Origin of the sequence: Proteus sp. PR00224, assembly GCF_016238105.1 — a bacterium.
Classification (GTDB): Bacteria; Pseudomonadota; Gammaproteobacteria; order Enterobacterales; family Enterobacteriaceae; genus Proteus.
This window is the reverse complement of record NZ_JAEHQU010000001.1, coordinates 57,672-115,342: the sequence shown is the minus strand read 5'-3', so window position 1 is coordinate 115,342 and position 57,671 is coordinate 57,672. Positions and strand designations below refer to the sequence as shown.

General features: G+C 37.8%; 52 protein-coding genes and 1 other annotated feature. Of the genes, 16 read left to right on the top strand and 36 right to left on the bottom strand.

What is annotated here, in order from left to right:
• Nucleotides 1–133: 133 nt before the first annotated feature.
• The 10 genes from JEP71_RS00565 to ydiJ form a co-directional block, all read right to left on the bottom strand.
• Entirely contained in the window at nucleotides 134–1,051 is a 918-nt protein-coding gene (locus JEP71_RS00565; RefSeq protein ID WP_198625573.1) for a L,D-transpeptidase family protein, read from the bottom strand.
• A 117-nt stretch (nucleotides 1,052–1,168) separates the two neighbouring features.
• Nucleotides 1,169–1,597: a cysteine desulfuration protein SufE gene (gene sufE, locus JEP71_RS00560; RefSeq protein ID WP_198619606.1), complete on the bottom strand. Its 429-nt coding sequence runs from the start codon at nucleotides 1,595–1,597 to the stop codon at nucleotides 1,169–1,171.
• A gap of 21 nt (nucleotides 1,598–1,618) precedes the next feature.
• Nucleotides 1,619–2,857 carry a cysteine desulfurase SufS gene (sufS, locus tag JEP71_RS00555; RefSeq protein ID WP_198625572.1) on the bottom strand — a complete coding sequence of 413 codons (1,239 nt, stop codon included), beginning with the start codon at nucleotides 2,855–2,857 and terminating at the stop codon, nucleotides 1,619–1,621.
• Between the two features lie 11 nt (nucleotides 2,858–2,868).
• Nucleotides 2,869–4,176 (bottom strand): Fe-S cluster assembly protein SufD, encoded by a 1,308-nt coding sequence (sufD, locus tag JEP71_RS00550; protein WP_198625571.1) that lies wholly within the window; start codon nucleotides 4,174–4,176, stop codon nucleotides 2,869–2,871.
• Nucleotides 4,151–4,897 (bottom strand): Fe-S cluster assembly ATPase SufC, encoded by a 747-nt coding sequence (gene sufC / locus JEP71_RS00545; protein WP_198625570.1) that lies wholly within the window; start codon nucleotides 4,895–4,897, stop codon nucleotides 4,151–4,153. The genes sufD and sufC overlap by 26 nt, the downstream gene beginning before the upstream one ends.
• Before the next feature lie 44 nt (nucleotides 4,898–4,941).
• On the bottom strand, nucleotides 4,942–6,444 hold the full coding sequence (gene sufB, locus JEP71_RS00540) for a Fe-S cluster assembly protein SufB (RefSeq protein WP_198619609.1): 1,503 nt from the start codon (nucleotides 6,442–6,444) through the stop codon (nucleotides 4,942–4,944).
• Between the two features lie 17 nt (nucleotides 6,445–6,461).
• Complete coding sequence (sufA, locus tag JEP71_RS00535) at nucleotides 6,462–6,830, bottom strand: Fe-S cluster assembly scaffold SufA (RefSeq protein ID WP_198625569.1); 369 nt, start codon at nucleotides 6,828–6,830, stop codon at nucleotides 6,462–6,464.
• A 418-nt stretch (nucleotides 6,831–7,248) separates the two neighbouring features.
• Nucleotides 7,249–7,869, bottom strand: a complete 621-nt coding sequence (locus tag JEP71_RS00530) for a hypothetical protein (RefSeq protein WP_198619610.1) — start codon at nucleotides 7,867–7,869, stop codon at nucleotides 7,249–7,251.
• 172 nt (nucleotides 7,870–8,041) lie between these two features.
• On the bottom strand, nucleotides 8,042–8,455 hold the full coding sequence (gene menI / locus JEP71_RS00525) for a 1,4-dihydroxy-2-naphthoyl-CoA hydrolase (RefSeq protein WP_109372431.1): 414 nt from the start codon (nucleotides 8,453–8,455) through the stop codon (nucleotides 8,042–8,044).
• Nucleotides 8,452–11,508, bottom strand: coding sequence for a D-2-hydroxyglutarate dehydrogenase YdiJ (gene ydiJ / locus JEP71_RS00520; protein WP_198625568.1), 3,057 nt, complete (start codon nucleotides 11,506–11,508; stop codon nucleotides 8,452–8,454). Before ydiJ ends, menI begins: the two co-directional genes overlap by 4 nt.
• A 216-nt stretch (nucleotides 11,509–11,724) precedes the next feature.
• On the opposite strand from ydiJ, the gene ydiK reads away from it, so the two are divergent.
• Nucleotides 11,725–12,837: an AI-2E family transporter YdiK gene (ydiK, locus tag JEP71_RS00515; RefSeq protein ID WP_198619612.1), complete on the top strand. Its 1,113-nt coding sequence runs from the start codon at nucleotides 11,725–11,727 to the stop codon at nucleotides 12,835–12,837.
• Between the two features lie 455 nt (nucleotides 12,838–13,292).
• Here the strand turns inward: ydiK and ppsA are convergent, their stop codons facing one another.
• Nucleotides 13,293–15,665 carry a phosphoenolpyruvate synthase gene (ppsA, locus tag JEP71_RS00510; protein ID WP_198619613.1) on the bottom strand — a complete coding sequence of 791 codons (2,373 nt, stop codon included), beginning with the start codon at nucleotides 15,663–15,665 and terminating at the stop codon, nucleotides 13,293–13,295.
• A 218-nt stretch (nucleotides 15,666–15,883) separates the two neighbouring features.
• On the opposite strand from ppsA, the gene ppsR reads away from it, so the two are divergent.
• Together ppsR and JEP71_RS00500 are read left to right on the top strand one after the other, a co-directional pair.
• Nucleotides 15,884–16,750: a posphoenolpyruvate synthetase regulatory kinase/phosphorylase PpsR gene (gene ppsR, locus JEP71_RS00505; protein WP_198619614.1), complete on the top strand. Its 867-nt coding sequence runs from the start codon at nucleotides 15,884–15,886 to the stop codon at nucleotides 16,748–16,750.
• A gap of 121 nt (nucleotides 16,751–16,871) precedes the next feature.
• Nucleotides 16,872–17,921, top strand: coding sequence for a 3-deoxy-7-phosphoheptulonate synthase (locus tag JEP71_RS00500; RefSeq protein ID WP_198625567.1), 1,050 nt, complete (start codon nucleotides 16,872–16,874; stop codon nucleotides 17,919–17,921).
• Between the two features lie 77 nt (nucleotides 17,922–17,998).
• Here JEP71_RS00500 and JEP71_RS00495 read toward each other — a convergent pair whose 3' ends face one another.
• From JEP71_RS00495 to licT, 3 genes are all read right to left on the bottom strand, one after another.
• The gene (locus JEP71_RS00495; RefSeq protein WP_198625566.1) at nucleotides 17,999–19,390 is read right to left on the bottom strand and encodes a glycoside hydrolase family 1 protein; all 1,392 of its coding nucleotides are present in this window, start codon (nucleotides 19,388–19,390) and stop codon (nucleotides 17,999–18,001) included.
• Nucleotides 19,391–19,400: 10 nt separating this feature from the next.
• Nucleotides 19,401–21,305, bottom strand: a complete 1,905-nt coding sequence (gene bglF / locus JEP71_RS00490) for a PTS beta-glucoside transporter subunit IIABC (protein WP_198625565.1) — start codon at nucleotides 21,303–21,305, stop codon at nucleotides 19,401–19,403.
• Nucleotides 21,306–21,486: 181 nt separating this feature from the next.
• The gene (licT, locus tag JEP71_RS00485; RefSeq protein WP_198625564.1) at nucleotides 21,487–22,323 is read right to left on the bottom strand and encodes a BglG family transcription antiterminator LicT; all 837 of its coding nucleotides are present in this window, start codon (nucleotides 22,321–22,323) and stop codon (nucleotides 21,487–21,489) included.
• Nucleotides 22,324–22,894: 571 nt separating this feature from the next.
• Here licT and JEP71_RS00480 point away from each other — a divergent pair.
• The 10 genes from JEP71_RS00480 to JEP71_RS00435 all read left to right on the top strand — a co-directional run bounded on the left by JEP71_RS00480 (nucleotide 22,895) and on the right by JEP71_RS00435 (nucleotide 34,551).
• Nucleotides 22,895–23,686: a histidine phosphatase family protein gene (locus JEP71_RS00480; RefSeq protein ID WP_198625563.1), complete on the top strand. Its 792-nt coding sequence runs from the start codon at nucleotides 22,895–22,897 to the stop codon at nucleotides 23,684–23,686.
• 108 nt (nucleotides 23,687–23,794) lie between these two features.
• Nucleotides 23,795–25,138: an OprD family outer membrane porin gene (locus JEP71_RS00475; protein WP_198625562.1), complete on the top strand. Its 1,344-nt coding sequence runs from the start codon at nucleotides 23,795–23,797 to the stop codon at nucleotides 25,136–25,138.
• A gap of 269 nt (nucleotides 25,139–25,407) precedes the next feature.
• Entirely contained in the window at nucleotides 25,408–25,590 is a 183-nt protein-coding gene (gene hemP, locus JEP71_RS00470; RefSeq protein WP_198619621.1) for a hemin uptake protein HemP, read from the top strand.
• Between the two features lie 81 nt (nucleotides 25,591–25,671).
• Entirely contained in the window at nucleotides 25,672–27,846 is a 2,175-nt protein-coding gene (locus tag JEP71_RS00465) for a TonB-dependent receptor domain-containing protein (protein WP_198625561.1), read from the top strand.
• A gap of 70 nt (nucleotides 27,847–27,916) precedes the next feature.
• Nucleotides 27,917–29,944 (top strand): TonB-dependent hemoglobin/transferrin/lactoferrin family receptor, encoded by a 2,028-nt coding sequence (locus JEP71_RS00460; protein WP_198619623.1) that lies wholly within the window; start codon nucleotides 27,917–27,919, stop codon nucleotides 29,942–29,944.
• A gap of 35 nt (nucleotides 29,945–29,979) precedes the next feature.
• Entirely contained in the window at nucleotides 29,980–31,029 is a 1,050-nt protein-coding gene (locus JEP71_RS00455; protein WP_198625560.1) for a hemin-degrading factor, read from the top strand.
• Between the two features lie 15 nt (nucleotides 31,030–31,044).
• Nucleotides 31,045–31,860 (top strand): heme/hemin ABC transporter substrate-binding protein, encoded by an 816-nt coding sequence (locus JEP71_RS00450; protein WP_198619625.1) that lies wholly within the window; start codon nucleotides 31,045–31,047, stop codon nucleotides 31,858–31,860.
• Nucleotides 31,860–32,864, top strand: coding sequence for a FecCD family ABC transporter permease (locus JEP71_RS00445; RefSeq protein ID WP_198619626.1), 1,005 nt, complete (start codon nucleotides 31,860–31,862; stop codon nucleotides 32,862–32,864). The genes JEP71_RS00450 and JEP71_RS00445 overlap by 1 nt, the downstream gene beginning before the upstream one ends.
• On the top strand, nucleotides 32,861–33,655 hold the full coding sequence (locus JEP71_RS00440) for a heme ABC transporter ATP-binding protein (protein WP_198619627.1): 795 nt from the start codon (nucleotides 32,861–32,863) through the stop codon (nucleotides 33,653–33,655). Before JEP71_RS00445 ends, JEP71_RS00440 begins: the two co-directional genes overlap by 4 nt.
• 527 nt (nucleotides 33,656–34,182) lie before the next feature.
• Complete coding sequence (locus tag JEP71_RS00435) at nucleotides 34,183–34,551, top strand: helix-turn-helix domain-containing protein (RefSeq protein ID WP_069369334.1); 369 nt, start codon at nucleotides 34,183–34,185, stop codon at nucleotides 34,549–34,551.
• A gap of 93 nt (nucleotides 34,552–34,644) precedes the next feature.
• Here the strand turns inward: JEP71_RS00435 and JEP71_RS00430 are convergent, their stop codons facing one another.
• The 19 genes from JEP71_RS00430 to thrS form a co-directional block, all read right to left on the bottom strand.
• Nucleotides 34,645–35,664 carry a lipoate--protein ligase A gene (locus JEP71_RS00430; protein ID WP_198625559.1) on the bottom strand — a complete coding sequence of 340 codons (1,020 nt, stop codon included), beginning with the start codon at nucleotides 35,662–35,664 and terminating at the stop codon, nucleotides 34,645–34,647.
• Between the two features lie 77 nt (nucleotides 35,665–35,741).
• The gene (locus JEP71_RS00425) at nucleotides 35,742–36,233 is read right to left on the bottom strand and encodes a C40 family peptidase (protein WP_036937364.1); all 492 of its coding nucleotides are present in this window, start codon (nucleotides 36,231–36,233) and stop codon (nucleotides 35,742–35,744) included.
• A 149-nt stretch (nucleotides 36,234–36,382) separates the two neighbouring features.
• Nucleotides 36,383–36,781 (bottom strand): 4-amino-4-deoxy-L-arabinose-phosphoundecaprenol flippase subunit ArnF, encoded by a 399-nt coding sequence (gene arnF / locus JEP71_RS00420; RefSeq protein WP_198619629.1) that lies wholly within the window; start codon nucleotides 36,779–36,781, stop codon nucleotides 36,383–36,385.
• A complete protein-coding gene (gene arnE, locus JEP71_RS00415) occupies nucleotides 36,778–37,119 on the bottom strand; it encodes a 4-amino-4-deoxy-L-arabinose-phosphoundecaprenol flippase subunit ArnE (RefSeq protein ID WP_198619630.1) in 342 nt (113 codons plus the stop codon). The genes arnF and arnE overlap by 4 nt, the downstream gene beginning before the upstream one ends.
• Nucleotides 37,119–38,783 (bottom strand): lipid IV(A) 4-amino-4-deoxy-L-arabinosyltransferase, encoded by a 1,665-nt coding sequence (arnT, locus tag JEP71_RS00410; RefSeq protein ID WP_160230314.1) that lies wholly within the window; start codon nucleotides 38,781–38,783, stop codon nucleotides 37,119–37,121. Before arnT ends, arnE begins: the two co-directional genes overlap by 1 nt.
• Before the next feature lie 7 nt (nucleotides 38,784–38,790).
• Entirely contained in the window at nucleotides 38,791–39,684 is an 894-nt protein-coding gene (gene arnD, locus JEP71_RS00405; protein ID WP_109372449.1) for a 4-deoxy-4-formamido-L-arabinose-phosphoundecaprenol deformylase, read from the bottom strand.
• Between the two features lie 9 nt (nucleotides 39,685–39,693).
• Entirely contained in the window at nucleotides 39,694–41,676 is a 1,983-nt protein-coding gene (gene arnA, locus JEP71_RS00400) for a bifunctional UDP-4-amino-4-deoxy-L-arabinose formyltransferase/UDP-glucuronic acid oxidase ArnA (RefSeq protein WP_198625558.1), read from the bottom strand.
• Nucleotides 41,676–42,656, bottom strand: a complete 981-nt coding sequence (arnC, locus tag JEP71_RS00395; protein WP_198619632.1) for an undecaprenyl-phosphate 4-deoxy-4-formamido-L-arabinose transferase — start codon at nucleotides 42,654–42,656, stop codon at nucleotides 41,676–41,678. The genes arnA and arnC overlap by 1 nt, the downstream gene beginning before the upstream one ends.
• Nucleotides 42,657–43,802 (bottom strand): UDP-4-amino-4-deoxy-L-arabinose aminotransferase, encoded by a 1,146-nt coding sequence (gene arnB / locus JEP71_RS00390; RefSeq protein ID WP_198619633.1) that lies wholly within the window; start codon nucleotides 43,800–43,802, stop codon nucleotides 42,657–42,659.
• A gap of 133 nt (nucleotides 43,803–43,935) precedes the next feature.
• Nucleotides 43,936–44,685 (bottom strand): vitamin B12 ABC transporter ATP-binding protein BtuD, encoded by a 750-nt coding sequence (locus tag JEP71_RS00385; RefSeq protein ID WP_198619634.1) that lies wholly within the window; start codon nucleotides 44,683–44,685, stop codon nucleotides 43,936–43,938.
• Nucleotide 44,686: 1 nt separating this feature from the next.
• Nucleotides 44,687–45,703 (bottom strand): vitamin B12 ABC transporter permease BtuC, encoded by a 1,017-nt coding sequence (gene btuC / locus JEP71_RS00380; protein WP_198625557.1) that lies wholly within the window; start codon nucleotides 45,701–45,703, stop codon nucleotides 44,687–44,689.
• A gap of 380 nt (nucleotides 45,704–46,083) precedes the next feature.
• Nucleotides 46,084–46,380 carry an integration host factor subunit alpha gene (gene ihfA / locus JEP71_RS00375; protein ID WP_023582381.1) on the bottom strand — a complete coding sequence of 99 codons (297 nt, stop codon included), beginning with the start codon at nucleotides 46,378–46,380 and terminating at the stop codon, nucleotides 46,084–46,086.
• Between the two features lie 4 nt (nucleotides 46,381–46,384).
• On the bottom strand, nucleotides 46,385–48,772 hold the full coding sequence (gene pheT / locus JEP71_RS00370; RefSeq protein ID WP_198625556.1) for a phenylalanine--tRNA ligase subunit beta: 2,388 nt from the start codon (nucleotides 48,770–48,772) through the stop codon (nucleotides 46,385–46,387).
• Between the two features lie 14 nt (nucleotides 48,773–48,786).
• Nucleotides 48,787–49,770 carry a phenylalanine--tRNA ligase subunit alpha gene (gene pheS / locus JEP71_RS00365; protein ID WP_023582383.1) on the bottom strand — a complete coding sequence of 328 codons (984 nt, stop codon included), beginning with the start codon at nucleotides 49,768–49,770 and terminating at the stop codon, nucleotides 48,787–48,789.
• 99 nt (nucleotides 49,771–49,869) lie between these two features.
• Nucleotides 49,870–49,993, bottom strand: a sequence feature (Phe leader region).
• The gene (gene pheM, locus JEP71_RS17715; RefSeq protein ID WP_120655563.1) at nucleotides 49,945–49,992 is read right to left on the bottom strand and encodes a pheST operon leader peptide PheM; all 48 of its coding nucleotides are present in this window, start codon (nucleotides 49,990–49,992) and stop codon (nucleotides 49,945–49,947) included. (Overlaps the previous feature by 48 nt.)
• A gap of 107 nt (nucleotides 49,994–50,100) precedes the next feature.
• On the bottom strand, nucleotides 50,101–50,457 hold the full coding sequence (rplT, locus tag JEP71_RS00355) for a 50S ribosomal protein L20 (RefSeq protein ID WP_006537111.1): 357 nt from the start codon (nucleotides 50,455–50,457) through the stop codon (nucleotides 50,101–50,103).
• Between the two features lie 42 nt (nucleotides 50,458–50,499).
• Nucleotides 50,500–50,697 (bottom strand): 50S ribosomal protein L35, encoded by a 198-nt coding sequence (rpmI, locus tag JEP71_RS00350; RefSeq protein WP_004263702.1) that lies wholly within the window; start codon nucleotides 50,695–50,697, stop codon nucleotides 50,500–50,502.
• A gap of 94 nt (nucleotides 50,698–50,791) precedes the next feature.
• Nucleotides 50,792–51,331, bottom strand: coding sequence for a translation initiation factor IF-3 (gene infC, locus JEP71_RS00345; RefSeq protein ID WP_036937410.1), 540 nt, complete (start codon nucleotides 51,329–51,331; stop codon nucleotides 50,792–50,794).
• 3 nt (nucleotides 51,332–51,334) lie between these two features.
• Nucleotides 51,335–53,263, bottom strand: coding sequence for a threonine--tRNA ligase (gene thrS / locus JEP71_RS00340; RefSeq protein WP_198625555.1), 1,929 nt, complete (start codon nucleotides 53,261–53,263; stop codon nucleotides 51,335–51,337).
• A 380-nt stretch (nucleotides 53,264–53,643) separates the two neighbouring features.
• Between thrS and JEP71_RS00335 the strand changes: the two genes are divergently transcribed.
• The gene (locus tag JEP71_RS00335; protein WP_198619637.1) at nucleotides 53,644–54,084 is read left to right on the top strand and encodes a PACE efflux transporter; all 441 of its coding nucleotides are present in this window, start codon (nucleotides 53,644–53,646) and stop codon (nucleotides 54,082–54,084) included.
• Nucleotides 54,085–54,088: 4 nt separating this feature from the next.
• On the opposite strand, the gene JEP71_RS00330 is transcribed toward JEP71_RS00335, so the two are convergent.
• Both JEP71_RS00330 and JEP71_RS00325 read right to left on the bottom strand, forming a co-directional pair.
• Nucleotides 54,089–54,778 carry an AraC family transcriptional regulator gene (locus JEP71_RS00330; protein ID WP_109372519.1) on the bottom strand — a complete coding sequence of 230 codons (690 nt, stop codon included), beginning with the start codon at nucleotides 54,776–54,778 and terminating at the stop codon, nucleotides 54,089–54,091.
• A 99-nt stretch (nucleotides 54,779–54,877) separates the two neighbouring features.
• The gene (locus tag JEP71_RS00325) at nucleotides 54,878–55,216 is read right to left on the bottom strand and encodes a tRNA-binding protein (RefSeq protein WP_088495790.1); all 339 of its coding nucleotides are present in this window, start codon (nucleotides 55,214–55,216) and stop codon (nucleotides 54,878–54,880) included.
• 263 nt (nucleotides 55,217–55,479) lie between these two features.
• On the opposite strand from JEP71_RS00325, the gene JEP71_RS00320 reads away from it, so the two are divergent.
• Nucleotides 55,480–56,073, top strand: a complete 594-nt coding sequence (locus JEP71_RS00320) for a GNAT family N-acetyltransferase (RefSeq protein WP_198619692.1) — start codon at nucleotides 55,480–55,482, stop codon at nucleotides 56,071–56,073.
• Between the two features lie 99 nt (nucleotides 56,074–56,172).
• The gene (locus tag JEP71_RS00315) at nucleotides 56,173–56,886 is read left to right on the top strand and encodes a MarC family NAAT transporter (RefSeq protein WP_198625554.1); all 714 of its coding nucleotides are present in this window, start codon (nucleotides 56,173–56,175) and stop codon (nucleotides 56,884–56,886) included.
• On the opposite strand, the gene JEP71_RS00310 is transcribed toward JEP71_RS00315, so the two are convergent.
• Nucleotides 56,883–57,554, bottom strand: a complete 672-nt coding sequence (locus JEP71_RS00310; protein ID WP_109372521.1) for a transglycosylase SLT domain-containing protein — start codon at nucleotides 57,552–57,554, stop codon at nucleotides 56,883–56,885. The two genes, JEP71_RS00315 and JEP71_RS00310, sit on opposite strands and share 4 nt — an antisense overlap.
• Nucleotides 57,555–57,671 lie beyond the last annotated feature (117 nt).

The following is a 57,671-nucleotide window of genomic DNA, read 5'->3' as shown; positions in this document are numbered from 1 at the left end:
TACTTATATTAAAGAATAAAACGTCAATTTAATGTTAAAAATATACCTTTATTAGATTAAACTGTTTTATATAAATTATTATTAAAAAAAACAGATGCTTAAGGCATCTGTTTTTTTACAATATCATCCAATCTTAGTAGGCTGTAACCTCTACAGGAATACCTGAACGTCGAATAAGCTCTGCATCGACTTTATTTTTATCGACTTTGCCACTTTCATACCAAGTATTGAATTGTTTCGTGAATGTAAGAGGCATGGTTTGTGGATCATCATTTTCATTACGTGATAATGGCTGATGGACTTCAATAAACTGTCTGCCATCAGCAGTTTCAGTAAATTTAATCGGTTTATTGATAATTTGAACACGACTGCCTTTAGGAACCACATTAAACAAGGTTTCAATATCATTTGGTCTTAAACGAATACAACCTGAGCTCACTCTTAATCCAATACCAAAATCTGCATTTGTACCGTGAATTAAATATTCGCCACGACTATGAGCCAATCTTAATGCATAAGCCCCCATTGGATTTTCAGGGCCAGCAGGAACGACCGCAGGGAGCGAGATCCCTTTTGCTGCATAGTTTTTACGAATATTGGCCGTTGGAGTCCATGTAGGATCTTTAATCAACTGAGAAATAGACGTCACCATTTCAGGCGTTTCTCGTCCTAATTGACCAATGCCGATAGGATAAACATCAACGGTGCTACCCTCTTTCGGGTAATAATAAAGACGTAATTCGGCAAGATTGATGACAATACCTTTATGTACCGTATCAGGCAAAATCATCTGCAATGGAATATTTAATGTTTTACCTGCATCAGGTAAAAGCGGATCAATACCAGGATTTGCTTCCATCATATTAAGCAATCCCACTTGATATTCAGACGCAATAGCTTCTAATGAACGCTTATCATCTGGCACGATATACGAAACATTCTCGCCGATAATACGCTGACCATCAGTGGGTAACAGGTATTCTGTCGCATAAGATAAGTGGCTGTTCATCCCTAACAGCGATACTCCCAATAGGGTTAACCATTTATTCATCGTTTATCCCGTGTGTTAGAAATAAAATAAACTGACTATTATGATGATAACATTATCATTGTTATGCTATTCATATAATAAGTCAGTTTAGAACATTAATGTGGGATTAGGTAACATTTATGCTACAGCGTATTCTGAAAAACGCTTAATCAGTGTCGTGACCATCGCATGCAAGCCTTGAGTTCGAGAAGGTGTTAAGTGGCTTTCTAGCGCTAGTGATGAAAAATACTGTTTTACATCTGTGGATAATGCTTGTTCGAGCGTCTTCCCCTGAAATAAGATAATTACCAAGGCAACAAGCCCTTTGACAATGCCTGCATCGCTATCACCCGCGAGAATCAGTTGCTTATTCTCATTAAGAGCAACAGCGATCCACACTTGACTTTGGCAACCCTCAATAAAATTAGCTGAAGTGCGTTGTTCATCTGTTAATGGTGGAAGGCGCTCGCCTAACTCCATCATATAGAGATAACGTTGTTCCCAATCCTGACAACGAGAGAAATTGCGTAATAATTTTGCTTCATCTGGCAAATTGGCCACTGCCATGAATAACCTCTTTTTTAATCTTTAACCTAATAACATTTCAACACGTAATAACGCATTAACCAACGCATCGATATCATTTTTATCGGTATATAAACCAAGAGATGCACGACACATTGCAGGAACTTGGTAATAATCCATAATTGGCATTGCACAATGATGCCCTGTACGAATCGCAATACCATAATTATCAAGAAATGCCCCAACATCATAAGCATGGTGTTTACCTAAATTAAACGCTATCACACCTTGTCGAGAATCATTGCCATAAAGCGTTAAAGATTTTACTTTTTGCAACTGCTCTTGGGCATACTTCATTATACTATTTTCATACTCAGCAATATTATTCATACCTAACTGTGAAAGATAATCTAATGCAGCGCCTAAACCAATCATTCCCATTATATTAGGTGTTCCCGCTTCAAAGCGCCAAGGTGCATCTGCGTAGGTAATATCACCATTAATATGAACATGTTTTATCATTGCGCCACCGCCTTCCCAAGGCGGTAATTCATCCAGTATCGCTTTTTTACCATACAGCAAACCAATGCCAGTAGGCCCATAAAGTTTATGGCCGCTACAAACAAAAAAGTCACAATCAAGTTGTGAAACATTAATCGATTGATGCATGGCACTTTGCGCCCCATCAACCAATATATGTAGCTCCCCTCCTTGATCAATAGCATATTGGCGAGCATCACGAATAATTTGAGCGATAGGATTCACTGTGCCCAATACATTTGATTGGTGCGTAAGGCTGAATAATTTAGTTCGTTCGTCGATTAAGCGAGGTAATTGAGCTAAATCGAGCGTGCCGTCTTGTAATAGCGGTAACACACGAACATTAAAACCATACTGTTTTGCCAACATATACCAAGGAACAATATTTGCATGATGTTCCATTTCTGTGATGATGATATTGTCACCATCATTCAAAAATCGTTGGCTATAAACATTCGCAATTAAGTTGATGCCTTCGGTTGTTCCTTTAACAAAAATAATCTCGTCTTCGCTATTGGCACCTAAAAAATCACTGGCTTTTTTACGGACATTTTCAACTAAGGTTGTCGCATTTGCACTCAAGGTATGAATGCCGCGGTGAACCGCGGCATATTGTGTTAAGGCAAATTGTTTTTCATGTTCAATGACGCAAGCCGGTTTTTGAGCACTTGCGGCACTGTCGAGATAAACCAGTGGTTTTTCTTTCACTTGCTGTGAAAGAATTGGAAAATCATCTCGCGCTTTTTCAATGGAATGCGTCATAATGCCCTATTTTATACCTCTAATAAGCGCTGATTAATTCTGTCTAATACATGCGCCTTGATCACACTATTTTCTAGCGATTCAGTTAATTCAGCCGCAAATGCATGGATGATCATTTTACGGGCGTTACTTAAAGAAATACCGCGTGAACGCAAATAAAATAGTTGCTCATCATCAATTCGCCCCACCGTGGCTCCATGACTACATTTCACATCATCAGCATAGATTTCAAGCTGTGGTTTAGTATCAATTTGCGCTTTCTCACCCAGCAACAGATTATTATTAGTCATTTGACCATCTGTTTTTAAGGCTTGAGGTGTCACCGTGATCATACCGTTAAATACAGCTTTCCCTGCATCCATCGCAATACTTTTATGCAGTTGACGACTCTGGCAATTTTTCTCACTATGAACCAGCCATGTACGAGTATCTGCTATTTCGCCTGCTTTAGGTAATACAACGCTATTCATTGAAAGCTCTGTATTTTCACCTTTTAGTGCCGAACTCGTGTGATGACGACTAAGTTTAGCGCCTAATAAGAAAGCATAACTATTGACACGAGCATCACGCCCTATTGTCAGATCGTTATGAGCAAAATGCTGACTTACGCTATTCTCAAAACTTAATTTGATATGGTTAAAAGAGGCATTATCACCAATCGCTGCGGTTAATCTTGCCCCTGTAAAGTGACGGTTTTCGTTGTCACTGCTGATATAATGCTCTACCACTTGCATCTGAGTATTTGCACCAACATCGAGGTGAAAACGATAATTTGCACTATTTACCTCTGCGCTTTGATCACCTTGAGTAATATTGAGGATATAAAGTGGTTTATCCGCAATAACACCCGCTTTCAGGGTAATCAACAAAGGATGTGGCGCTAAGCTTTCAACTAAATGCAGGAAAATTTCACCATTTACCGCTGTAGGTAATTCACTTTGATTATCAAGTAACGTCACTTGATAAGGACCAAAATCTTTACTGCTTTCTGTCGGTGAGAATGTGCCATTCACCATTACAATACGATAACAATCAAAAGATAAAGCTTGTTTAGCTATTAAGCTTTGCACATCAAAAGGTGGCAATTGTTGATAACTTTGGCTTAACGTTTCTTCTAATGGCGTATAGTGCCAATCTTCATGACGATAAGCGGGAAAGCCCATTTTTTCAACTTGCAACCAGTGATTACGTGCATTCAGATTTTCGTCACCTTTACGTTGATGATATAACGTTGAAAATGTTTTTAATGCTTGTTGATTACGCAGTTCAACTTGGCGCTGTTTTTCACGCTTTTCATTGAGGGTCAATAAGCCAGCCATAACCTTGTTCCTCCAATTTTTGCGCCAATGAAAAATCACCAGATTTAATGATTTTTCCCTGATAAAGCACATGTACAAAATCAGGTTTAATATAGTCAAGAATGCGTTGGTAATGTGTTACAACAATAAAAGCACGTTTACCATCACGTAAGCTATTAACACCATTAGAAACGATTTTTAATGCGTCGATATCAAGTCCTGAGTCTGTTTCATCTAAAATACATAATTCCGGCTCTAACGCAGCCATTTGCAAAATATCGTTACGTTTTTTTTCACCACCAGAAAATCCCACGTTAACTGAGCGTGTTAACAAATCTTGTGGCATATCTAGCAATTTAATTTTATCTTCAATAAAGTCTTCAAAATCAAAGCGATCTAATGGCTCTTGACCACGATATTCTCTCACTGCATTTAAAGAAGATTGTAAGAAAAATTGATTGCTGACACCGGGTATTTCAACAGGATATTGAAATGCCATAAAGATGCCTTCACCTGCGCGATCTTCTGGTTCTAATTCCAATAAATCTTTATTTTTAAAGGTGATTAAACCTTCATCGACTTCATATTCATCACGACCAGCAAGTGTTGCTGATAAGGTACTTTTACCCGAGCCATTTGGCCCCATAATCGCGTGAACTTCACCTGCACGAACCTGCAAATCTAATCCTTTTAGGATCTCGTTGCCTTCAACACTGACATGTAAATTTTTAATCTCTAACATAATATATGCCTTCGGTATCTTTATACTCAGAATTTGGTTAATAGTTAACCGACGCTATGTTCTAAGCTGATAGCTAATAATTTTTGTGCTTCCACAGCAAATTCCAGCGGTAATTCTGAGAACACATCTTTACAAAATCCGTTTACAATCATTGAGATTGCATCATCTTCGCTTAATCCACGCTGACGACAATAGAACAACTGATCCTCACCAATACGTGACGTTGTCGCTTCGTGTTCAAGCTGTGCTGAGTTGTTCATTACTTCAACATAAGGGAAAGTATGCGCACCGCACTGCGTACCAATTAACATGGAATCACATTGGGTAAAGTTACGGGCATTTTGCGCACTAGGGAGTACTTTTACGAGTCCACGGTAACTGTTTTGGCTTTTACCTGCAGAAATACCTTTAGAGATAATGGTTGATTTGGTATTTTTGCCGATATGGATCATCTTAGTGCCCGTATCTGCTTGTTGATTGCCATTGGTTAAGGCAACAGAGAAAAATTCAGCGCTTGAATTATCCCCTTTTAAAATCACACTTGGATATTTCCATGTGATCGCAGAACCGGTTTCTGATTGCGTCCATGACATTTTGGCGTTTTCGCCTTCGCAAATTGCACGTTTAGTCACAAAATTAAGAATGCCGCCTTCACTATCGCCACCAGAGAACCAGTTTTGCACAGTAGAGTATTTTACTTCGGCATCTTTATGGATAATAACTTCAACCACAGCGGCATGAAGCTGATAGCTATCACGAACAGGTGCTGAACAACCTTCGATATAACTAACGTAACTACCTTCATCAGCAACCAAAATAGTTCGTTCAAATTGACCTGTTTGAGCCGCATTAATACGAAAATAAGTCGATAATTCCATTGGGCAACGAACCCCTTTTGGAATATAAACAAAAGTACCATCAGATGCGACCGCAGCGTTTAATGCAGCAAAGTAGTTATCATGGCTTGATACAACGGTGCCTAAATATTGGCGCACTAAATCAGGATATTCTTGAATAGCTTCGCTAAATGAACAGAAAATAATGCCATGTTCAGCAAGCTCTTCACGATATGTTGTTGAAACGGAAACAGAATCAAAAATAGCATCAACAGCAACGGCTTGCCCTTCTCTTACAGGCACACCGAGTTGGTTAAAAGCATCTTCAACTTCTTTGGTTAAATAATCTTGCGTGGCTTGTTTATCACTCGTAACCGCTTCATTCGCGCCACCAGCACAACTGCCATTAGCGCAACATGAACTACAAGATGGCGCTGAATAATAGCTATAATCTTGATAATTAAGCGATGGATAATCTGCTTTTAGCCAATGAGGCTCTTCCATTTCTAACCAATGGCGATAAGCATCTAAACGAAATTCCAGCATCCACTCTGGTTCGTTTCTTTTTGCCGATATTGCACGTACAACCGCTTCGTTTAATCCTTTTTCTAAGGTATCGGTTGAGATATCGGTATAAAAACCTTCTTTATAGTGGTGATCGCTTAGCCATCCCTGAACTTCATCACCAATTTCAACATTGCTCTGAGACATAATCTGACTTCACTATGTTATACCCCGAAGCTCTCACCACATCCGCAGACGTTTTGAGCTTTAGGATTATTAAATTTAAACATTTGATTAAGTCCTTCACGAACATAATCAACAACCAACCCATCGATAAATGGCATTGCTTTTAATGAGACAAAGAGTTTTGCTCCATTATGTTCATAAACAAGATCATCATCATTTGGGGCAGTAGCGAGTTCAATAACATAACCATACCCTGTACAACCAGAGGGTTTAATACTTAAGGAAAGCCCTTGTTTTTCTGGGTTTTTCTCAACTAAATGGCAGATATGCTTTGCTGCATTATCCGTTAATACAATGCCTTGCCAAGGTGTGTCATTAAGAGAAAAAGTTTCAACGTTGTTTGTCATTTCTGACCTCATTTCGAAAGGAGATTGATATCTTTCCTGACACTAATGGTAATGATAACCCTTATCACTTCAACCATGTCTTTTGAAAGGATATTCTATAAATGTGTATTTTTTGTTCTATTTTTGAGATTACCTTGTTAACAATTAATGTTAACACAATGTAATATAACACTTTTCTGCTCTTTCATTACAAAAAATAAAACTTTTAATTTTTCTTATATTTCGCACAATACGCATATAAGTTGCAATATAAATACACTTTATATGTTATCACTGAAATTTAGAGAAAAAAGCATAAAAATGTGTTTTTACATTACAGCCTATTAGCTCTGTTCACATTCACTTTTATGCTTATTATGAAGGATAAGATAGCACCACTTATGTGATGACCTCTTATTGGATTGTGTGCTCTTTGAACTTATTTACTGATAGTGATGGTTTGAATATATTTGTTTGTACATTCAAGGATTTGACTGTTTTTTTGTTTGTTCGATTGGCTATTGAAGTTGCTAATCAATTGTAGTTGCCATACTCGGTTCGTTTTAAGATCAGCCGCTAAAACACCTTCATAGCTCACATTCTCTTTTGCGTATTCCCCTTCAAAAAAGACATGTCGGCTTTCCACATTTGGGATAGTTAATGGTTTTATCGATGTGGATGTTTCATTCATACCATCTATTATCGCAATATTATCAACTATGCCTTGTGCTCCTGCATCCACATCGTAACTCATTGCATCAATCATTTTAAAATAAACCAGACGAACTTCTGTCAAATCACAAATAGGTTCTGATTTATAAACCATCATTTCTGTTGTGACGTCCTGAATATTATCTGGTAATGATTTAAAATAATTTTCAGTATCTTCTCTGCTCATTGTAAATGAAGTGGGATAAGCCATATTAAAGCCAGAAATAGTTTGTACTGGAATATTACTTATATCATTACTCGTTTCAGAGGTAGAATTATTATCGCATCCGCTGATTAATAAACCTGCAATTAATAATACTGTAGTGTTGAATTTAGAAATAGTTAACATTATTGATCGTCTTATCTTTTATTATGAAGATAATGATTATCATTAAAAATAAAATCTAAATAAAGAAATAATTCTATTTTCTCTCTATTTTTATTCTTTTTGACATTATCTATAAACATAAAAAAACGCACAAAGCGAGTATTTCACTTTGTGCATATGTCTTTTTTATTCTTTAAGAAATAACAGATGTTGTTAATCTAGAAATACACACTTGACGACCTTCATCATCAAATATTTCTATTGACCAGACTTGGTGTGAGCGCCCTAAATGAATAGGTTTGCATACACCTCTTACCTTGCCGTCTCTAGCAGAACGAATGTGGTTAGCGTTAATTTCTAAGCCCACAATTTTCTGTTCGCCTTCAGTACAAAGATAACCCGCAACAGAGCCCAATGTTTCAGCTAAAACAACAGAAGCACCACCATGCAAAAGCCCCAAAGGCTGCTTAGTACGATGATCAACCGGCATTGTTCCTTCAAGATAATCATCACCAAGGCAGGTCAATTCAATACCTAGATGACTCATCATATTATTTTGCCCAATATGATTAAGATGCTCGAGTGTCGTTTCACGTTTCCATATCATGGCATAATCTCCAAAAGTGCCTGTAGTGGGTGTTTTAGCTCAATATTATCAATACGTTTCACTTGACTACGACAAGAGTAACCGGTGCTTAAACAACGCATTGTTGGTAATGTTTTTAATACATTACCCCATGAGAGTTGATAAATGCCCAACGAGTTTTCATAATTATTTAGTTCATGTCCATAAGTACCTGCCATTCCACAACATCCCGTGCTCACAAATTCGAGTTGCTGCCCATAACGTTGGAAAATAGCCTGCCACTGTTTCATACTTTGTGGTAGCGCCGTCACTTCTGTACAGTGCCCGAAAAGATACCATTTTTCAGCATCATCGCGAACTGCTATTGGCTCAGATACCAATTTACTTAGCCATTCATGAACAAGTTGAACATTAAAATCCCCACGTTTATCACCCAGTATTTCACGATATTCATCACGATAACAAAGCACTAATGCAGGATCGACTCCCACCATAGGGATACCTAATTTTGCAACACGATTAAGCATGGTTGAGGTTTTTTGCGCCGTTTTACTAAATTGCTGTAAAAAACCTTTAATATGCTGTGCTTTACCGTTAGGTGAGAATGGCAATAAAACGGGCTTAAATCCAATTTTTTCAATCAGTTTGATAAAATCTGCGACGACTTTCGCATCGTAATAACTGGTGAAAGGATCTTGAACCACCAGCACATGATGACTACGTTGCTTTTCAGATAACCGCTCTAAGTCTTCTAACGTCATATCTAACGCTTTATGCCCAGCCAATTGCTGTTTTAATGTCGGTGATGACAATAAAGGTAAATCGACCATACCAATAGCGTGTTTACTTAACGATTGCACCAACGGTTGCTTCATAAAAAAGTTAAAGAATCCCGGTGCTTTTGCCATAATCGGCGTTGTTAATTCAACATTAGCAACAATATGGTCTTTTAACGGACGTAAATAACGCTGGTGATAAAGTTCAGTAAACTTAGAACGAAACGATGGTACATCAATTTTAATCGGACATTGCGTTGAACAAGCTTTACAAGCCAAACAACCGTTCATTGCAGCTTTAACTTCATGAGAAAAGTCATATTCGCCACGTTTGGCTTTCCAAGTATTACGTGTTTTCTCGATTAAACCTCTTAAGCTAGGTTTGTTATTTTCTAGGCTAGATTCAAGTTGTTTTGGGCTAACGCCTTGCTCTGTTAATAAGCGTAGCCACTCTCTTACAAGTGCCGCTCGTCCTTTCGGCGAATGAATGCGTTGCCCACTGATTTTCATTGAAGGACACATTGGGCTTTTGGCATCAAAGTTAAAGCAAAGTCCATTACCATTACAATCTAATGCACCTTTAAAATCTTGACGCACAGATAAAGGAATTGTGCGATCAAAAGTACCTCGTTTGATAGTATCAACCTGCTTCATAGGTTCATCGACCTCTAATGGAGGGCATATTTTCCCAGGATTCAGTCTATTTCGAGGATCGAACACCGTTTTGATTTGACGCAGTTCATGATAGAGCGTTTCACCGAAAAATTCGGGGCTGTATTGCGCTCTAAAGCCTTTTCCATGTTCCCCCCAGAGTAACCCACCATATTTGGCTGTTAACGTGACAATGTCATCTGAGATGGATTTCATCAATAATTCTTGTTGTGGATCACACATATCAAGCGCAGGTCTTACGTGCAATACGCCTGCATCAACATGTCCAAACATGCCATAATTGAGCTGATGGCTGTCAAGTAATGCTCTAAATTCTGTAATATAATCAGCAAGATGCTCTGGTGGCACACAGGTATCTTCTACAAAAGGAATTGGCTTTGCTTGCCCTTTTGCATTACCTAATAAACCAACCGCTTTTTTACGCATGGCATAAATACGGTTTATATCTGCCAGATCTTCACAGACTTGATAACCGATAACACCACTCTGACCTTCTTTCATTAATAAATCTAAGCGTTGGCATAATGATGCGACTTGTGAAGCGATAAGATTTTCATCATCACCTGCAAATTCAACAATATTAAGGCCTTGCATATCTTTATCAGGTATATCAGTGATCAACTCTTTGACGGAGTGCCACACAATATCTTCACGAGCAAGATTTAAGACTTTGGAATCAACAGTTTCAACAGAAAGTGCATTCGCTTTAACTAAGAAAGGTGCATTACGTAATGCTGAGTCAAAAGAATCGTATTTTACATTGACTAGACTGCGCTGTTTAGGAATTGGCGTGATATCCAGCGTTGCCTCAGTAATAAACGCAAGTGTTCCTTCGGAGCCTGTTAAAATTCTTGTTAAATCAAATCGTTTCATGTCATCACTAAAGACATGACGTAAATCATACCCAGTTAAAAAGCGATTTAATTTAGGAAATTTTTCAAGAATAAGCTTTCGCTGCTCTTTGCAACGAGATAAAACGGTACGATAAACTTTACCGATTGCAGAGCTCTCTTGGGCAATATTTTCTGCTAACGCGGTATCCATAGCCCGCGTTTCAAGCAGTTCACCACCTAATAAAACCGCTCTAACACCGAGAACGTGATCAGAGGTTTTACCATAAACCATTGAACCTTGCCCTGATGCATCGGTATTGATCATTCCACCTAATGTGGCGCGGTTACTGGTAGATAGCTCAGGTGCAAAAAAGAAGCCATACGGTTTTAAAAAGAGGTTTAATTCATCTTTAATGACACCAGCTTCCACTTTTACCCAACGTTCTTCTGGGTTTATCTCGATAATACGTTTCATATAGCGAGATAAATCGACGACAATGCCATCTGTTAAAGCCTGTCCATTAGTCCCTGTTCCTCCTCCTCTTGGAGTCAGAGAAAGAGAATGAAATCGAGGTTCATCAACTAAGCGAGCAATAATAGTTACATCGGCTGTTGAGCGAGGAAAAACAACCGCCTGTGGCAATAACTGGTAAATACTATTATCTGTTGCCATAGTGAGTCTGTCAGCGTAACTGCTGGAGATATCACCGGTAAAACCGTTTTTTCGAAGGGTATCAAGAAATTCTGTTGTGAGTTCACTGACTTGCGGTGCTTGCGATATACGTGGGATCATTTGTTATAGCTCTTTAATCTAATAGTCCACATTGCTTAATTTTAGATGTTGAAATGTATGCTAAGAGGTACTTTGCCTCATTTTGTACTTTCAGACCGATACCTGTTCACCTTATCATACAATTCTGGCAAATTGCGTAGTGATATAAACAACGTGATATTTGCAATGTTTATTCATCTGCTTCTAGCATTTTTATTCGTGTAGGGATTTAAAACCATGGAAAAACCGCAGATCCATACAGATATACCCAAAGTTTTATTCACTGTTCTTTTTATTTCTTTTTTTATTATCGCCAGTTTTTGGATCCTAAACCCCTTTATTGTGGGTTTCATTTGGGCTGGAATGATTGTTGTAGCAACGTGGCCTTTACTTCTTATTATTGAAAAACGGGTAAAATATCGTTGGCTATCAACCATGATAATGATGATTTTGATATTACTGATCTTCGTTATCCCTATTATCTTATTAATTAGTAGCGTCATTGATAATAGTGCCCCCTTAATTGAATTAGCGAAATCACCATCGAATATTCAACCACCGCAATTATTATGGCTTAACGATGTCCCTATGATAGGGAGTAAGCTTTATGATACATGGCACTCTATTCTTGTCTCAGGGGGTAATGCGTTAATCTCAAAAATCCAACCTTATGTTGGGCAAGCTGCAAACTGGTTTTTTGCTCAAGCCTTAAATATTGGTCGATTTGCCCTACATTTGGGGGTGATGTTGTTATTTTCTGGCTTACTGTTTTTACAAGGTGAAAATGTCGTTTCTTGGTTGCGTCATTTTGCTATTCGCTTAGCAGGCCAACGCGGGGATGCCGCAATCTTACTTGCTTCTATGTCTATTCGCGCCGTTGCATTAGGTGTGGTTTTAACTGCCTTAATTCAGGCTATTGTTGGTGGTATCGGCCTTGCTGTATCTGGCGTACCTTATGCTACGGTATTAACCGTCCTTATGTTTATTTGCTGCCTTGCTCAATTAGGTCCTTTATTAGTATTGATCCCTTCAATTTTATGGCTATTTTGGACGGGTGATACCACTTGGGGCATTGTCATGGTGATTTGGGGTGGTGTTGTTGCAACAATGGATGGCGTATTACGACCTTATTTAATCAAGATGGGTGCCGATTTGCCTATGGTATTAATTCTCACAGGCGTTATTGGTGGGATTTTAACATTAGGTATGATTGGTTTATTTATTGGCCCTGTTGTTCTCGCTGTTGCACATAGTTTATTAAATGCATGGATTAATGAAGTACCAAAACCTAATCCTGATTTAACTGAAACAGTAGAATTTATGAATAAAAACTTTATCGAAAAAGAATAAATAATAATGGAGCATGTAAGTGTAGCTACTTACATGCTCTAAAAATAACAGAGCAAAGTTTAATAAAGATTATCAATTTAGGAATAAATCATTATATTTCTATATTAAAACTTACATCTTGAAACAAATTACATTTTTTTAAACCTGTTTGTTACCAGCAAGTTATATTCAATTTTAAATAAACCAATATTCTTTTTATTGAGATAATTCTTAGAGCATAATTAACGCATTTCTCTTAATATAAATATCAACGAAACAAATGTTTCATCGAATTAATAATTTCGCCGTTCATATTAATAGATTAATTGGCGGGATTAAAGAATATAAAATATTGCTGTGTGTAGTCTTTGCCTGTCAGCCCATGATAGGCTTTTTTTTTGCCTATTATTTAATAATTGTATAAAAAAAGCTCACATAATATTGTGAGCTTTTTATTTATAACGATGATATTAATTCTATTGTGCTAATTTTACCCAAGTTTTAATTACGGTATCTGGGTTTAACGATAAACTATCAATTCCCTCTTCCATTAGCCATTGTGCGAAATCTTCATGATCAGAAGGTCCTTGACCACAAATACCCACATATTTTCCATTACGTTTTGCGGCTTGGATTGCCATTGATAATAAGGCTTTCACTGCATCATTGCGTTCATCAAACAGTGCAGAAACCACACCTGAATCTCGGTCAAGACCTAATGTTAATTGGGTCATGTCGTTAGAGCCGATAGAAAAACCATCAAAGTGTTCTAAGAATTTATCCGCTAATAAGGCATTTGATGGAATTTCACACATCATAATGACTTTTAAGCCGTTCTCACCTCGTTTCAGACCGTTTGCCGCTAATTCGTCAATCACTTCTTCAGCTTGGCGTACAGTACGAACAAATGGGATCATGACTTCAACATTTTCTAAACCCATATCATTACGAACACGTTTGACTGCTTCACACTCAAGGGAGAAGCAGCGACGGAAATCGTCAGAAACATAACGACCCGCACCACGGAATCCTAGCATTGGGTTCTCTTCATCTGGCTCATAACGATCGCCCCCTACTAAGTTGGCATATTCGTTAGATTTAAAGTCAGATAAACGAACAATAACGCGTTTAGGCCAGAATGCCGCTGCTAATGTTGCAATCCCTTCCGTTAGTTTACTGATGTAATACTCAACTGGAGATTCATAGCCCGCCATCATTTCATTGATTTCGGCTTTCAGTGCTTCAGTTTGGTCGTCATACTCTAATAATGCACGAGGATGCACACCAATCATGCGGTTAATAATAAATTCTAAACGCGCAAGACCGACACCATCATTTGGTAGGCCAGCAAAATCGAATGCACGATCAGGATTGCCGACGTTCATCATAATTTTGAGCCCTAATTCAGGCATATTATCGATTGCGGAGCTTTGAATAGAAAAATCCAGTTTGCCATCGTAAACAAATCCTGTATCACCTTCAGCACAAGAAACGGTTACAACTTCTCCTTCAGCAATACATTCTGTTGCATCACCACAACCTACAACAGCTGGAATACCCAATTCACGGGCAATAATTGCAGCGTGACATGTTCTACCACCACGGTTAGTTACAATCGCAGAGGCTTTTTTCATGATAGGTTCCCAATCTGGGTCTGTCATGTCAGTAACCAGCACATCACCCGCTTCAATTCTATCCATCTCACTTAAGTTATGAATAACTTTAACAGCACCTGTACCAATACGATGACCAATAGCACGACCTTCAATAATAACAGAGCCACTTTCATTTAACTGATAGCGCTCCATAACTTGTTGGTTAGAACGAACTGTTTCTGGACGTGCCTGAACAATGTATAAACGGCCATTATGTCCATCTTTAGCCCATTCGATATCCATTGGACGACCATAGTGACGTTCAATCAATACAGCTTGTTTAGCCAGCTCTTGAACTTCATGATCAGTCAAAGAGAAACGATTGCGCAGTGACTCTGGTGTATCTTCGATACGAACTTGTTTACCATGTTCAACGCTATCCGCGTAAACCATTTGGATCTTTTTAGAGCCAAGATTACGACGAACAATAGAAGGTAAACCTTTTGCTAAAGTTGGCTTGTGTACATAGAACTCATCCGGGTTAACAGCCCCCTGTACTACCATTTCACCTAAACCATAAGCTGATGTAATAAAGACAACTTGATCAAAGCCAGATTCAGTATCGATAGTAAACATCACACCTGAAGAAGCAAGATCAGAACGCACCATACGTTGAACACCCGCAGATAATGCAACACCACGATGATCATAACCTTGGTGAACACGATAAGAGATTGCTCGATCGTTAAATAACGAGGCAAATACATGTTTGATTGCAACGAGTATGGCATCAATACCTTGAACGTTTAAAAACGTCTCTTGTTGACCTGCAAAAGAAGCATCAGGCATATCTTCTGCAGTCGCAGATGAACGAACGGCAAATGAAGCTTCAGATTCACCTTCACTTAATGTGAGATAAGCATCGCGAATATCTTTTTCAAACTGAGGCGTAAAAGGTGTATCAATTACCCACTGGCGAATTTGATTACCTGCTTGAGCCAGTTGATTAACATCATCAACATCAACGCTATCAAGCAATTCATAAATACGCTGATTGATACCGCTCTGTTCCAGAAAATCATTAAACGCTTGCGCTGTGGTAGCAAACCCATTAGGAACAGAAACACCCAGTTCCGCTAGGTTTGTGATCATTTCACCGAGGGAAGCATTTTTCCCACCAACACGATCAACGTCATTCATACCTAATTGGTTATACCAAAGCACATTGCACGGGGTGAGGCTATTGCTGGACATTGAGAACAATCCTTTTTTAAACAATTATGAGAGAGAGAAAAAAAGAAAAACCCGCTGTCAAAACGACAACTGAAATAAGCGTATCACAATGTGATGCTGAATATAGAAAGGTGAATCGATCAACCAGAAAACTTTATTTTTTTATCCTTTATAATCACTAAAAATGCTTTAGATAATATTGTTTGATTTGCTAATTCAGCTAAAAAAAGGTGAGCGTTATGATATTAAGCTTGAATTCTATTAATTGTGATAATAATGAACCCATTGATAGAACAGTCTTTTTTATCTCTGATGGTACAGCGATTACGGCAGAGGTATTAGGCCATGCGGTACTTTCTCAATTTCCATTAAAAATGAAAAGTTATACATTACCTTTTGTTTCTACTGTGGAAAGAGCTGAAGAAATAAAACAGAAAATCTCTGAAATTTATAAAAAGAGTGGCGTTAAGCCCCTTGTTTTTTATTCTATTATCAGTCCTGAAGTTAAACAGATAATAAATAGCAGTGAAGGTTTTTGTCAGGATATTGTGCAATCTCTCGTAATACCACTTGAAAAAGAAGTAGGGATCCAGGCATCGCCAAAATTAAATAAAACTCATGGACTGACTGAAAAAAATCTTAGTAAATACGATGCTCGTATTGCCGCCATCGAATACACTCTTTCCCATGATGATGGCATATCATTACGTAATCTCGATCAAGCACAAGTGATCTTAATTGGTGTTTCTCGTTGCGGGAAAACCCCCACCAGCCTCTATTTAGCAATGCAATTTGGTATTCAAGCAGCTAACTATCCATTTACTGCGGATGATATGGATTTCTTAAAACTCCCCGCAGAACTAAAAGAATATCAGCATAAATTATTTGGCTTAACCATTGCGCCAGAACGTCTTGCCGCTATTCGTGGTGAACGCCGCGAAAATAGCCGTTATGCCTCTATTCGTCAATGCAGAATTGAATTGTCCGAAGTAGAAGCACTTTTTAGAAAAAACAATATCCCTTATCTCAACACCACGAATTATTCTGTTGAAGAAATTTCAACCAAGGTAATTGATTCTATGGGATTAGCAAGAAGAATGTTTTAATCCTTTATGGCGACTTTTTTATTCGTTTTTCTCTGTGAACGCTGTTGAAATTAGCTGAATTTCGTTTATTGTGATCTTAATCACTGGGTAGACTTACCCTGTATATTTATTGAGATGAATTATGTTAAAGACAGACGAACTACGGACTAAGGCTTTAGACAGTCTGGTAACACCAGAAACCTTAGCAAAAGAGTTCCCCATTTCTGATGAGATAATCCAAAATATCACATCAGCACGTAAACGCATTGAAGCGATCCTTACCGGAGAAGACAAGCGACTATTAGTGATTGTAGGGCCTTGCTCTATTCATGATCCTAAAGCTGCCAAAGAGTACGCCACTAAGCTTAATCAGCTAAAAGAACGCTATCATGACCGCTTAGAAATCGTCATGAGAACCTACTTTGAAAAGCCACGTACGGTCATTGGCTGGAAAGGTTTAATCTCTGATCCTTACCTCGATAACTCTTGCAACGTCAACGAAGGTATTCGCCTTGCAAGAAAGCTATTAATTGAAATAAATGCGTTAGGTTTACCCACTGCAACTGAATTTCTCGATATGGTCACAGGCCAATATATTGCAGATTTAATTAGTTGGGGCGCCATTGGTGCTAGAACGACTGAAAGCCAAGTTCATCGCGAAATGGCTTCTGCGCTTTCTTGCCCTGTTGGCTTTAAAAATGGCACTGATGGTAATACCCGTATTGCGATTGATGCTATCCGTGCCTCTCGTGTTGGTCACACCTTCTTATCGCCAGATAAAAATGGCCGTATGACAATTTACCAAACCAGTGGTAATCCTTATGGTCATATTATTCTGCGTGGAGGTAAAAAACCGAATTATCACGCAAGCGATATCGCTGATGCGGTTGATGCACTAAAACAAGTGGATTTACCAGAGTATCTTATTATCGATTTTAGCCATGGTAACTGTGAAAAAATTCATCGTCGTCAATTAGAAGTAGCCAGAAATGTTGGTCAACAAATTAAAGATGGCTCACAAGCGATTGTTGGCGTGATGGCTGAAAGCTTTTTACAAGAAGGTTCACAAAAAGTGATACAAGATAAACCGCTTAATTACGGACAATCTATCACCGATCCTTGTTTAAGCTGGAATGACACAGAACAACTTCTTGAATTATTAGCACAAGCCGTTGAAAGTCGATTTCAATAAGCTAAATACTAATAAATAGCAAAAAGGAGAGCCTCTGCTCTCCTTTTTTATTGTGTCATTCACACAAAAAAATTGTGTTAACGCAATAATTCACCTTGAGATTGAATAATACTTTGATACCAATAAAAACTTTTTTTACGTTTTCTTTCTAATGAGCCTTTTCCTTGATCATCTCTATCCACATAAATAAAACCATAACGTTTAGACATCTCGGCTTTTGACGCACTCACTAAATCAATCGGTCCCCAACTGGTGTATCCCATTACATCAATACCATCTTCAATCGCTTCACCAATTTGCACCAGATGGTCATTGATGTATTGAATACGGTAATCATCATTGATTTCACCTTCTGGCGTAACTTTATCAATCGCACCAAGCCCATTTTCCACAACAAATAAAGGTCTTTGATAGCGATCCCACAATAGATTAAGCACGATGCGAATACCTTTAGGATCGATTTGCCATCCCCATTCAGAGCTTTCTAAATAAGGATTTGGCACCATACTGAGAATATTCCCTCGCTTCATCTCATATTCTTCTTTATCTGCTGTAATACAACCCGTCATGTAATAACTAAATGACACAAAGTCTACAGTTTGCTTGAGATCCTGACGGTCTTCATCCGTTATCACAACATCAATATGATTATCTTTAAAATAACGCAGCATATAAGAAGGATATTGACCACGACATTGCACATCACCAAAAAATAGCCATTTACGATTTTCGTTCATAGCTTCCCAAACATCATCTGGCTTGCACGTTAATGGATAAACTAAGCCTCCCAATAACATATTGCCGATTTTTGCATCTGGAATAATTTGATGACACGCTTTAACAACCCTGGCACTGGCAACTAACTGATGATGTATGGCTTGATAAATTTCTGATTGCGTTCTTTCACCCGCTAATCCAACTCCCGTCATTGGCGCATGTAATGACATGTTAATTTCATTAAAGGTGAGCCAAAGTTTGACTTTATTTTTATAACGCTGAAAAACACTACGGGCATAATACTCAAAGAATTCGATAGTTTTACGATTTCCCCAACCACCATATTCTGTTACCAGATGATAAGGCATTTCATAATGAGATAAAGTTATAATTGGCTGAATATTGTATTTAGCCATTTCATCAAATACACGATCATAAAATGCCAGCCCCTCTTCATTAGGCTCAGATTCATTTCCCAATGGAAATATACGACTCCACGCAATAGAGGTTCTTAAACAGGTAAATCCCATTTCGGCAAAAAGTGAGATATCTTTTTCATATTGATGATAAAAATCGATGGCAATATCTTTGATACAAAAACCATTTCTTGTTCTTTCAACCACAGAACCAAAAATACCTTGTGGTTGAACATCTGAAGTACTTAATCCTTTACCCGCAGTTAAATAAGCGCCTTCAACTTGATTAGCGGCGACAGCACCACCCCATAAGAATGTATTAGGAAATTTTTTCATTGTTAACTCCTTATTTGTAATTAACGCTGATAAGCGCTGAACCTGAACTCATCGATTTATTTAATTCCAATCCAGTAATTGAACTGTAATCATCGGTATTACTCACAATAACGGGGGTTGTTAAATCGTAACCAGCCTCAAGAATTTTTTTACGATCAAAGGTGAGTAATAAGTCGCCAGTTTTAAATTTATCCCCTACTTTAACTTTCGGTGAAAAATACATTCCATCTAACTTAACGGTATCAATTCCAACATGAATAAATAACTCGATACCCTTCTCACTTAATAAGCCCAAGGCATGACCCGTTTTAAAAAATGACGCAACTTCACCATCAAAAGGCGCATAAACCTCACCAATACTTGGAATAATGGCGACGCCATCGCCTAATAAGCCACTAGCAAAGGTTTCATCTGGTGTGTTTTTTAATAAGATCACCACACCTGATAACGGTGAAAAAATAGTTTCTTGCGTTGGATTTTTCCCAGCGCTATTAAATGGCGTTGCTGGTAATTGAATAGAAGATCTAGACTCTGCGTTATTTTCCTTTTTCAACCCAAATAAGCACGTTGCTATACACGCAAAAACAAATGAAATTAACGAGCCAATAATGGCACCCCAGACGGTGCTATCAATTCCCGTTGCAGGAATAATTTGTGTGAAAGTGAAAATATTTACCAGACCAAACGAAAACGTAAGTGTGTTGCTATAACCGACAATCGCCCCACCAATTCCCCCCCCAATACAAGCAAAAATAAAAGGTCGACGCAGAGGTAAAGTCACTCCATACACCGCGGGCTCAGTAATACCAAAGATACCCGCTGTTACCGATGAACCAGCCATAATACGTAATTTAGTATCACGAGTTGCCCAGAAAACCCCAAGTGTTGCGCCCACTTGTCCTGCAATTGCGGGTAATAATAGAGGTACAAGCGCATCTTGACCCAATACACTCAGATTATTAATACTAATCGGTATAATGCCCCAATGCAGACCAAAAATAACGCACACTTGCCAAATTGCCCCCATAATCGCACCGGCCACAACAGGTGTTACGTTATAAACAGCTTGGAAACCGTCTGCAATCAGCAAACTTATCCATGTTGCTAAAGGCCCTATAACTAAAAAAGTCAGCGGAACAATAATTAATAGGCACAATAACGGAGAAATAAAATTTTTCATGGATGAAGGCAAAATAGTGTTTAATTTTTTTTCTAATAAACAGCTCACCCACGCAGCAAAAATAATAGGAATAACCGACGCACTGTAATTAATAAATGTGACTGGAATACCTAAAAAGTATTCCGTGGTTTGTTGTTGAAATGCCGCAAGCATTAACGGATGCACTAATGCACCACCAATCGCCATAGTTAAAAATGGATTTCCTCCAAATTTATTTCCCGCGGTATAGCCTAAAACAAGCGGGAAAAAATAGAATAGTGAATCACTTGCAGCAAATAGGATCTGATAAGTTCCATTTGAGGCTGACAACCAATTTAAAGTGACGACTAATGATAATAGCCCTTTTAAAATCCCCGACGCAGCCATGATCCCTAATACTGGGGTGAAAATACTGGAAACAATATCTATAAAATGGCTAAAGATATTATCCTTACGTTTTTTCTTTTTGTTATTACTGCTATTTTCACTTTGAGTATTTCTATTTTGTACTTCACCGATAAGAGCAATAATCGCTTTATAAACCTCACTAACATGATTACCAATAACAACCTGAAATTGCCCTCCACTTTCAACGACTGTAATAATGCCCGTGTTCTGCTTTAACACTTCAGCATTGGCTTTAGTGTCATCTTCCAGTTTAAAACGCAAACGTGTTGCACAATGTATAACACTGGCGATATTGCCTTTTCCACCTACATTATCAATGATCTGTTCTGCTAATGTTCGGTATTCCATACTCAATTCCTTTATGACTTAAATAATGAAATGCTTAACCACCAATGAATATGTAAAAAAAAACCTGACTACCCCCATTAATAAATGAGAGTAAATCAGGTTTTGCCTACCGAATATCGGTAGTAACAATCCATCACATTTTAATTTAATATTTTTATATCAACACAATATACCTTAACAATTAATCGTGTCGTTTCTTTCTTATCCGTTCAATATGGATCACTAAAAACATACGCTCTTCATCCGTTAACTCGCGCTGATATTTATTCAGTAAAAACTGACTTATTTTTTCTGCACAGCACCAAGAAAGCGGATAATTTTCTTTGATAACAATATGCATAGAAATATCATCATTAGGCACTGTGTCTCGACTCATCATTCTGTGGGTAAAAAACTTCAAATGCGTAACAAATCTTTGGTAATCTAAAGTATCTTCTTGATATTCAATATTAAAATGATACTTAACAATATTCATGACTTCATGCATGATAGTCATGGTTTCCATCACAGCTGGCATATCACCCGTTAATTGCGCATTAACAAAGTGAAGAGCGATAAATCCCGCTTCATCAACCGGTAATGTTACTTGTAACTCTTGTTCAATCAGCTTTAATCCTTCTAATCCAAGTCGATACTCTTTAGGATATAAACGCTGAATTTCCCACATCATCGTATTTGAAATAGCCAAGCCTTTTTTCTGTCTTTCAATAGCATAATTGCAGTGATCTGTTAACGCGATATAAATATATTCATTAAGCTCTCCTAATTGGCAGCGAGCAACAGAAATAATACTATCGCAGACTTTCATGACAGAAATTGGAATGTGGCTTAATAACTCACTTAACCGAGAAATAAGTTCGTTGCTACGTAACTCAAATATTTTCTCAATTTTATCTTGTTCAACGTCTTCATTTACTTTCTTTTGAAACGCCAATCCCCTTCCCATAACAACGAGCTCTTGGTTATTTTCACTTAAGGCAATGACCACATTGTTATTTAATATTTTTGCGATCTTCATTTTATTTCCCCAAAAATGAAAAAACCCGATAGTCCCATGACAATTCATGGTCTTATCAGGTTTTGCCTACCAATATCATTGGCAGTAACAATCCAGTAAACTCGCTTTTACTGTAAACAAATCCGAACCGTTATTCAAATCACAAATTTTAAAAGTGTGAGTTTCACATCATTTTTATGCCTCAAAAAGTTTTTTTCATTAGATTTATTTCTCAATTAAACCATTTTATTTATTATTGATTAATTTATTCATTTTTTAATTTTATTTCTTATCTATAAGAGTAAAAATTTTAATCTAACACCACATTCAATCTATTATTTATAAATAATAAAATATGTCCAATTTATTATTATCATATGAACTTGATCACACTTATTAATACTAATCATAAATAGTGTGTTTTTTTATTATATTTGGTGCTAACGTTATCGATGTTGGATTGTTACTGTTAAAAACAGGCGAAACCTACGTAAGATAAATAGAACAAGCATAATGCCATTTATGTCTTGTCTCATTTCTCTAGCGTAGGTTTTTTTTTGCTTATTAAAAAGACCATTCTATGGGGATTATTATGAAAAAATGGCTTATAGCATTAATTTTAGCAATAAGTACAACAACCAGTTTTGCTGCAGAAACAGCTATGGATGTTAAAGAAAATGACGGTATCACTATCTATTTTGCTCGTCATGGCAAAACGTTGCTAAATACTTTTGATAGAGTTCAAGGTTGGGTAGATTCGCCATTAACAGAAGATGGTATTCGTGTTGCTCGTTATTTAGGTGAGGGTTTAAAAGGGATCCCTTTTGATAATTTTTATTCTAGCGACGCTGGACGTCAACGTGAAACAATGAGCGTAATATTAAAACAAGCGGGTATCGAGAATTATAAATTAAATGAACTTAATGGATTACGCGAAGCTTTCTTTGGTGGATTTGAAGGCGGATATAATAAAGATATGGCGGATGCAGGTGCAAAACAATTAGGCCTTAAAGATGGCGCGGCTTTATTTGCTCAAATGAAAGCTGGCACCATCACTGCAGAGAAAAACCAAAACGCGTTAGCCGCAGCTGATCCTAAAAAAATGACAGAGAATTATCAGCAAGTAAAGGAACGGACTCAAGCTGCACTTCAGACCATTGTTAAAAATGCCCAAGAACGTGGTGATAAAAATATTCTGGCAATTTCATCGGGCATTGCAATGCAAATTATGATCTCTGATTTAACTAATGATATTGCAAAAAATAAACCACTCTCTAATGCCGCTATTGTTAAAATTATTTATAAAGATGGCCAATATACTGTAACTGAAATTGGCACATTAAAATATGTCGAGTTAGGAAAACAGTCTTTAGATAAAAAATAAAATTAATATCTAATCATTCAATGTAGTTATTAAATATAGTTATTCAATATGGTTATTCAGGCGAAATATTTTCGCTTGAGTAACTACGCCTATACCTCGGGGAATATTATGAAAATAAAGATGATAAGTATCATCATACTTTTATTAATTAATCCAATAAAAGCATTAGCTGAAACAGCAGAAAATAATATCAAAGAAACTACTTTTATTAATAATGTATTTGAAGATCCTTTATTTAGCCAATCTACTATGTCGCTATCATTAAAAAATTATTGGAAATACTTAAAAGAAGAGGATACAGGTAAAACCCGTGTCCATAATGCATGGGGACAAGGCGTTGGGCTTGATTTTAAATCTGGTTATTTCGCTGATATTATCGGCTTTGACGTTGCTTATTACGGGGCGGTTAAATTGGGTGCGAGTGATTATTTTAATTCTCGTGGCGTTTTGTATAATCGCGGTGAAGGGAATAATAAAAACAATGCCGAAGGTTACTCTAAATTTGGTCAACGTAATATAAAATTACAATATCAACTTGCTGATATTAATTTTAGTACCCGTTGGGGTTGGCAGACAATAAAAAATTTTGGTGTAATTTCTAATTCAACACGTTTATCACCAACTACTTATTCAGGTTGGACTGGAGCGATCAATTATGGTGCACTAACATTACGAGGTGCTTATATTGAAAACTCCATGGATCGTAATTCACCTGATAAAAAACAATTTCAAACCAACAGTGGCAAATATATTAATCATATCGCTAGTGGTGATTTATTGTGGAAAAGTAACAATCTAAATATACAATATGGATATGGTGAAAGCGATAATTACCTACGCCGAAATATCTTATTTTTAAATATAAAGCCTATAAAAGAGCTAAATATAGGTACACAAATTTATGCAACTCAGGCCTTAGATAAATATAAAATAATGCCTGCGAATAAACGTGACTTTGATAATAATGCTTGGCATTTTGCCATAGATGGTAAATGGCAGGCGGATAATTGGAGCACTAAATGGGGATTAGGTTATACCAATGCAGATAAATCCAATGAAGTGGGTTTTTATCCTCGAGCAATGAGTAAAAACTCACGAGGTACGTTTACTTCAATGGCGTTTGCTGGAAATGATTATATGCGTGATGGTGAAATTGTACTTTCAACGATGACTGATTATAACCTAACTCCTGAGCTAGCCATTGGGATTGCAAGTAATATTGCTCAATTTAACTATCGAGGTAATCATATTCGCACAGGTGAAATTAATACATTCAGCCGTTGGGTTCCGACTAATTCAAAACTCAAAAATCTCACTGTTTGGGCAATGTTTGGGTCTGGTTGGTCTTATCAAATGAAAGGTAAAACCCCTGTTCTAACTGAGGGTAAATATCATCACGCCAATACGCTCTCGTCAGAAGTTATCATCGAATATAAATTTAATTTATTTTAATTATTATGTCTCATCATTTTGGTGAGACATATTCCCTCTTCCCTATCGCATATTTAACGCTTAATCACGATAGCATTATAAAAAAATACCTTTTGTCATTCAGGTTATTAATCCTTTGTGTGATTTTTCTTCAGTTTCTCTTTCACATCGCCTAAATGATTCACAATATGACTTAAATTTACGTTTTCACGTTAAAAAAAGCTTGTCTAAACACTTTTGTTAACGATAATGATTATCAGAATGATAACGCTTATTACTCTTAGTGTATTATGAATAAAAAAGCTAATAATTTGGAGAGTTCTTTAATCAGACAGAACTCTCATTCTTCAATAATTCAATCTATTAATAGCGTTGAATTATTAGGCAAAGATGGCGTGGTTTACATTCAACATAACGGAGAGTTGTATCAACTACGTCAAACAAAAGCAGGAAAACTGATCCTGACTAAATAATCTTTTTTGACAATAACGTGCAAGCCACCTATCGACTCAGCTAGGCAGCCAGCTAAATAACTCCATATACAAGGACTTTTTATGGATATTTATGGTATGTGTATGCTGAAAAAACATTTCAAATATTCAGGTATAGCAACAGCACTTTGTCTGCTGTATTCCCCTATTACCTCTGCACACCTTGAAAATACAGGAACGGACTCTCTTACTGTTATTGGCTATAACGACGATCGAGCCTCAGATTTTCACTCTGTTATTGATGCTTCTTCAGCTAAAACACAAACCGCTTCAACTGCGGGAGAAATATTAAAAGATGTTGCTGGTGTAACGTTATCAGGAACGGGTATCACGAATGGCGCGAATATTCTGATGCGAGGATACGATCAAAAAGGCGTCAAGATCCTCGTTGATGGTATTTATCAACCACTAGAAAACACCATAAATAATTTAGGTGGTGTCTTTCTTGATCCTGCTTTAATTAAACGTGTTGATGTAAAACACGGCTCTGCATCCACTTTGCATGGTGCTGGTGCTATGGGGGGAGTTGTCGCGTTTAATACTCTTGATCCTCAATCTATATTAAGTACGGATAAAAAATTAGGCGCAAAACTATTTAGCTCAGTTTCATCAGCAGATCGCCATTTTTCTTATGGTGGCATAATTGCAGCAAGACACGATATTGCAGAAGGCTTATTTGCGTATAGCCAACGTCAACGTGGTCCTATTCGTCTTGCTAATGGTGATAAATTAGAAAATCACGAGCATATTAAAAATTTCTTTGCAAAAGCCTATTTCTATCCAACTGAAAATCAAACGCTTATTATTTCAGCTCGCCATTATGATAATTCAGGTGAACAACGAGAAGTTTTGCATCGAATGGGTGGATTTGGCAAGAATGAAAGTAACCAGATGCAGCGCGATACTCAGCAAAAAAATTATGCGCTCACTCACCACTATGCTTCTGATACAAACTCATGGTTAGATTTAACCACTTATCTTTACTATTCACAGTTTGATATTAACCAAACTTTTTTAACGGATACTAAATTAACAACGTCAGATTTAAAAAAAAATATCCAAGGTAAAATAGGTAAATACGAAGCACGTACACAATCAACTTACGGGCTTAAATTTGAAGATAATGCCAGTATCAATTGGTTTGACACATTCAATCAATCTGTGATTATTGGTACAGAAGCTTATCAGCAGAAAATGCAATCAAATGAAGAAGCAAAAAACTTTCCTTTAGCGAAAATGAATTATATCGCAGGTTGGTTGCAAAGTTCTCTCAGTACACCATCACTCCCTCTCACACTCACAACGGGTATACGTTATCACTATTACAAAAATATACCTGGTGAAGGACTTGATCCTTTCTTCAGTAAATTTTCGGCTAAAACATTACAAGCAGAAAAACATACATCGAGTTATCGAGGAACAACTGAAAATATCACGTTAGCATTCACACCAACACGTTGGTTACAACTTTATTCTACCTATTCAACTGCGTTTCGCGCGCCAACTTTAAATGAAATGTTTAATGATTCATTCCATTTTAAAGCGGGTTTTTTTAATGCGCATTGGGTGCCTAATCCAAACTTAAAACCTGAAAGAAATAGCACTTGGGAATATGGCGCTGATTTCTCATTTAAACAGCTTTTATCACAACAAGATAAACTCATTTTAAAAGCAGCTTATTTTGATACTAAATCAAAGGATTACATTACTTATGGTCCTTGGCATTCAAGTTCATTTGCGGGTAAATTAAATCTCCAAGCATTTAATATTCCCGAAGCAATGATTGAAGGTATTGATCTTAGTCTGCGTTATTCACACCCATTAATTTCTCTAGGTTTAAGTTATAACCGTACTCATACCCTTGAGTTAACCACACATGAAACCATTTCGCCTGTTCGCCCTGAAATACTGACGACCTTTATTCAACTTCCTGTTACTAAAACCCCATTCTCATTAGGGTGGTCAGGAAAATTCGCTAGTGCTACTGCCAATAAAGGTACACATCGAGGACAAGCGCCTCATGTAAAAGGCAAAACCACAAATCGAATGCAAGAACTTATTACCCAATATCCGGGCTATGGTATTCACGATTTTTCAATTAGTTATCAATCTCAAAACAATAAAGATATTCAAGCCGCGTTAGTGCTCGCCAATGCGTTTAATCGAGAATATTTCTCAGCATTAGGTGTGCCACAAGAAGGTCGAAATATCAAAATGTCCATCAGTTATCGCTGGTAGATGAGGAGCAATAATCTACATAACAAAGGGCTGTATTTAACAGCCCATTAAATAACGGAGATCCATCTACATGTCTCAGTCATCCCTATTGATTAAATTCAGTTTGCTGGCAATTGCAGTTTCTTCTGCTTGTGTATCTGCACAAGAGAAGACGCAAACTAATGAGAAGAAAAAAACAGAAGTGCTTACAGTTTATGCGACGGGTAATGAGCGTGATAGCTTTACATTACCGATGATGTCAACAGTTATAAAAAATAACAATGCGTTGTCAGAAACAGCAGGAAGTGCTTCTGAATTACTTCGCCATGTGCCTGGCATTTCAATTTCAGGCGCAGGTCGTACTAATGGTGAAACCATCAGTATGCGTGGATACAGTAAAAATGGAATACTGACACTTGTAGATGGCGTTCGCCAAGGAACAGACACCGGTCATATCGACAGTATTTTTGTTGATCCTCTGCTTATAAAACAAGTTGAAGTTATTCGTGGTCCTTCTGCTCTTTTATACGGTAGCGGTGCCCTTGGCGGTGTTATCGCTTACGATACGGTTGATGCAAGCGATCTACTTTCAAAAAACGAACAAGGCGGCGTACGTGTTACAGGTCTTGGTAATACAGCACAACATAGCCAAGGTCTTGGTGTAACAGCTTTTGGCCGACATGATAACCTTGATGGACTCGTTGCATTATCAGCCCGTGATAAAGGTGATACTCGTTACGGTGGGGGTTATCGCGCTCAAAATGACGAAACCATTATTAATCTCCTTTCTAAAGGACGCTGGTTAATTGATGATAGCAACACATTAAGTGGGCAATTCCGCTATTACCATAACAATACAAATCAACCTAAAAATCCTCAAGTTGCCAGTGACCCAACATCTGCAAACGTAGAAACTGATCGCACCACGACACAAAAAGATGTTCAGTTAACCTATCAATTTGATCCTTCAGATTCACAATGGATTAATTTGAAAACACAGGCTTATTACAGTGAAGTTGATATCAATGCCAAAACGATACAAAAAGGATTTGAAGGTCGAGAGCAAAAAACCTATGGCGTAAAACTGGAAAACCGCTCACAAGTGGGTACGTACAGCTTTGCATCACATGGCTTTACTTATGGTGGCGAGGTTTATAAACAAAAACAATCACCAAGCCAAAATGCAGAAAGCTTCCCACAAGCCGATATCCGTTTTATGTCCGGTTGGGTACAAGATGAAGTCACTTTACGTGATTTACCTGTCTCCCTAATTTTAGGAACACGTTTTGACAAATATAAGAGCCAAAACGATCGTTATGATGATATTACCGCAGACAAATGGTCATCAAAAGGTGCAATAAGTATTACACCTACCGACTGGTCAATGCTTTATACCTCTTACTCACAAGCATTTAGAGCACCAACTTTAGGTGAGATGTATAACGATGCGAAACATTTTGATGCACCTTTTCCTGGAGCACCAACAAACTATTGGCGCCCAAATCCTAATTTAAAGCCTGAAACCAATTCAACCACTGAATATGGATTCGGTTTTCAATTCGACGACTTATTATCTAATAATGATAATCTGAAAATTAAAGCTGCCCATTTCAATACTCGCGCAAAAGATTATATTGATGCAGATGTTGCTATTTTTCAGGGATATACACAGTCAACAAATATTCCAAGAGCAACTATCTGGGGATGGGATGTTTCGATGAGCTATCAATCAAAATTCTTTAATTGGGATTTAGCTTATAACCATACCAAAGGAAAAGATAATGCGACAAATGCCTCAATTACCTCAATTGAGCCAGATACATTAACCAGTCGCTTTGATGTTCCTGTACCAAGTACCGATTTTTCTGTGGGTTGGGTCGGTCAATTTACCAAAAAAACGGACTTTACCAAACATGACCGTTTTAATCGCCCAACCAATCGCCAACAAGCAGGTTATGGCGTTAATGATTTCTACCTTCGTTATGAAGGTAATGCCTCATTAAAAGGATTAACAACCTCATTTGTACTGAGTAACGCATTTGATAAAACTTATTACTCTTCTGCAGGTATTCCTCAAGAAGGCCGAAATGCAAAAGTACTTGTAAGTTATCAGTGGTAATTAACAATAAAATCAACTATATAATAGGAGTTTCTGTGAATAAACCTCTTTATGAGAGCTACCTGCAAGCTAAAGCGGACAAAAAAGCTTCATATGCACGAGATCTCGCTACTTACTTAAATGTCAGTGAAGCCGAACTCACTCATGCCCGTGTAGGACACGATGCAAAGCGTCTACGCAATGATGTACAAGAATTATTAAAAGCATTGAGTAAAGTAGGTGAAGTCAAAGCGATTACTCGTAATGATATTGCCGTTCATGAACACCTTGGTGAATACACAAATGCCCGTTTTAACGATCACGCAGGGTTAATCTTAAATCCGCGTGCAATGGATTTACGCTTTTTCTTCGCTTATTGGTCAAGTATTTTTGCACTTACCGAAGAAACATCAAAAGGAACGCGTTATAGCATTCAATTCTTTGATATGCATGGTGATGCATTACATAAAGTCTATGCAACAGATAACACAAATATGGATGAATGGAATGCACTTATTCAAGCATTTTTATCTGAAGAAAACCCCGTTCTAAATATCACTCCTGTTGAACCATACTCAAACACGCCTGTTAGTAATGAATTAGCGGAACAACTTGAACAACAATGGCGTTCAATGACTGACGTTCACCAATTCTTCAAATTACTAAAAGAAAATAACTTAAGTCGTCAACAAGCATTCAAAGCGGTTCCTGATGACCTTGCTTATCAAGTTGATAACAACGCGCTGAAAACCTTATTAGAGCTCGCTAAAGAAGCGCAAAACGAGATCATGATATTTGTCGGTAGCCGTGGCTGTGTACAAATTTTTACAGGCCAAATTGATCGTCTAGTACCGCATCAATTTGAAAATAGTGAGCAAGTTTGGATCAACGTTTTCAATCCTGCTTTTACACTTCATTTAATTGAAAGTGAAATTGCAGAGAGTTGGGTAACACGTAAACTAACTCAAGATGGGTTTGTTACCAGCCTTGAAATCTTTGATAACAAGGGACAGCAAATTGCTCAACTCTACGGACAACGCACTGAAGGTACTGCTGAGCAACTACAATGGCGTGAACAAGTGAATACCCTCACTAAAATCGCCTAATCGGAGAATTATTTAATGAAAAAATGGCTTCTTTTGATCCTGTGTAGCGTCATGTCGTTCATTAGCTCTGCCAATGAACGTATCGTAACCATTGGTGGTGATATCACAGAGATTGTTTTCGCATTAGGTGCAGGCGAGCAGATTATTGCAAGAGACAGCACCAGTTTAGTTCCTGAACAAGTGAAAACACTTCCTGATGTGGGTTATATGCGAATGCTAAACCCAGAAGGAATTTTATCTGTCAAACCAACGTTGATCATTACCAGTGAACTCGCTCGCCCTTCTTTAGCATTACGTCGTATTAAAGAGGCTGGAGTTGCTGTTAAAACGATTACAGGTACACATTCATTAGAAGCCATTAATGAAAAAATAGACACCATTGCGACGGTTTTAAATAAAGAACAAGAAGGCAATCAACTAAAAGAGAAACTCGCCCTCTCTATTAAGCAAATTTCAACCACTCCTATCAATAAGAAAGTCATTTATATCATGAGTCATGGTGGTGTTGTTCCAATGGCTGCGGGTCAAAATACAGCTGCGGATACCATTATTTCACTGGTTGGCGGTAAAAACGCTATGCAAGGGTTTACAAGCTATCGCCCACTTTCTCAAGAAGGTGTTATTGCAAGCCAACCTGATATTTTGCTAGTAACCAAAGAAGGTATTAAAGGTATTGGCGGAATTGAAAAACTATGGGAGTTACCTGGCATAAAATACACACCAGCGGGTAAAAACAAGCATTATGTTGTTGTTGATGACATGGGATTATTAGGCTTTACCCTTTCAACACCAGAAGTCATGCATCAAATTCGTCAAGCGTTGGAGCAATAATGTCTCGTTTTCGTTCACCGTGGATGAGTATTTTAGTTTTACTCTTTTTACTCACTACGGTTACATTAATTTCTGTGAATAGCGGTGCATTAGCCCTTTCGTTTCATACATTATGGAATAGCTCTTTTGATGATATGGAATGGCAAATTTGGCTAGATATCCGTCTACCTCGCGTATTATTAGCCATTCTTGTTGGAGGAGCTTTAGCAATATCGGGCGCAATAATGCAGGGATTATTTAGAAACTCATTAGCTGATCCTGGTTTACTTGGTATTAGTAGCGGTGCAGCACTAATGGTTGCCATTGTGATTATTCTACCGTTCTCTTTTTCGCCAGCCTTTGCATTTTACAGTCATATTGTTGCCGCCTTTATTGGCGGTTTAATTGTGGCAATGATTATCTTCTCATTGCATCAATTAAGTGATGGTAATTTAGCGCGGTTATTGCTTGCCGGTATTGCTATCAATGCGCTATGTATGTCTTTTATTGGTGTATTAAGTTACATCAGTACCGACCAACAGTTACGTCAATTCTCACTTTGGATGATGGGTTCATTAAGCCAGATTGACTGGAAAACTTTATCTATTGCAACCATTGTGATCATTCCTGTCAGCATTTTGGCATGTTGGCAAAGCCATAAATTAAACCTATTACAACTTGGTGATGAAGAAGCGCATTACTTAGGGCTAAATGTGAGAAGAACCAAGTTTATTTTGTTACTTCTTAGCGCTATTTTAATTGGCTGTGCTGTCGCACTGAGTGGTGTTATTGGATTTATTGGACTTGTTGTTCCGCACCTTATTCGTATGCGCATTGGGAGTAATCATGTATGGCTATTACCTGCCACTATTTTAGGTGGTGCGACACTATTACTCGCTGCTGACACATTATCACGAACATTGGTATCTCCAGCAGAAATCCCTGTGGGGCTCATTACAGGATTAATTGGTGGTCCTTATTTCCTTTGGCTGATCTTACGACAACCCGCAGGAAGAATGTCATGATTGAAAAACAAAACACGCCATTACTTTATGGAAATAATTTAACTTACCGAATCGGCAATAAGACCATTATTGATGATGTGTCGCTTTCGTTTAATGCTGGGGAATTAGTTACCATTATTGGCCCTAATGGCGCAGGAAAATCATCGCTATTACGCTTATTAACAGGCTATACAACACCAACACAAGGTCAATGTTATTTTAAACAAAAAAACTATTCACAATGGAATAGCCAGCAATTAGCGCAAAACCGTGCTGTTATGCGACAAAATAGTCAGCTTTCATTTTCATTTTCAGTCGAAGAAGTGGTTGCTATGGGAAGAACTCCTCATGGGCAGCAACATAAAAAAATGGCAATTGAAACCGCGCTACTCCAAACAGACTGTTTAAAATTTAAAGATAGAGACTATCGTCAATTATCGGGAGGAGAACAACAGCGAGTACAACTTGCTAGAGTGTTAGCGCAATTATGGCACCCTACACCACAAGAAGCCGTATTGTTCCTTGATGAACCAACCTCCGCACTTGATCTTTACCACCAGCAACACAGCTTACGTTTATTAAAAAAATTGGCAAAAACACAAAATCTTATGGTGTGTTGTGTTTTGCATGATCTTAATTTAGCGTCTCTTTATGCTGATAGAATTTTATTACTGCATCAAGGAAAGTTAGTTTGTGAAGGTACACCACACAGCGTACTCACAACAGAAAATATACAAAAATGGTATGGCGCAGATGTGAGTGTTAATACTCATCCAGAACATTTATATCCTCAAGTTTTTCTACGCCCCTAAAAAGAGCACTACCTGAATTTTTATTACCAAGCCACCTTTTAGCATTACTTTCTAATAGGTGGCTTAGTTAATTTATTATCAATAAACTTATCAATTGAAAATAAAATGGTGAAGGTAATATCACATTAATTGATTAATAAATCTTATTTTAATTTTTCGATACTCAGTCAAATAAATTGAATTTCAAATACACCTTAATCAATGATTAGCTTGCGTTTCACACCAAAAAGCATAACAGAGCGACAAATAAAAGGTATAATAGAACTATTAAGTTAAAAAAATAAATCAATAAATTCAACAAAGTAAAAGTCATACAAAATATCATTTTTAATCAGAAATATTCAGTAAACTGAACTTTACTTAAACTACATAAGTCACACCTATCGTTATGATAATGATTATCAATCACGAAAAGCACTTTTTGCCTACCTGTTATTTTCCCCATGCTTAAAATAGGTTATAAATAACATACGTTACTATTCTATTTACTTGGGCACTGTGTCCCCACCATTTTTGTGGGAGGTTTTATGGCTGAAAATGTCGTTAATGATATTCTGAAATGGTTAGAAACCCAGTTACAACGTAACGAAGGTATAAAAATCGATACGATTGCAAATAAAAGTGGCTACTCTAAGTGGCACTTGCAACGCATTTTTAAAGATTTTAAAGGCTGCACATTAGGCGAATATGTTCGTAAACGTCGCTTATTAGAAGCTGCTAAATCATTACAAGAAAAAGATATGTCTATTTTAGATATCGCTTTAATGTATGGTTTTAGCTCTCAAGCAACATTTACACGTATCTTTAAAAAGCATTTCAATACTACACCCGCTAAATTTAGAGAAAATGGCAAAATGCCAGACACTCATTGCTTTATGTCATGTGAAAATCACTAATCAATTTCACATCACAGTATTCTTCATGAAAAAAACCAGCTTTTTAGCTGGTTTTTATGCTTATTGTTTATCGTTTTCTAACGTTGATAATAATTACGCTATCGCTGTCACAAGCCATTCTTGAAGCTCGTTAAGCTCTATTTTATTATTAGGATATCGCTGAATGAGTTGCTCAATAAGCGCTTTTAGAGACTCAGGTGTGTAACGTTGCCCTACCAACATCTCTGATAATGCTTCTAATGGCGCAGGATCTAAACTGTCTGTATATATTTGACTTCTAATAACGTTGCCACGCTCAATATCAAAATGCAGCTCAACGCCCCCCCATTTAAAACGATTATCTAAAAGATGTGAAAATGCAGGTGCTTGTCCAAAATTCCATTCCCAACTACTTTGTTTAGTGAAAGTTTCTTCAAAACCGGGTAAATCAGGTAATTTTTGCGGTGAAATAATCTCTGCTTCTACTCGTTCACCATAGTATTCAAAAAAGCTTTCAGTGATAGTTTCACAAAGTTTTTCATGGGTAATATTAGGTTTAAGCTCGATCAAATTAGCCACTCGAGAGCGAACAGAAGTGATACCTTTAGCTTGAAGTTTTTTCGGATCTGGATTGAGGTAATTAGCTAGTCTAGATAAGTTAGCATTTATTAATAATGTACCATGATGAAAACCACGATCTTTAGTCTCTTTATAGGCTGATCCAGAAACCTTTCTTTCACCATCATCTTGAGGAACCACCAAATCGTTACGTCCTGATGCCGTAGCATTAATGCCTGCTTTTAACAATCCATCAAGAATAATTTGAGTTGAAATTGTTTTATTATATTCTGGCTTTCCTGCCATAAAGGTAAAACAGGTATTGCCAAGATCATGGAAAACAGCCCCACCACCACTTGAACGGCGAGCTAATTTCACACCATCTTCATCCATTTTACGGGTATTACACTCTTTCCATGGATTCTGTGCTCGACCAATAACTACCGTATTATCGTTACGCCAAAGAAAAAGTACGCGTTGATCAGCGGGCATTTGTCTAAAAATACACTCTTCAACAGCAAGGTTAAACCAAGGATCATAAGACTCGGAAATTAACAGACGCAATTTGCCTGACATAAGGAATACCTATATGAAGAAAATAAGGTATAAGATACCATAACTCTCAATATATTAGGCTGTTAAATGGCACGAAACTACAATCGGCGAGCCTGCCAAAATGTCTTTTTCCAATAGACATTATCAAGGGATGAACGAGTTACCCCTTTGCTAGTTGATGCATGAATAAATGTATTATCAGTATCATAAATACCGACATGAAGCCCATTTTCACCACCGCCCGTTTTGAAGAAAACCAAATCACCAGGCATTAAATCACTTTTACTGATTTGTGTACCATATTTGGTTTGATCAATGGTCATTCGAGGAAGTTTTATATCAAAACGATCACTGTAAGTTTTATACACGAAGCCTGAACAATCAATACCAGAAGGCGTCATTCCACCATAGCTGTAAGGCGTACCATACCATTGCTCAAGTTGCGATTTTAATTGCACTATCACCATGATGGGATCGGAAAGTTGTGTTTTTAAGGGAGGCGCTGGTGGAATACGCTTAGACGGACTAGATGAACACCCAGCCAGCAGAATAATACAGAGTAAGAAAGGATAAAAAACGGACTTTCTCATTGCATCCACCATTGTTATTACCATAGATTTTAAAATCTATCTGCTTTTTTAAGCAAAAACAAGTTATTGAAGATGAATGAGTGATGATTGGTAGAATAAATCACACAATTAACAACAGGGATCAGAAAATAGATTCTGCAATCATTAAGTTAATGTGATTGTGCTTCTTTCGTTTTTTGGCTTATTAACCACACTCCGACCATGATAAATGCTACACCCGCTGTTTTTGTCCATGATGGTGTTTCTTGAAACCAAGGCAATATCACTGCAAGAATATAAACAAACACATAACTCAAGCTGATCAGCGGATAGGCTTTATTTAAAGGAATGGTACGTAAAGTGAATAGCCAGCAAACCATAGAAAGAACATAACCGACAAGGCCAGCAAACACGATAGCGAGTGGCGTTACATTGGCCCACAACCATGAAAAATCAACCCACTGTTTTTCTAGCTGTAAAGCTGGTAATTCAGACATACCAAACTTTAGCAACAATTGAGCCGCCGTCACTAATAATGCGCTTCCAATTGCCCATAGATAGCCTTTCATGCTTGTATACTCATCAATAAAATACCAATCATAATTGACGCGATACCAATCCAATGTTTTACATTAACGGGCTCTTTATAAACAAACTGGCCAATTAATGTCACCACAATAAAGTTAATACTTAACATAGGATAAGCAATACTAAGAGGCAGAATTTGTAATAATCGTAACCAAAACAACATCCCCAAACCAAGCATTGCAATGGCAATAAAAAGCCAGAAAATCGTTTTTCTGGCTTTTGTTAATGAGTCACTTTGCCAGCTAACCACCGCTTGCTTTTGACAAACTTGCCCTATGCAGGTCAAAAAGCTCACGATCAGCAATAAAACAAATGACATTAATTACGCTTCTCATAAGTTAAAATAGCAACTCGATGGTTTGTCACCAGCTCTTCAGGTCTTGGTAATTGTGCTAGTTTCTTAGGATCTTTAAAGGTAATAACAACTGAAACATTCCCTTCTTTTCTTGCTTCTTCTAACCACTGAGCAAAATTATCAGGTTTAATTAATTTATGCTGAGAATCAGGGTACTCTTCAACACCGTAAGTCAATTCGCCTGTTCTTTCATAAAGGTAAATATCGCTACGCTGTAATTCCCACGCTAATCCCGCGCCGATACCAACACTATTGCTCACAATGTATTTGCTTGCGTTTAATGTCTCTATATTTTGGCGAATAAATTCTTGAGGTAACTTTCCATCTACGCTGCTATTTGGTATTGCCTGACCGATACATAAGCTAACGCCTAGCGAACAAGACGCCGCCCATAACCAGTGTTTTCCATTAAGTGTAGAGCAAAGATAACCAATAATGCCCCATAATGAAAATGCCACTATAGCTAATACCCATTTAGACCATTCATATGGCATATATATAGGTTTTGAAGAAGCGAGTTGGATAATTAAAATAGCGATAACAACAGCAACACCAATAAAGATATTGATATAACCATTTATACGCAGCGCTTTCATTCTAAATTTGCGTGCACAATCTACGCCATATTTCGCCATTAGCATTGCTAGCGGCGCCATAAACGGCAGCATATACGTCGGTAGCTTACCTTTCGCAATACTAAAAAATAAGAATGGAACGACAAACCAGCATAATAAGAAAAATAATTCAGGACGCTTACGTCTTTTCTTCCATGCGCTAGTTAATGCTCCAGGCAATAGACCAAGCCACGGTATAACGCCGAGTAATACAACAGGAATGTAGTACCAAAATGGAGAACTATGTTGAGCATCTTCACCCGAAAAACGCTGAATATGTTCAACCCAGAAGAAGTAGTGCCAATAATCTGGCTCTGCCTTAGCAATAGCCAATGCCCACGGCAAACTAATTAATGCTGCACTAAATACGGCAAGTAAGCCATAGAGCAACATTTGCGTAAATTGTTTTTGATACAGCGTGATAGGTATCATAACAATGACCGGAATAGCTAACGCTAAAAATCCTTTGGTCATAAATGCCATACCACATGCAAGCCCTAATGTTATCCACGCCAATATTCGTGTTTTTACTGTGGTAGCTTTAAGCGCCCAAAAACAGCAAACCATACTTGCGGTAACCCAAAGTGCCAACATAGGATCTAATACACTGTAAGTACCTACGCTAAACACTAAGAACATGGATAAATAGATTAAACTAGAAACAAAGGCAACTTGGCGGTTACGCCACATCATTCTTGCCAATAAATAGACAAGTAATGTGCTTAAGAGAATAGAAATAACTGAGCCAAAACGTACAGCAAAATTGGTGTGGCCAAAAATTAATTGGCTAACATTATTGATCCAATAACCTGCTACGGGCTTCTCAAAATAGCGAATATCGAGCATATGAGGAACAATCCAGTTCCCGCTCACCACCATTTCACGGCTAATTTCCGCATAACGGGTTTCATCTGGTTGCCATAATAACCGGCTGTTCAATGGAAATAAGTAGGTAAGAACAAAAAAAAGAGCCAAGAGGATGGCCCCGATTTTACTCGCCCGGTTATTCAACATAGTTTCGTTAGACCTCTTGTTGGCACCCTAACCAGCCTTCTCGACCTGGAAAGTCAGATCGAACAACTTTACCCATCGGAAGCGTTTCTTTATCTAGTGGTAATAAATCGCTTAACGGACAGAATTCGATGCCTTCATTTGCAATCATTGCCAGTAACTGCTCAAATTGAGCGGCTTTTGACATTCCTTCAACTTCGGTATGGATAGTATAAACAGGTATTCCACTGTCTTTTTTGATTTCATCAATAATAAATTGATTAAAATCTTCATCCTTTACCTTTGTACCAACAACTTCATCATAAGTTGGTAATGTTACTGGAATTTGCACCGTACCGATAGAACCATTTTCTAAAATGGGCCTAAAAGGATGCGTTCCTCGACAATCGCTATTGTAATCGAATTGAAAAGTTTCTTTCACTGTTAATACGCGTTCATCTGCTCGCCATCCAGCAACTGCCGAACATTTTACAGGGTTTTCAAGTGCTTTTTCCAGTGCTTCAACACCTAAACGAACTTGTTGCATTAATTCTTCTGTTGACCAGCGCCCGACTTTTGCTTGCCAGCCTTGATGATCCCATGAATGCAATCCAACTTCATGTCCCGCATCTTGGGTTTCTTTCATCAAATAACCTAAATTTTTAGCAATTTTTTTACCCGGCCATGCTGTTCCTGCTAATAAAATATCTAAGCCGTACAGTGATGCAGCATTAGATCTCAGCATTTTCCATAAAAATTTAGGCTTTAAAAGGCGCCATAAATGGCGCCCCATATTATCTGGACCCACACTAAAGAAGAAGCTGGCATGAATGTTATGTCTGGCAAATACATCCAGCAGTTGTGGAATACCTTGTTTCGTTCCTTGATAAGTATCCACATCAACTCTCAAACCAACTTTCTTCATTATTTATTCCTATTTAGTGCCTAATTCTTCAACTGCGCCACGTAAGAAGAAATCTAATGTTTCTTCTACTGTTTGGCGAGTTTCAATACTTGGTTTCCAATCCAATAAACGCTCTGCGTTTTTAATGCTTGGCTTACGGTGTTCAACATCTTGGTAGCCTTTACCATAGTAACTGCTACTTTCAATTTTCTTGAAGCCTGCAAATGGAGGGAAGTGACCACGTAACTCATGTTTTTCAAAGCAATCTAACAGCATTTCTGCTAATTCGCGAATACTTGCTTCGTTAGTTGGATTACCGATATTGATAATTTGGCCGTCACATTTGTTATCACGGTTTTCAATAATACGGAATAAAGCTTCAATACCGTCATTAATATCAGTGAAACAACGTTTTTGCTCACCACCATCAACCAATTTAATTGGAGAACCTTCAACCAAGTTCAGAATTAATTGTGTGATTGCACGAGAGCTACCAATACGTGCTGAATTTAAGTTATCTAAACGAGGTCCCATCCAGTTAAATGGACGGAATAACGTAAATTTAAGACCTTCTTTGGCACCATAAGCCCAAATAACTCGGTCTAATAACTGTTTAGATACAGAGTAAATCCAACGTTGTTTATTAATTGGACCAACAATCAGACGTGAATTATCTTCGTCAAACTCTTTATCATCACACATACCATAAACTTCTGATGTGGATGGGAAAATAATACGCTTATTATATTTAACACAATAACGTACAATTTTTAAGTTTTCTTCAAAGTCTAATTCAAATACACGTAATGGATTACGGGTATATTCAATTGGTGTTGCAATAGCCACTAATGGCAGAATAACGTCACATTTTTTAATGTGGTATTCAATCCATTCTGTATGAATGCTCACATCACCTTCAATAAAGTGGAAACGTGGATTACCAATAAAGCGCTCAATTGCAGAAGAACCGATATCCATACCATAAATATCATAGTTATCATCTTTCAATAGACGCTCTGTTAAATGGTTACCAATAAAGCCATTCACACCTAAAATCAGAACACGTTTACGACGTTTTACTTGTGCCGTGGCTTTGGGTCCAACGCGAACATCAGTCACAATGCCCATTTCTGCCGCTAAACGACTTCCTTGAACATAAAGACCATTTTCACTTTGACCAGTAACAACTTCGATTGCACCTTTCGCACACGCAATCACTAAAGGTTCTGTTGAAATGACAGTACCAGGACGTTTGCCTTGATTATCAGCAATAGCGCGTGAACGCCAGATAATCATTTTGCGTTCACCTAAGAAAGTGAATGCACCTGGGTATGGTTCTGTAACAGCACGTACTAAGTTGTGGACTGTTTTTGCATCTGCATACCAGTCGATTAAACCATCATCAGCGCAACGACGGCCAAAATAAGTTGCTTGGCTTTCATCTTGTGCAGTTGTTGAATAATCACCTGATGCAATATGTGGCAACGCGCTAGAAAGTAACTTATCAGCGGCTTCTCTTACTTTTTCATGTAAAATCAGAGAAGTATCATTATCTGCAATAGTGACTTTTTCTTGAGCAACGATATCACCTGCATCAGCTTTCGCTGTCATTTTATGCAGAGTAACACCCGTTTCTGTTTCACCGTTCACAATCGCCCAATTAATTGGTGCGCGGCCACGATATTTTGGTAATAAAGAACCGTGTAAATTAAACGCGCCTTTTGGTGCCAAATTCAGGATCTCATCACTTAACATGTGACGATAATAGAAAGAAAAAATGACATCAGGTTTCATTTCACGAATACGTTCAATCCACAATGGGTGATTGACATTTTCAGGTGCAAATACTGTCAATCCCATTTCTGCACTCACACGAGCAACAGATGAGAAGAAATGATTTTCATTAGGATCGTCAGTGTGGGTAAATACAGCCTGAATATCATAACCTGCTTTTTCAAGTGCTTTCAAACCAACACAGCCAATATCGTGATAGGCAAATACTATTGCTTTCATTAGTCTTTTTCCTGATCTTCGTTGGGTTTATTAATACCAACCACTTTTTGGATAAAATACCGAGGACGCGCTCTTACATCATTATAAATTCGGCCTATATACTCACCTAATAAGCCCATTGCAACGAACTGCGCACCGATAAACATAAATAAGATTGCAAAAAGTGTGAATACACCTTCAGCAGCCCACATTGCACCGAAAATAATACGTAAAATAATCAACAGTAAGGCTAAGACAAAGCCAGATACAGCGATCACACTGCCGACAATGCTTAATAAACGTAATGGTGCCGTGGTTAAACAAGTTAATAGGTCGTACATTAAATTAATCAGCTTTAAAAAACTGTATTTTGAATCGCCATATTCACGCTCTGCGTGTGCAACATCAATTTCAATAGTACGACGAGCGAATGTGTTCGCCAGAATTGGAATAAATGTACTTCTTTCGTGACACTGTAACATCGCTTCAACAATATGGCGACGATAAGCACGCAACATACAACCGTAGTCTCCCATAGAGCGACCCGTTGCTTTAGTGATCATTGAGTTGATCATTTTTGAAGCGGTTTTACGAAACCATGAATCTTGGCGGTTACGACGACGAGTTCCGACAACGTCATACCCTTCTTCAGCAGTCGCGACAAGTCTTGGGATCTCTTCAGGTGGATTTTGTAAATCAGCATCCAATGTGATCACTAAATCACCATCAGCCTGATTAAAACCAGCCATAATTGCGGAGTGTTGGCCGTAATTACGGTTTAAAATAATTGCAATAACGTGATTTTCTTCAATGGCAGCCGCTTCTTCTAACATCTTAGCTGAATTGTCGCTACTACCATCATCAACAAGGATCAGTTCATATTCTTGTCCTAATTGTTTACAGCTTTTAATTGTACGTTCTAAAAGCTGAGGAAGGCTCTCTTCCTCGTTATAAACGGGGATTACAACCGATACTTTCTTGATTTCATCAAATGTTGACACTTAAATATGCTCCGAAAGAATTTCATTGATCGCATCTACAACGCGAATAACATCTTCATTACTCATATCAGGAAACAGCGGCAGCGAGCATAACGTTGCAGAGTTCCATTCTGATTGAGGAAGGGATAAAGAAGGATAGCGCTCACGATAATATTTTTGGGTGTGCGCTGCGCGGAAATGAAGCCCTGTACCAATATCTTTTTGCTTCAATTTCTCCATAAAAGCATCACGATCGATACCACAGGCATTTTTATCAACTCTCACCATAAACAGGTGATTTGCATGTAAATGTGAATATTCAGGGACACTCAACATTTCTAATGGAGAATCTTTGAGTTTTTCACGATACACTGCAACCAACTCAGCACGTTTAGCATTCATTTCATCTAAACGCCCTAATTGCACCACAGCAATCGCTGCATGAATATCAGATAAGTTGTATTTATAGCCAGGTTCAACAACTTCTGCTTGAGGTTTACGGCCTTGAATTTGTCTATCAAAGGCATCTACCCCTAAACCGTGGAATTTTAAGCAACGTACTCTATTGGCTAATTCGTCATTATCAGTAACAACTAATCCGCCTTCTGCACAAGTTACATTTTTAATCGCGTGAAAAGAGAAAATAGAGGTTCCTTTTTCACCAATCCATTCATTTTTATAGCGAGTACCAATAGCATGCGCTGCATCTTCAATAAGAGGAATGCCTGCATCTTGTGCAACTTTTCTTAATGCATCAAGATCGCAAGGTGCACCCGCATAATGAACCGGAATAATTGCTTTCGTTCTAGGTGTAATTGCTTTTTTGACGTCTTCTGCACTCACCATCAAAGTATCACGGTCAACATCAATCATCACTGGCTCTGCACCAAGTAATGTGATGATGTTCATCGTCGAAACCCAAGTTTGTGATGGTGTGATAACTTCATCACCAGCGCCAATTCCCATCGCCATTAAAACAACATGCATACCCGCAGTGGCAGAGCAAATTGCGATAGCATGTTTGCTACCAAATTTTTCACAAAAATCTTGCTCTAATTGATGATTTTGAGGGCCTGTTGTAATCCAACCTGAACGCAGTACATCCTCAACGGCTTTGATTTCTTCATCGCCAATCGCAGGGCGAGAGAAAGGAAGGAAGTGACTCATAAAAATGTAGCCTAGTTAATGAATGAATAAAAAACAATTATATACAAACTATTGTTCACCGACATCCGTCTTATTAAGAAAACATTAAAAAATCCTTAATAATTACTTGGGGATAAGCTTAACAATAGTCATATTATTGCAAAACCCGCCAATCAATATGATCAACATCATTGATGCACTTGATATTTGAATTAAATGTAGTTGATAATAATTTTTCGTCCAATAAGAGTGCAGATGCGCCAGAATTAACCAAATATCCATTTTTTATGAGCCAAACTCTGCCTGCTTTTTGATAAGAATGATTCAAATTATGTGTACTCATAATAACGGCACCACCTTGTTGGCAAAATTTATCAACCCATTTATCCAAAATTGCCAACTGTACGACATCTAAATTATTCGTTGGTTCATCAAGTAATATTAATTTTCCTTTTAAATCATAACTTGACCATAATTGGATAAATGCACCAACAATTCTAACCCTTTGCCATTCGCCTCCTGATAAATGATGAATGTTTTTTGACAATAATTTGTCAATTTTAAAATCATTTAACAGCATATTTAATTGCTGAACATCCATTTTCGACAATTTATGATATAGCGAGAGATAATGAAAAACAGGCATAAATGACAAAGCTTCCAATTGTTGTATAACAATGCTTTGCATTCTAGAAAGATCATCATATTTATAATGTCTTATTGAAGTTTCGTTTAGAATGATTTCACCATTAAATGGAAGCTCTCCTGCGATTGCCATTAAAAGTGTGCTCTTTCCCGCGCCATTTGCGCCAATTAAGTGAACACGTTCGCCATAATTTACTTGTTCTGTAAATGCGTTAAGTCGATTATTAACACTTAAATTCTCAAGTTTAAGTAACGCCATATTACAAACGCCCCATCTCTTTTGTTGCCAATAACCAGATAAATAAAGGCGCACCAAGCGTTGCTGTAATCACTCCTATCGGAACTTCTGCACCATTTAAAATCAAGCGAGATAGCAGATCAGCAAGCAATAATAATCCGCCACCAGCAAGCGCGCACGCGGGTAATAACGTTTTATAATGGGTTATTCCACATAGTCTTAATAAATGCGGTACAACAAGCCCTACAAAGCTTATAGCGCCCGCTAAAGCAACGCTCAGCCCTATCAATAACCCAACGGCTAAAATAAACCAATTTCGCCATTGATTAACGGATATACCTAATTGCTTTGCTCTGAATGAACCCAAAGATAAATAATTAAGAACATCAGCTTGTAGAATAAGAATTAAGACAATAGGGATAAGAGTCCAAAATAAGATTTGATGACGCCAATCAATGCCACTAAAACTCCCCATCAACCAATACATTAATTGTCTTAAATCCAAAGCTGAACTGAAATAAACCAGCCAAGTCATTATCGCGCTTGCCATAACACCTAATGCCACACCAATTAATAGTAACTGAGCATTAGACAGTTTTCTTATGCGAGTAAAAAACATTAATAAGAGAGTGATCCCTAATGCACCGAGTATCGCCGCACTACTTATTAACCAAGGACTTAAACCAATTTGTAAAACAATGATTAATACAACACACACTCCCGCACCACTGCTTACTCCTAGTAATCCTGGCTCTGCGAGTGGATTTTGGAATAGTGCCTGCATAATAGCGCCTGCAATTGCTAGGCTGGCACCAACAGCCACTACTGCAAGTATTCTTGGTAAACGGATCTGCCAAACAAATAAATGGGCTTCATCTGTTAACCATTGATGTGGAAATAACGTAATCTCACCAACAGAGAGGGAAAAAACAAACAAGAAACATAATACTAATGTCATTAGAAACAGCTTTTTTCTGTCGTCAATGCGTTGTCTTTTAGTAAATTTAATCAGAGGATTTATTTCTTTTTCTTTATTCATTTCATTCCCTATCCATGCAACAACGGCTCTTACTGTTTTTATTTATAAAATAATTTTTTAGCAACATAACATGTTCGTATTCAATGATGAAAAACTAAATTTAGAACATGTAAGCCAGTCTCTAATAATGGAGAAAAAATTGGAATTAACTATCACAGTGTTGATATAGGCAAGAGATGAAAAGAAAGAGTCAAAATAAGAAATGAGAATAAAAAGAAAGATAACGAAAAAATAAAAACCTTCCATCCAAATAGAAATATCCATTCAGACTATATCGATAAATATAAACATCCTAATGCGTTTATCATCAAAATTAAATACAGACAATTATGATAAAAAAACGGCTTTCAAAGAAAGCCGTTTTGGATGTTTTTTAAATCTTATTCTTTTGGTGTTGCGCTCTCAACCCGGCTTTTTAACTTTTGTCCTGGGCGGAAAGTAACAACACGGCGAGCTGTAATAGGAATGTCTTCCCCAGTTTTCGGATTACGACCTGGGCGCTGATTTTTATCACGCAGGTCAAAGTTTCCGAATCCAGACAGCTTCACCTGTTCTCCATTTTCAAGAGAACGACGCACTTCCTCAAAAAAGGATTCTACAAGGTCTTTTGCATCGCGTTTGCTAACACCAAGTTTTTCAAACAGATTTTCTGCCATTTCAGCTTTTGTAAGCGCCATAGGTCTAGTCCCTCAAGGATGCTTGGAATCGCTGTTTCAATGCTGCTACACAGTTACTCACTGTTGCAGCAATCTCATCTTCTTCCAGTGTATGCTCGATATCCTGCAAGATTATGCTAATAGCGAGGCTTTTATAGCCCTCTGCTACTCCCTTACCACAATACACGTCAAATAAGTTTATGCCAACTATTTGATTTCCGCCAACTTTCTTACATTCGGCTAAAATATCCTCTGCAGCAACATCATTCGGAACAACTACAGCGATATCTCTACGATTCGAAGGGTAACGAGAAATTGCTTTTGCTTGTGGTAAACTGCGATTTGCAATTGCATTCCAACGTATTTCGAATACTACCGTACGACCGTTTAAGTCAAGTTTACGTTCAAGCTCTGGATGAACAACGCCAATACAGCCAATATATTCATTTCTCAGATAAATCCCAGCACTTTGTCCCGGATGAAGTGCTGAATGATTAGCTGGTTTAAATGTAATTTCATCTAGCTGGCCTGTCAATTCCAGAATTGATTCAATATTACCTTTCAAATCAAAGAAATCAACAGTTTGCTTCTCTAAACCCCAATGTTCTTCATTACGGTTGCCCGCGATCACACCAGCTAACATAAGTTCCTGACGTATTCCATATTCTGCTTGATTATCAGGAACAAAACGCAGACCTGCTTCAAATAACCTAACTCTAGATTGTTGACGGTTCTGATTATATACAGTCGTAGTCAATAATCCGGTTAATAAAGACAGTCTCATTGCTGACATATCCGCTGAAATTGGATTAGGCAGAATTAATGCTTCTTCATTTGGATGTAGTAAAGATTGGATCTTAGGATCAACAAAACTATAAGTAATTGCTTCTTGGAAGCCGTTGTCTACTAGCATTGTTTTAACGCGTTTTAATGACAAGTTCGCTTCGCGATGATTAGTCATCACCAAATCAGCGCGTAATGGTACATCTGGAATATTGTTGTAACCATAAATACGAGCAACTTCTTCAATCAAATCTTCTTCGATTTGAACATCAAAACGCCAAGAAGGAACTGTTGCTAACCAGCCATCATTTTCAACAGAAACGTTGAAACCTAAGCGAGTTAATGAATCCAGAACTTGTGCATCATCAATTACGTGACCTAATAAACGGTCTAATTTTTTACGTGTTAATTTAACTGGTGCAATATTTGGTAAATGTGCTTTATTGGTTACATCAATCACTTCACCAACTTCACCACCGCAAATTTCTAACAGTAACTTAGTTGCACGCTCAATTGCGTTGTATTGCAGCTCAAAATCAACACCACGCTCAAAACGATGAGAGGCATCAGTATGCAAGCCATAACGACGTGCACGGCCTGTGATGGATAATGGAGAGAAGAATGCACACTCTAAGAAAACATTTTTCGTTTTTTCATTAACACCTGATGATTCACCACCGAAAATACCAGCCATACCTAATGCTTGTTTTTCGTCAGCAATAACTAATACATCTTCTTTTAATGTAATTTCATTGCCATCAAGTAAAGTCAGTTTTTCACCTTCTTTACCCATACGAACAACAACAGCACCTTCAACGCGATCAAGATCGAACGCATGTAGCGGTTGACCCATTTCAAGTAGGATTAAGTTGGTGATATCAACAATTGGGTCAATAGAGCGAATGCCTCCACGACGTAATTTTTCTTGCATCCATAAAGGTGTTTTTGCTTTCACATTCATATTAGTGAAAACACGACCTAAATAACGTGGACACGCTTCTGGCGCTTCAACACGCACAGGGAATGTTGCTGAAGAAGTTGCCGCAACAGGCGACATATCAGGTACTTGGCATTCCATTTTGTTGATAACAGCGATGTCACGAGCAACACCTAAAATGCCTAAGCAATCCGCACGATTTGGTGTAATGCTAATTTCAATCGCATTATCATTTAATTTTAAGTATTCACGAATATCCATGCCAATAGGTGCATCAGCAGGTAATTCAATAATACCTTCATGATTTTCTGAAATAGCTAATTCAGAAAATGAGCACAGCATACCTTCAGAGGGTTCACCACGAAGTTTTGCTGCTTTAATTTTGAAATCGCCTGGTAATACAGCGCCAACAGTTGCAACTGCAACTTTTAGGCCTTGGCGGCAATTAGGTGCGCCACAAACGATATCGAGTAATCTGTCACCGCCTACGTTAACTTTCGTTACACGCAATTTATCGGCATTAGGGTGTTGTCCACATTCAACAACTTCACCTACAAACACACCGTGAAAATCACCGGCAACAGCTTCAACGCCGTCAACTTCAAGGCCAGCCATTGTCAGTTGTTCAGAAAGCGCTTCGCTACTAATCGCTGGGTTTACCCACTCACGTAACCAAAGTTCACTGAATTTCATGAGATAATCCCACCTTATTTAAACTGTTTGAGGAAACGAAGATCATTTTCGAAGAATGAACGCAAATCGGTGACACCGTAACGTAACATAGTCAGACGTTCCATACCCATACCGAACGCAAAACCAGAATAAACTTCAGGATCGATACCTACATTACGTAATACATTTGGGTGAACCATACCGCAACCCAACACTTCTAACCATTTACCATTCTTACCCATTACATCGACCTCTGCTGAAGGCTCAGTGAATGGGAAATAAGAAGGACGGAAACGAATTTCCATATCTTCTTCAAAAAAGTTTTTTAGGAAATCATGTAGTGTTCCTTTTAAATTGGTAAAGCTAATGTCTTTATCAACAATTAAGCCTTCAATTTGGTGGAACATTGGTGTGTGAGTCTGATCGTAGTCATTGCGATATACGCGACCTGGTGCAATGATGCGAATAGGTGGCTGTTTATCTTGCATAGTACGAATTTGTACACCCGATGTTTGTGTACGCAGTAAACGCTTCGCATCAAACCAGAAAGTATCGTGGTCGGCTCTTGCTGGGTGATGTGCAGGAATATTCAACGCATCAAAGTTATGATAATCATCTTCGATTTCAGGGCCAGATTCTACAGAAAACCCTAATTCGCCAAAGAAAGTTTCAATACGTTCAATTGTACGAGTTACTGGGTGTAGACCACCGTTTTCAATACGGCGACCAGGCAAAGATACATCGATTTTCTCAGCAGATAAACGTTCGTTTAATAATGCTGATTCAAGATAATCTTTACGAGTATTCAGCGCTTGCTGAACCTCTTGTTTAGCCTGATTAATGACAGCCCCTGCAGCTGGACGATCTTCCGCGGGTAAGTCGCGCAGCGTGGACATCTGAAGCGTTAAATGACCTTTTTTCCCCAAGTATTCAACACGAACCGAATCCAGCGCAGCAACATCCTGTGCCTCTTCGATAGCTGCTTTAGCTTGAGCAACGAGTTCAGCGAGATGTGGCATCGTTTCCTCTTCCTTTGACCTGATGAGGTCTATTAGTTGTTATCAATGATGACGAATAAAATTGCCTTTTTAGTTTCTAACCCAGTATTGGGATCTGAAAACAAAAAAGCCTCCATATTGGAGGCTCAGGCGCTACTTTTCGTTTCTTTTCTTACGCGCAAAAGCCCCCTTGAATTAGGCGCTAAAGTAAAAAAAGAAACGGAAAAAAGCGATATTTAACATTGGTAATGTCTCTTAAAATATTAACTTATTGAATTTATATCATTAAGCCACAGATTTAGACAAAATAAAAGAGGGAGAAAACTCCCTCTTCCATTGCTTAATAAATAATTAAGCCAGAGCACCTTTCGCTTTTTCAACTAAAGCAGCGAATGCTACTTTGTCGAATACAGCGATGTCAGCCAGAATCTTACGGTCGATTTCAATGGATGCTTTTTTCAGACCATTGATGAAACGGCTATAAGACATACCGTTCTGACGAGCTGCTGCGTTGATACGCGCGATCCACAGCTGACGGAACTGACGTTTTTTCTGACGACGGTCACGGTACGCATATTGACCAGCTTTGATAACAGCCTGGAAAGCTACACGATATACACGAGAACGTGCACCGTAATAACCTTTAGCTTGCTTTAAAATTTTCTTGTGACGAGCACGGGCGATAACACCACGTTTAGCACGAGCCATATTAAACTCCTAAATGTCTATATTCTGTTAAAAAAGTGATACTTATGCGTATGGTAAGCAAGCTACGACCAGACCTAAATCTCCTTTAGAGACCATGCCTTTTGGACGTAAATGACGTTTACGCTTAGTTGACTTTTTAGTCAGAATGTGACGGAGGTTAGCATGCTTGCGCTTGAAGCCACCACCAGCAGTTTTTTTAAAGCGCTTAGCTGCGCCGCGTACTGTTTTAATCTTTGGCATTTCTATAATCCACTTCGCATTGTTAATAACATAAAATAATAAGGCGAATAGCAATCAGCCTTTAAAGGCTGACGCTATTACTTGAATTGCCCGACTATTTCTTCTTCGGCGCTAACACCATGATCATCTGACGCCCTTCAATCTTATTAGGGAAAGATTCAACAGCAGCCAGTTCATCCAAATCTTCACGGATACGGTTAAGCATTTCCATACCGATTTGTTGGTGTGCCATTTCACGACCACGGAAACGCAGTGTGACTTTGGCTTTATCGCCATCTTCAAGAAAACGAATCAGGTTGCGTAGTTTGACCTGATAGTCGCCTTCATCTGTACCAGGACGGAATTTAACTTCCTTAACCTGAATAACTTTTTGTTTCTTTTTCTGTTCTTTGAGAGTCTTACTTTTCTCATAGAGGAATTTGCCGTAGTCCATAATACGACAAACCGGCGGCTCGGCATTAGGACTAATTTCAACTAAATCAGCACCTGCTTCCTCGGCTTTCTCAAGAGCCTCTTTCAGACTAACAACTCCAATCTGTTCGCCATCTAAACCTGTTAAACGAACTTCATGAGCGCGAATCTCACCATTGATGCGATTCTGACGCGTTGATTGAATTCTTTTTCCGCCTTTAATACCTTATTCCTCCAACTGATGAAGACTTCTGCTTCTAATTTCTTGCAGAAGCTTTTCTTTAAATTCGTTAACGTCGATACTACCAAGGTCTTTTCCTCGACGAGTACGAACCGCCACTTTGCCTGATTCAACTTCTTTATCTCCACAGACAAGCATGTACGGAACACGACGTAAAGTATGTTCACGAATTTTAAAGCCAATCTTCTCATTTCTCAAGTCTGCTTTTGCTCGAATTCCGGCATCTTGCAATTCTTTGACGAGTTTTTGTACATAATCAGCCTGTCCATCCGTGATATTCATCACGACAACCTGCTGTGGTGCTAACCAAGTTGGGAAGAATCCTGCGTATTCTTCTGTCAGAATACCAATAAAACGTTCTAAGGATCCCAGCACTGCTCGGTGTAACATAACAGGTACTTTACGCTCGTTGTTTTCGGCAACATAAGATGCGCCTAAACGACCTGGTAGTGAGAAGTCTAATTGAACTGTACCACACTGCCATGCACGATCTAAACAATCGTAAAGTGTAAATTCTATTTTAGGGCCATAAAACGCCCCTTCGCCTGGCTGATATTCAAATTCAATATTGTTATCAGTTAAGGCTTTTGCTAAGTCTGCTTCAGCAACATCCCATAATGCATCTTCACCGATACGTTTTTCTGGGCGAGTAGACAGCTTAACAACGATTTTTTCAAATCCAAAAGTAGAATATACATCATAAATCAATTTGATGCAGTCATTTACTTCACTTAAAATCTGTTCTTCAGTACAGAAGATATGCGCATCGTCTTGTGTAAAGCCACGAACACGCATTAAACCATGCAATGCACCTGATGGTTCATTACGATGGCAACTACCGAATTCAGCCATACGTAATGGCAAATCACGGTAAGAACGTAAACCTTGTTTGAAGATTTGTACGTGACCTGGGCAGTTCATTGGTTTGATACAATATTCACGGTTCTCTGAAGATGTTGTGAACATGTTTTCTTTGTAGTTTTCCCAGTGACCTGTTTTTTCCCAAAGAACACGATCCATCATAAATGGACCTTTTACTTCTTGGTAATCATATTCTTTTAATTTACAACGTACAAATGTTTCTAACTCACGGAAAATAGTCCAGCCATCATTATGCCAGAAAGCCATACCCGGCGCTTCTTCTTGCATATGATATAAATCAAGCTGTTTACCAATTTTGCGGTGGTCACGTTTGGCCGCTTCTTCTAAGCGATCTAAGTAAGCTTTTAACTGTTTCTTATCAGCCCAAGCTGTACCATAAATGCGTTGTAGCATTTTATTATCGCTGTTACCGCGCCAATATGCACCTGCGATTTTCTGTAATTTGAAGTTATGACAGAAACGCATGTTTGGAACGTGTGGTCCACGGCACATATCAACATATTCTTGGTGATGATAAAGACCTGGTTGAGAATCTTGGCTAATATTTTCGTCAAGAATAGCAACTTTATAGTCTTCACCACGAGAAACAAATGTTTCACGAGCTTCAGCCCAGCTTACGCGTTTTTTAACAACGTCATAATCTGTTTTCGCCAACTCTAGCATGCGTTTTTCTAGAGTGTCTAAATCTTCCTGTGTTAGCGAATGGTCTAAATCGACATCGTAGTAGAATCCATTTTCAATAACAGGACCAATCGCCATTTTGGTGTGTGGCCATAATTGTTTAATTGCATGTCCCAATAAGTGGGCACAAGAGTGACGAATAATTTCAAGACCTTCATCATCTTTTGCGGTGATAATCGCCAGATTTGCATCATGTTCGATTAATTCACAAGCATCTACCAGCTCACCATTAACACAGCCTGCAATACATGCTTTCGCAAGTCCAGGGCCGATATCTGCAGCGACATCCATGACAGAAACTGCATTTTCAAATTGACGTTGGCTTCCGTCAGGAAGAGTAATAATTGGCATTTAAAATCCTTATTTACAGTGGTGACCCATACGCAAGATCACTTGTAAGCTTTTTATTTCATATATATTCAGTACGTTACGACAATTTCTCACTTTACCTCGCGAGGTTTGTACACAGTTATGTACACATATTTATTTTATAAATATCCATAGCATCACTGAGCCTTATCGTAACTCAGGGGGGATATTATCACAGACTATAAAGATTTATACATTTATCTCATCGGTAATTTTAACATCTCTTTTTTTAATACAGGGAGATAGATAGAATTTTTTCTTTAATTTGACTACCATAACGAGCAAGCGGAAACCGTGGCTTTTAAAATAACATTCTCTGGGGCGGACCAGAATCTTCATTGTTAATATATAAGGTGTGTAACGTGTTTTATCTAAAGCCCCGCTCTCGTAAATTAGTCTATGCTATTACCTTTGAAACTCTTGCGATTTTATTAAGCACTGTTTTACTAGCGATATTAAGCCAAAGCCAATCACATAATTCACTACCCGTTGCAATCGCTGTTTCTGTTATTGCCTTGATTTGGAATTATATTTTTAATTCTTTCTTTGAATTAATTGAATCAAAACTAAAAATCAAAAAGCGTACCGTTATGGTACGGCTTACTCATGCAATAAGTTTTGAATTAGGTCTGTTCTTCTTTACCATTCCACTTTATATGTGGTGGTATAACGTGGATTTTATCAAAGCAATTAGTATGGAAATCACGATATTAGTGTTCTTCTTTGTCTATACCTATTTATTTACACTCGCCTTCGATAAATTATGCCCTCGAGTTTATTCAACAGGAAACAAAGTGGTGTAATGGCTTAATCTTGTCGATACTCAGTAGGACTTTTATTAAAGTATTGGCGAAATGCCTGACTAAATGCAGAATGCGAGTCATATCCTACAACTAAAGCAATATTTTCAATATTTACTGATGTGTATTTTAATAATTCAGCGGCTTTGCTAAGTCGCTGCTGAGTGACATATTGCATCACAGATACTCCCACCTCTGCTTTCATTTTTCGTTGTAACGTACTCACTGACGTATTAAAAGCGCAAGCAATATCATATGTGGTTAATGGTGTATGTAATTTATTCACTAACCAAGCATCCAAACTATCGCGCCAACCTTTTTGTATTTTCATTTGAGCGAGTAATAAACGTGTGATCGTTGAATATTGATCTGGAGGTTGAGGATATTGATGTAGCCACTCTAATAAACCAATGGCTGCTGGTGATAACACAAATTGTCCACCTTTCTCACTTAATTGCCATTGAGACGTTGCAGGGAGTTCTAGAATAAGATTTTTATTATCTATATTGCCTGAAAAGGCATGATGAATAGTTGGAGGGATAATCAAACAGTTTTGATTGGAAATCAGAAAATCTTCTCGATTGAAATTAACTTCCATCGAACCCGAAAGCCCGAAAATAATCTGCCATAAATTATCATGCTGATGAGATACCGTCTCTTGTGTATAACATCGCAAATGCAATTGAGGTAATAACAAAAGACACTCCTTTATATCCATCCTGCTATTGAATAATTACTATATCAAAACTCAGCCGAACATCACTATTTAAGAGTGTCTTATCAAGATACTTATTTTTTAGGCTAAACGCGAGCCATTTGGTAAAGGTAAGTTAAACTCAGCCAATACAATTGCTCCTGTTTCATCAGGTGCCCCTGTAATTAAAACTTCAGATTTTATACCTGCAATGCGTTTAACTGGAAAATTACATACACATAAAATACGACGTCCCACAAGCTCTTCAGGTGTATAGTTTACCGTAATTTGAGCACTTGAACGCTTTATACCTAATTCGCCCAAATCAACTTCCATAACATAAGCAGGTTTATTCGCTTTTTTATTTATTTCTGCGCTAATAATCGTTCCTACTCTCATTTCTACTCGTAAAAAATCATCCCATTCAATTAAATCTGTCATTTTTTTACCAATCTATTGTGTTTATGGTTATATCACTATTACTGAATTATAGATTAACACGCATGATGCTGGCTCACCTGTGGTGAGACAATCATTCTCTGTTGAGAAAGAGTCACTCACACTCTTTTTTCTCTATTTTCATCATTCTGAAATTTATCTACTTTTTAATAACCTTTTAAATAACCATATCAATTCATAAATTTGTTATGTATAAAAAGTATTCTTAAGAAATGTGTTTTTATTCCCCCCAGAGAATATTTATGATGAAAAAAATAACAGAGTGGACAACATTAGAAGGAAAACTTGTGCGTTTAGTGCCCCTAAGTATGGAACACTACTCAGAACTCTATGAACTAATTGAAAAAGATAGACCCGATGAGCTTTGGTATACCACCGTTCCTTCAGTAACAGAATTACAACGCGATATTGAGCATAAACTTCAGTTACAACAAAAAGGATTAATGTTGCCTTTTACCATTATTTCTAAAGCTAATAGCCGTGTGGTTGGCATAACAACCTTTATGAATATTGATAGCCAAACTCCAAGATTAGAAATTGGTTCAACGTGGTATACCAAAGAAGTACAAAGAACAGGAATAAACACTGAAGCTAAATATCTCTTACTTAAATATGCCTTAGAAGACTTGCAATGCATTGCTGTTGAATTTCGTACTCATATATTAAATCAAACTAGCCGTAGAGCGATTGAACGACTTGGTGCAAAACTGGATGGTATTTTACGTAATCATAGATTAACGACGACGGGACAAAAAAGAGATACTTGCGTTTATAGCATTACTGATTATGACTGGGGATCGGTAAAAATGCATTTAGAATGGCTTATGAAAAAATACTAATAAACATTAAGAATATTACGAGGAAAATAACTTTTATCTCGTTTAATTTGTTATCATAATTACTCCTTAATTACCTGTTATTGGGAGCTTTTATATTCCATGCACTCTGTTTACCAGTTTTTTCAGGCTATCGGTCTTGGTCTTATTTTGCTTTTGCCTTTAACTAATCCATTAACGACTGTTGCTCTTTGGCTTGGCCTTTCAGGCAATATGACAAAGGAACAACGTAATCAACAATCCTTAATGGCATGTGTGTATATTTTCCTTATTATGACCATCGCGTTCTATGCGGGACGGATCATAATGACAACCTTTGGTATTTCGATCCCCGGTCTTCGTATTGCAGGCGGAATGATAGTTGCCTTTATTGGCTTTAGTATGCTGTTTCCAAATACTCCTAATGTCGATGATCCTATTTCAGACGAAAACAATCCACATCGTAATCCCAAAGAACCTAATATTGCCTTTGTTCCTTTAGCAATGCCAAGTACAGCGGGTCCCGGAACAATTGCAATGATAATCAGTACGGCGGCTTCAATTCCCTCACGTACTGATATTGCACAATGGGTATTGTATATCGCCCCTGTGACAAGCTTCTTTTTAATTAGCGTTATTGTTTGGGTATCACTTCGTGGCTCCACCAGCATTATGAAGTATTTAGGCCACAGCGGTATTGACGCTATTTCTCGCGTAATGGGATTTTTATTAATCTGTATGGGCGTTCAGTTTATGATCAATGGCGTTCTTGAAATTATTGCTGATTTGCCTGCTTTATTAAAACAGGCTCAAGCCGCAGCTAATTTGCCAGATTAATTATCACCTGCATGGTAAGCCGCTCTCACTTTTGCTAAATAACGCGGCGCTTGAGAAGCTGGATGATTTTTTTCGACATAACGATAAAAATCATCCGCACTCATTGAATTAATTTTAGCGATGGCATTATCTCTATCTTTATCAAATGTTCTTAATAAAGCGCCTGCGCCATTTACATAAGCAAGGATAGTGGCGTAATAAAGAGTTTCAGGATCGGCAATACCAACAAGGTGACGCTCTCTTAATAATTGAATATAAGCTGTACCCAAATCGATATTAATGGCGGGATCTTTTAGTTGAGCCGTTGTTGGTTGCCCTGCCTTACCTCTATTTTGGTAAACATCTCTTCCCGCAGTTGATGCTTTAATTTGCATTAACCCAACTGCATTTGATTTGCTAATAACTTCAGGTCTAAAGTTTGATTCAACTTGGATAATCGCCTTAATTAATGTTTCATCAACATCGTAACGGCTTGATGCTTGCTGTATATGGTTATCAAAAGGTGTTGATTTCCATTGTGCCGTTGAAATTGAAGCATTATTAACGCGGTTCTCTACTGGTTTTTGGCTTAAGAATCGTGATGTTTCTTTTTGAACAGGTTGACGAGCATGATCAGCACAACCAGCAAGAAGCAAAATTGCCAAAGAAAAGATGATGTTTACTTTCACGTTTTATCCTTTTGCATAAAGGGTTGCACGAAGACATGTTTTATATATCAATAATTTATAGATATATTATTCTATTTTCATTCAAAAATGCATGCTAAAATATGGCAAAACATGAGA

Bases quoted from the DNA above. Each gene is read 5' to 3' on its own strand.
- JEP71_RS00565 (WP_198625573.1), bottom strand. From the start codon at position 1,051: ATGAATAAATGGTTAACCCTATTGGGAGTATCGCTGTTAGGGATGAAC.
- sufE (WP_198619606.1), bottom strand. From the start codon at position 1,597: ATGGCAGTGGCCAATTTGCCAGATGAAGCAAAATTATTACGCAATTTC.
- sufS (WP_198625572.1), bottom strand. From the start codon at position 2,857: ATGACGCATTCCATTGAAAAAGCGCGAGATGATTTTCCAATTCTTTCA.
- sufD (WP_198625571.1), bottom strand. From the start codon at position 4,176: ATGGCTGGCTTATTGACCCTCAATGAAAAGCGTGAAAAACAGCGCCAA.
- sufC (WP_198625570.1), bottom strand. From the start codon at position 4,897: ATGTTAGAGATTAAAAATTTACATGTCAGTGTTGAAGGCAACGAGATC.
- sufB (WP_198619609.1), bottom strand. From the start codon at position 6,444: ATGTCTCAGAGCAATGTTGAAATTGGTGATGAAGTTCAGGGATGGCTA.
- sufA (WP_198625569.1), bottom strand. From the start codon at position 6,830: ATGACAAACAACGTTGAAACTTTTTCTCTTAATGACACACCTTGGCAA.
- JEP71_RS00530 (WP_198619610.1), bottom strand. From the start codon at position 7,869: ATGTTAACTATTTCTAAATTCAACACTACAGTATTATTAATTGCAGGT.
- menI (WP_109372431.1), bottom strand. From the start codon at position 8,455: ATGATATGGAAACGTGAAACGACACTCGAGCATCTTAATCATATTGGG.
- ydiJ (WP_198625568.1), bottom strand. From the start codon at position 11,508: ATGATCCCACGTATATCGCAAGCACCGCAAGTCAGTGAACTCACAACA.
- ydiK (WP_198619612.1), top strand. From the start codon at position 11,725: ATGGAAAAACCGCAGATCCATACAGATATACCCAAAGTTTTATTCACT.
- ppsA (WP_198619613.1), bottom strand. From the start codon at position 15,665: ATGTCCAGCAATAGCCTCACCCCGTGCAATGTGCTTTGGTATAACCAA.
- ppsR (WP_198619614.1), top strand. From the start codon at position 15,884: ATGATATTAAGCTTGAATTCTATTAATTGTGATAATAATGAACCCATT.
- JEP71_RS00500 (WP_198625567.1), top strand. From the start codon at position 16,872: ATGTTAAAGACAGACGAACTACGGACTAAGGCTTTAGACAGTCTGGTA.
- JEP71_RS00495 (WP_198625566.1), bottom strand. From the start codon at position 19,390: ATGAAAAAATTTCCTAATACATTCTTATGGGGTGGTGCTGTCGCCGCT.
- bglF (WP_198625565.1), bottom strand. From the start codon at position 21,305: ATGGAATACCGAACATTAGCAGAACAGATCATTGATAATGTAGGTGGA.
- licT (WP_198625564.1), bottom strand. From the start codon at position 22,323: ATGAAGATCGCAAAAATATTAAATAACAATGTGGTCATTGCCTTAAGT.
- JEP71_RS00480 (WP_198625563.1), top strand. From the start codon at position 22,895: ATGAAAAAATGGCTTATAGCATTAATTTTAGCAATAAGTACAACAACC.
- JEP71_RS00475 (WP_198625562.1), top strand. From the start codon at position 23,795: ATGAAAATAAAGATGATAAGTATCATCATACTTTTATTAATTAATCCA.
- hemP (WP_198619621.1), top strand. From the start codon at position 25,408: ATGAATAAAAAAGCTAATAATTTGGAGAGTTCTTTAATCAGACAGAAC.
- JEP71_RS00465 (WP_198625561.1), top strand. From the start codon at position 25,672: ATGGATATTTATGGTATGTGTATGCTGAAAAAACATTTCAAATATTCA.
- JEP71_RS00460 (WP_198619623.1), top strand. From the start codon at position 27,917: ATGTCTCAGTCATCCCTATTGATTAAATTCAGTTTGCTGGCAATTGCA.
- JEP71_RS00450 (WP_198619625.1), top strand. From the start codon at position 31,045: ATGAAAAAATGGCTTCTTTTGATCCTGTGTAGCGTCATGTCGTTCATT.
- JEP71_RS00445 (WP_198619626.1), top strand. From the start codon at position 31,860: ATGTCTCGTTTTCGTTCACCGTGGATGAGTATTTTAGTTTTACTCTTT.
- JEP71_RS00440 (WP_198619627.1), top strand. From the start codon at position 32,861: ATGATTGAAAAACAAAACACGCCATTACTTTATGGAAATAATTTAACT.
- JEP71_RS00435 (WP_069369334.1), top strand. From the start codon at position 34,183: ATGGCTGAAAATGTCGTTAATGATATTCTGAAATGGTTAGAAACCCAG.
- JEP71_RS00430 (WP_198625559.1), bottom strand. From the start codon at position 35,664: ATGTCAGGCAAATTGCGTCTGTTAATTTCCGAGTCTTATGATCCTTGG.
- JEP71_RS00425 (WP_036937364.1), bottom strand. From the start codon at position 36,233: ATGAGAAAGTCCGTTTTTTATCCTTTCTTACTCTGTATTATTCTGCTG.
- arnF (WP_198619629.1), bottom strand. From the start codon at position 36,781: ATGAAAGGCTATCTATGGGCAATTGGAAGCGCATTATTAGTGACGGCG.
- arnE (WP_198619630.1), bottom strand. From the start codon at position 37,119: ATGTCATTTGTTTTATTGCTGATCGTGAGCTTTTTGACCTGCATAGGG.
- arnT (WP_160230314.1), bottom strand. From the start codon at position 38,783: ATGTTGAATAACCGGGCGAGTAAAATCGGGGCCATCCTCTTGGCTCTT.
- arnD (WP_109372449.1), bottom strand. From the start codon at position 39,684: ATGAAGAAAGTTGGTTTGAGAGTTGATGTGGATACTTATCAAGGAACG.
- arnA (WP_198625558.1), bottom strand. From the start codon at position 41,676: ATGAAAGCAATAGTATTTGCCTATCACGATATTGGCTGTGTTGGTTTG.
- arnB (WP_198619633.1), bottom strand. From the start codon at position 43,802: ATGAGTCACTTCCTTCCTTTCTCTCGCCCTGCGATTGGCGATGAAGAA.
- JEP71_RS00385 (WP_198619634.1), bottom strand. From the start codon at position 44,685: ATGGCGTTACTTAAACTTGAGAATTTAAGTGTTAATAATCGACTTAAC.
- btuC (WP_198625557.1), bottom strand. From the start codon at position 45,703: ATGAATAAAGAAAAAGAAATAAATCCTCTGATTAAATTTACTAAAAGA.
- ihfA (WP_023582381.1), bottom strand. From the start codon at position 46,380: ATGGCGCTTACAAAAGCTGAAATGGCAGAAAATCTGTTTGAAAAACTT.
- pheT (WP_198625556.1), bottom strand. From the start codon at position 48,772: ATGAAATTCAGTGAACTTTGGTTACGTGAGTGGGTAAACCCAGCGATT.
- pheS (WP_023582383.1), bottom strand. From the start codon at position 49,770: ATGCCACATCTCGCTGAACTCGTTGCTCAAGCTAAAGCAGCTATCGAA.
- rplT (WP_006537111.1), bottom strand. From the start codon at position 50,457: ATGGCTCGTGCTAAACGTGGTGTTATCGCCCGTGCTCGTCACAAGAAA.
- rpmI (WP_004263702.1), bottom strand. From the start codon at position 50,697: ATGCCAAAGATTAAAACAGTACGCGGCGCAGCTAAGCGCTTTAAAAAA.
- thrS (WP_198625555.1), bottom strand. From the start codon at position 53,263: ATGCCAATTATTACTCTTCCTGACGGAAGCCAACGTCAATTTGAAAAT.
- JEP71_RS00325 (WP_088495790.1), bottom strand. From the start codon at position 55,216: ATGACAGATTTAATTGAATGGGATGATTTTTTACGAGTAGAAATGAGA.
- JEP71_RS00320 (WP_198619692.1), top strand. From the start codon at position 55,480: ATGAAAAAAATAACAGAGTGGACAACATTAGAAGGAAAACTTGTGCGT.
- JEP71_RS00315 (WP_198625554.1), top strand. From the start codon at position 56,173: ATGCACTCTGTTTACCAGTTTTTTCAGGCTATCGGTCTTGGTCTTATT.